Annotated in this window: 50 protein-coding genes, 7 tRNA genes and 4 pseudogenes (2 of these 61 only partly in view); 42 read left to right on the top strand and 19 right to left on the bottom strand. The window is 71.7% G+C overall.

All coding sequences use genetic code 11. From position 1 onward, the window contains the following. Positions 1–1,338: the 5' portion of a ferredoxin reductase family protein gene (locus AC5WS8_RS11890; protein ID WP_496103295.1), read on the bottom strand. Its footprint begins 12 nt before the window's first position; the window shows 1,338 of its 1,350 coding nt (coding positions 1–1,338); the start codon lies at positions 1,336–1,338; its stop codon lies beyond the left edge, outside the window. A gap of 208 nt (positions 1,339–1,546) precedes the next feature. On the opposite strand from AC5WS8_RS11890, the gene AC5WS8_RS11885 reads away from it, so the two are divergent. Together AC5WS8_RS11885 and AC5WS8_RS11880 are read left to right on the top strand one after the other, a co-directional pair. Beyond that, positions 1,547–2,287 (top strand): response regulator transcription factor, encoded by a 741-nt coding sequence (locus AC5WS8_RS11885; protein WP_496103294.1) that lies wholly within the window; start codon positions 1,547–1,549, stop codon positions 2,285–2,287. Beyond that, positions 2,284–3,786 carry a sensor histidine kinase gene (locus AC5WS8_RS11880; protein ID WP_496103293.1) on the top strand — a complete coding sequence of 501 codons (1,503 nt, stop codon included), beginning with the start codon at positions 2,284–2,286 and terminating at the stop codon, positions 3,784–3,786. The genes AC5WS8_RS11885 and AC5WS8_RS11880 overlap by 4 nt, the downstream gene beginning before the upstream one ends. Here the strand turns inward: AC5WS8_RS11880 and AC5WS8_RS11875 are convergent. The 3 genes from AC5WS8_RS11875 to AC5WS8_RS11865 all read right to left on the bottom strand — a co-directional run bounded on the left by AC5WS8_RS11875 (position 3,773) and on the right by AC5WS8_RS11865 (position 6,085). Continuing rightward, entirely contained in the window at positions 3,773–4,477 is a 705-nt protein-coding gene (locus AC5WS8_RS11875; protein WP_496103292.1) for a L,D-transpeptidase family protein, read from the bottom strand. The genes AC5WS8_RS11880 and AC5WS8_RS11875 overlap by 14 nt on opposite strands. 3 nt (positions 4,478–4,480) lie before the next feature. After that, positions 4,481–5,068, bottom strand: coding sequence for a pyridoxamine 5'-phosphate oxidase family protein (locus AC5WS8_RS11870; RefSeq protein WP_496103291.1), 588 nt, complete (start codon positions 5,066–5,068; stop codon positions 4,481–4,483). 138 nt (positions 5,069–5,206) lie between these two features. Continuing rightward, positions 5,207–6,085, bottom strand: coding sequence for a hypothetical protein (locus tag AC5WS8_RS11865; protein ID WP_496103290.1), 879 nt, complete (start codon positions 6,083–6,085; stop codon positions 5,207–5,209). A gap of 324 nt (positions 6,086–6,409) precedes the next feature. Here AC5WS8_RS11865 and AC5WS8_RS11860 point away from each other — a divergent pair, with 324 nt between their 5' ends. The 6 genes from AC5WS8_RS11860 (at position 6,410) to AC5WS8_RS11835 (ending at position 13,414) form a co-directional block, all read left to right on the top strand. Further along, complete coding sequence (locus tag AC5WS8_RS11860; RefSeq protein ID WP_496103289.1) at positions 6,410–7,612, top strand: argininosuccinate synthase; 1,203 nt, start codon at positions 6,410–6,412, stop codon at positions 7,610–7,612. 98 nt (positions 7,613–7,710) lie between these two features. Beyond that, positions 7,711–9,141 carry an argininosuccinate lyase gene (gene argH / locus AC5WS8_RS11855; protein ID WP_496103288.1) on the top strand — a complete coding sequence of 477 codons (1,431 nt, stop codon included), beginning with the start codon at positions 7,711–7,713 and terminating at the stop codon, positions 9,139–9,141. Positions 9,142–9,376: 235 nt separating this feature from the next. After that, complete coding sequence (locus AC5WS8_RS11850; protein WP_496103287.1) at positions 9,377–10,186, top strand: alpha/beta fold hydrolase; 810 nt, start codon at positions 9,377–9,379, stop codon at positions 10,184–10,186. 92 nt (positions 10,187–10,278) lie between these two features. Beyond that, positions 10,279–11,250, top strand: coding sequence for an aldo/keto reductase (locus tag AC5WS8_RS11845; protein WP_496103286.1), 972 nt, complete (start codon positions 10,279–10,281; stop codon positions 11,248–11,250). An 83-nt stretch (positions 11,251–11,333) separates the two neighbouring features. Next, positions 11,334–11,885, top strand: coding sequence for a TetR/AcrR family transcriptional regulator (locus tag AC5WS8_RS11840; RefSeq protein ID WP_496103285.1), 552 nt, complete (start codon positions 11,334–11,336; stop codon positions 11,883–11,885). After that, positions 11,882–13,414, top strand: a complete 1,533-nt coding sequence (locus AC5WS8_RS11835; protein WP_496103284.1) for an MFS transporter — start codon at positions 11,882–11,884, stop codon at positions 13,412–13,414. Before AC5WS8_RS11840 ends, AC5WS8_RS11835 begins: the two co-directional genes overlap by 4 nt. 30 nt (positions 13,415–13,444) lie before the next feature. On the opposite strand, the gene AC5WS8_RS11830 is transcribed toward AC5WS8_RS11835, so the two are convergent. Further along, complete coding sequence (locus AC5WS8_RS11830; protein WP_496103283.1) at positions 13,445–14,134, bottom strand: lysophospholipid acyltransferase family protein; 690 nt, start codon at positions 14,132–14,134, stop codon at positions 13,445–13,447. A 322-nt stretch (positions 14,135–14,456) separates the two neighbouring features. Here AC5WS8_RS11830 and AC5WS8_RS11825 point away from each other — a divergent pair. From AC5WS8_RS11825 to AC5WS8_RS11815, 3 genes and pseudogenes are all read left to right on the top strand, one after another. After that, positions 14,457–14,664: pseudogene (locus AC5WS8_RS11825) on the top strand (glycerophosphodiester phosphodiesterase); the annotation flags it as partial. 88 nt (positions 14,665–14,752) lie between these two features. Next, on the top strand, positions 14,753–15,259 hold the full coding sequence (locus AC5WS8_RS11820) for an RNA polymerase sigma factor (RefSeq protein WP_496103282.1): 507 nt from the start codon (positions 14,753–14,755) through the stop codon (positions 15,257–15,259). 45 nt (positions 15,260–15,304) lie between these two features. After that, positions 15,305–15,802, top strand: a complete 498-nt coding sequence (locus AC5WS8_RS11815) for a GNAT family N-acetyltransferase (protein WP_496103281.1) — start codon at positions 15,305–15,307, stop codon at positions 15,800–15,802. A gap of 38 nt (positions 15,803–15,840) precedes the next feature. Here AC5WS8_RS11815 and AC5WS8_RS11810 read toward each other — a convergent pair whose 3' ends face one another. Both AC5WS8_RS11810 and AC5WS8_RS11805 read right to left on the bottom strand, forming a co-directional pair. Further along, positions 15,841–16,272, bottom strand: coding sequence for a hypothetical protein (locus AC5WS8_RS11810; RefSeq protein WP_496103280.1), 432 nt, complete (start codon positions 16,270–16,272; stop codon positions 15,841–15,843). A gap of 1 nt (position 16,273) precedes the next feature. Then, positions 16,274–16,633 (bottom strand): hypothetical protein, encoded by a 360-nt coding sequence (locus AC5WS8_RS11805; protein ID WP_496103279.1) that lies wholly within the window; start codon positions 16,631–16,633, stop codon positions 16,274–16,276. A 452-nt stretch (positions 16,634–17,085) separates the two neighbouring features. Here AC5WS8_RS11805 and AC5WS8_RS11800 point away from each other — a divergent pair, with 452 nt between their 5' ends. The 8 genes from AC5WS8_RS11800 to AC5WS8_RS11765 all read left to right on the top strand — a co-directional run bounded on the left by AC5WS8_RS11800 (position 17,086) and on the right by AC5WS8_RS11765 (position 28,128). Then, a complete protein-coding gene (locus AC5WS8_RS11800; RefSeq protein ID WP_496103278.1) occupies positions 17,086–18,129 on the top strand; it encodes a methionine ABC transporter ATP-binding protein in 1,044 nt (347 codons plus the stop codon). Further along, positions 18,126–18,872, top strand: coding sequence for a methionine ABC transporter permease (locus AC5WS8_RS11795; RefSeq protein WP_496103277.1), 747 nt, complete (start codon positions 18,126–18,128; stop codon positions 18,870–18,872). The genes AC5WS8_RS11800 and AC5WS8_RS11795 overlap by 4 nt, the downstream gene beginning before the upstream one ends. A gap of 78 nt (positions 18,873–18,950) precedes the next feature. Beyond that, the gene (locus AC5WS8_RS11790; RefSeq protein WP_496103276.1) at positions 18,951–19,784 is read left to right on the top strand and encodes a MetQ/NlpA family ABC transporter substrate-binding protein; all 834 of its coding nucleotides are present in this window, start codon (positions 18,951–18,953) and stop codon (positions 19,782–19,784) included. A 167-nt stretch (positions 19,785–19,951) separates the two neighbouring features. Beyond that, the gene (locus AC5WS8_RS11785; RefSeq protein WP_496103275.1) at positions 19,952–20,590 is read left to right on the top strand and encodes a GNAT family N-acetyltransferase; all 639 of its coding nucleotides are present in this window, start codon (positions 19,952–19,954) and stop codon (positions 20,588–20,590) included. A gap of 126 nt (positions 20,591–20,716) precedes the next feature. Next, complete coding sequence (gene cbiE, locus AC5WS8_RS11780; RefSeq protein WP_496103274.1) at positions 20,717–21,925, top strand: precorrin-6y C5,15-methyltransferase (decarboxylating) subunit CbiE; 1,209 nt, start codon at positions 20,717–20,719, stop codon at positions 21,923–21,925. Between the two features lie 343 nt (positions 21,926–22,268). After that, positions 22,269–25,868 (top strand): nicotinate-nucleotide--dimethylbenzimidazole phosphoribosyltransferase, encoded by a 3,600-nt coding sequence (gene cobT / locus AC5WS8_RS11775; RefSeq protein ID WP_496103273.1) that lies wholly within the window; start codon positions 22,269–22,271, stop codon positions 25,866–25,868. Between the two features lie 145 nt (positions 25,869–26,013). After that, positions 26,014–27,246, top strand: coding sequence for a uroporphyrinogen-III C-methyltransferase (gene cobA / locus AC5WS8_RS11770; RefSeq protein WP_496103272.1), 1,233 nt, complete (start codon positions 26,014–26,016; stop codon positions 27,244–27,246). Between the two features lie 63 nt (positions 27,247–27,309). Further along, positions 27,310–28,128, top strand: a complete 819-nt coding sequence (locus AC5WS8_RS11765; RefSeq protein WP_496103271.1) for a TrmH family RNA methyltransferase — start codon at positions 27,310–27,312, stop codon at positions 28,126–28,128. Positions 28,129–28,167: 39 nt separating this feature from the next. Here AC5WS8_RS11765 and AC5WS8_RS11760 read toward each other — a convergent pair whose 3' ends face one another. Continuing rightward, the gene (locus AC5WS8_RS11760; RefSeq protein ID WP_496103527.1) at positions 28,168–29,478 is read right to left on the bottom strand and encodes a serine/threonine-protein kinase; all 1,311 of its coding nucleotides are present in this window, start codon (positions 29,476–29,478) and stop codon (positions 28,168–28,170) included. Between the two features lie 195 nt (positions 29,479–29,673). On the opposite strand from AC5WS8_RS11760, the gene AC5WS8_RS11755 reads away from it, so the two are divergent. The 4 genes from AC5WS8_RS11755 to AC5WS8_RS11740 all read left to right on the top strand — a co-directional run bounded on the left by AC5WS8_RS11755 (position 29,674) and on the right by AC5WS8_RS11740 (position 31,938). Continuing rightward, entirely contained in the window at positions 29,674–29,949 is a 276-nt protein-coding gene (locus AC5WS8_RS11755) for a DUF8836 family protein (RefSeq protein ID WP_496103526.1), read from the top strand. A 199-nt stretch (positions 29,950–30,148) separates the two neighbouring features. After that, a complete protein-coding gene (locus AC5WS8_RS11750) occupies positions 30,149–30,355 on the top strand; it encodes a hypothetical protein (protein ID WP_496103270.1) in 207 nt (68 codons plus the stop codon). A gap of 285 nt (positions 30,356–30,640) precedes the next feature. Further along, positions 30,641–31,561 (top strand): phosphotransferase family protein, encoded by a 921-nt coding sequence (locus AC5WS8_RS11745; protein WP_496103269.1) that lies wholly within the window; start codon positions 30,641–30,643, stop codon positions 31,559–31,561. Between the two features lie 86 nt (positions 31,562–31,647). Then, entirely contained in the window at positions 31,648–31,938 is a 291-nt protein-coding gene (locus tag AC5WS8_RS11740; protein ID WP_496103268.1) for a TFIIB-type zinc ribbon-containing protein, read from the top strand. A 45-nt stretch (positions 31,939–31,983) separates the two neighbouring features. On the opposite strand, the gene AC5WS8_RS11735 is transcribed toward AC5WS8_RS11740, so the two are convergent. The 5 genes from AC5WS8_RS11735 to AC5WS8_RS11715 form a co-directional block, all read right to left on the bottom strand. Beyond that, positions 31,984–32,055, bottom strand: a tRNA-Val gene (locus AC5WS8_RS11735). A 34-nt stretch (positions 32,056–32,089) separates the two neighbouring features. Next, a tRNA-Val gene (locus AC5WS8_RS11730) sits at positions 32,090–32,161 on the bottom strand. 18 nt (positions 32,162–32,179) lie between these two features. Continuing rightward, a tRNA-Val gene (locus AC5WS8_RS11725) sits at positions 32,180–32,251 on the bottom strand. A 1-nt stretch (position 32,252) separates the two neighbouring features. After that, positions 32,253–32,326, bottom strand: a tRNA-Cys gene (locus tag AC5WS8_RS11720). A 39-nt stretch (positions 32,327–32,365) separates the two neighbouring features. Then, positions 32,366–32,438, bottom strand: a tRNA-Gly gene (locus tag AC5WS8_RS11715). A 179-nt stretch (positions 32,439–32,617) separates the two neighbouring features. Here AC5WS8_RS11715 and AC5WS8_RS11710 point away from each other — a divergent pair. The 3 genes from AC5WS8_RS11710 (at position 32,618) to AC5WS8_RS11700 (ending at position 35,472) form a co-directional block, all read left to right on the top strand. Beyond that, on the top strand, positions 32,618–33,673 hold the full coding sequence (locus tag AC5WS8_RS11710) for a chorismate-binding protein (RefSeq protein ID WP_496103267.1): 1,056 nt from the start codon (positions 32,618–32,620) through the stop codon (positions 33,671–33,673). Between the two features lie 101 nt (positions 33,674–33,774). Further along, positions 33,775–34,596: an aminotransferase class IV gene (locus AC5WS8_RS11705; RefSeq protein WP_496103266.1), complete on the top strand. Its 822-nt coding sequence runs from the start codon at positions 33,775–33,777 to the stop codon at positions 34,594–34,596. A 51-nt stretch (positions 34,597–34,647) separates the two neighbouring features. Next, positions 34,648–35,472 carry a GNAT family N-acetyltransferase gene (locus tag AC5WS8_RS11700; protein ID WP_496103265.1) on the top strand — a complete coding sequence of 275 codons (825 nt, stop codon included), beginning with the start codon at positions 34,648–34,650 and terminating at the stop codon, positions 35,470–35,472. Between the two features lie 33 nt (positions 35,473–35,505). On the opposite strand, the gene AC5WS8_RS11695 is transcribed toward AC5WS8_RS11700, so the two are convergent. Continuing rightward, positions 35,506–36,030, bottom strand: a complete 525-nt coding sequence (locus AC5WS8_RS11695; RefSeq protein WP_496103264.1) for a DsbA family protein — start codon at positions 36,028–36,030, stop codon at positions 35,506–35,508. A gap of 246 nt (positions 36,031–36,276) precedes the next feature. Between AC5WS8_RS11695 and AC5WS8_RS11690 the strand changes: the two genes are divergently transcribed. Both AC5WS8_RS11690 and AC5WS8_RS11685 read left to right on the top strand, forming a co-directional pair. After that, positions 36,277–36,720 carry a hypothetical protein gene (locus AC5WS8_RS11690; RefSeq protein WP_496103263.1) on the top strand — a complete coding sequence of 148 codons (444 nt, stop codon included), beginning with the start codon at positions 36,277–36,279 and terminating at the stop codon, positions 36,718–36,720. A 182-nt stretch (positions 36,721–36,902) separates the two neighbouring features. Beyond that, positions 36,903–37,055, top strand: coding sequence for a hypothetical protein (locus AC5WS8_RS11685; RefSeq protein WP_177198606.1), 153 nt, complete (start codon positions 36,903–36,905; stop codon positions 37,053–37,055). Between the two features lie 193 nt (positions 37,056–37,248). Here the strand turns inward: AC5WS8_RS11685 and AC5WS8_RS11680 are convergent, their stop codons facing one another. Continuing rightward, positions 37,249–37,806: a CGNR zinc finger domain-containing protein gene (locus AC5WS8_RS11680; protein ID WP_496103262.1), complete on the bottom strand. Its 558-nt coding sequence runs from the start codon at positions 37,804–37,806 to the stop codon at positions 37,249–37,251. Positions 37,807–38,067: 261 nt separating this feature from the next. Beyond that, a complete protein-coding gene (locus tag AC5WS8_RS11675) occupies positions 38,068–38,481 on the bottom strand; it encodes an SsgA family sporulation/cell division regulator (RefSeq protein ID WP_003959770.1) in 414 nt (137 codons plus the stop codon). Between the two features lie 190 nt (positions 38,482–38,671). Between AC5WS8_RS11675 and AC5WS8_RS11670 the strand changes: the two genes are divergently transcribed. The 7 genes and pseudogenes from AC5WS8_RS11670 to AC5WS8_RS11640 all read left to right on the top strand — a co-directional run bounded on the left by AC5WS8_RS11670 (position 38,672) and on the right by AC5WS8_RS11640 (position 43,842). Next, on the top strand, positions 38,672–39,109 hold the full coding sequence (locus AC5WS8_RS11670) for a TIGR02611 family protein (protein WP_496103261.1): 438 nt from the start codon (positions 38,672–38,674) through the stop codon (positions 39,107–39,109). 54 nt (positions 39,110–39,163) lie between these two features. Continuing rightward, positions 39,164–39,235, top strand: a tRNA-Val gene (locus AC5WS8_RS11665). Positions 39,236–39,653: 418 nt separating this feature from the next. Continuing rightward, a pseudogene (locus AC5WS8_RS11660) lies at positions 39,654–40,839 on the top strand (ABC transporter substrate-binding protein); the annotation flags it as partial. A 4-nt stretch (positions 40,840–40,843) separates the two neighbouring features. After that, positions 40,844–41,190, top strand: a pseudogene (locus tag AC5WS8_RS11655) (exo-rhamnogalacturonan lyase family protein); the annotation flags it as partial. A 126-nt stretch (positions 41,191–41,316) separates the two neighbouring features. Continuing rightward, on the top strand, positions 41,317–41,763 hold the full coding sequence (locus AC5WS8_RS11650) for an SRPBCC family protein (RefSeq protein WP_496103260.1): 447 nt from the start codon (positions 41,317–41,319) through the stop codon (positions 41,761–41,763). A 39-nt stretch (positions 41,764–41,802) separates the two neighbouring features. Further along, positions 41,803–41,874: transfer RNA gene (locus AC5WS8_RS11645), tRNA-Val, on the top strand. 162 nt (positions 41,875–42,036) lie between these two features. After that, on the top strand, positions 42,037–43,842 hold the full coding sequence (locus AC5WS8_RS11640; RefSeq protein ID WP_496103259.1) for a DUF2207 domain-containing protein: 1,806 nt from the start codon (positions 42,037–42,039) through the stop codon (positions 43,840–43,842). A gap of 57 nt (positions 43,843–43,899) precedes the next feature. On the opposite strand, the gene AC5WS8_RS11635 is transcribed toward AC5WS8_RS11640, so the two are convergent. After that, positions 43,900–44,625, bottom strand: a complete 726-nt coding sequence (locus AC5WS8_RS11635) for a 3'-5' exonuclease (RefSeq protein WP_496103258.1) — start codon at positions 44,623–44,625, stop codon at positions 43,900–43,902. A gap of 167 nt (positions 44,626–44,792) precedes the next feature. Here AC5WS8_RS11635 and AC5WS8_RS11630 point away from each other — a divergent pair, with 167 nt between their 5' ends. From AC5WS8_RS11630 to AC5WS8_RS11615, 4 genes are all read left to right on the top strand, one after another. Continuing rightward, positions 44,793–45,359, top strand: coding sequence for a DUF4365 domain-containing protein (locus AC5WS8_RS11630; protein ID WP_496103257.1), 567 nt, complete (start codon positions 44,793–44,795; stop codon positions 45,357–45,359). Further along, positions 45,356–46,582 (top strand): hypothetical protein, encoded by a 1,227-nt coding sequence (locus AC5WS8_RS11625; protein ID WP_496103256.1) that lies wholly within the window; start codon positions 45,356–45,358, stop codon positions 46,580–46,582. Before AC5WS8_RS11630 ends, AC5WS8_RS11625 begins: the two co-directional genes overlap by 4 nt. Before the next feature lie 114 nt (positions 46,583–46,696). Beyond that, on the top strand, positions 46,697–48,673 hold the full coding sequence (thrS, locus tag AC5WS8_RS11620; RefSeq protein ID WP_496103255.1) for a threonine--tRNA ligase: 1,977 nt from the start codon (positions 46,697–46,699) through the stop codon (positions 48,671–48,673). A gap of 79 nt (positions 48,674–48,752) precedes the next feature. After that, the gene (locus tag AC5WS8_RS11615; RefSeq protein ID WP_496103254.1) at positions 48,753–49,319 is read left to right on the top strand and encodes an HIT family protein; all 567 of its coding nucleotides are present in this window, start codon (positions 48,753–48,755) and stop codon (positions 49,317–49,319) included. Between the two features lie 127 nt (positions 49,320–49,446). On the opposite strand, the gene AC5WS8_RS11610 is transcribed toward AC5WS8_RS11615, so the two are convergent. Beyond that, the gene (locus AC5WS8_RS11610) at positions 49,447–51,105 is read right to left on the bottom strand and encodes an AbeC-like domain-containing protein (RefSeq protein WP_496103253.1); all 1,659 of its coding nucleotides are present in this window, start codon (positions 51,103–51,105) and stop codon (positions 49,447–49,449) included. Between the two features lie 195 nt (positions 51,106–51,300). Further along, complete coding sequence (locus AC5WS8_RS11605; RefSeq protein ID WP_496103252.1) at positions 51,301–53,499, bottom strand: elongation factor G-like protein EF-G2; 2,199 nt, start codon at positions 53,497–53,499, stop codon at positions 51,301–51,303. 251 nt (positions 53,500–53,750) lie between these two features. On the opposite strand from AC5WS8_RS11605, the pseudogene pgsA reads away from it, so the two are divergent. The 3 genes and pseudogenes from pgsA to AC5WS8_RS11590 all read left to right on the top strand — a co-directional run. Then, positions 53,751–54,493: pseudogene (gene pgsA / locus AC5WS8_RS11600) on the top strand (phosphatidylinositol phosphate synthase). A 28-nt stretch (positions 54,494–54,521) separates the two neighbouring features. Further along, the gene (locus AC5WS8_RS11595; protein ID WP_496103251.1) at positions 54,522–55,445 is read left to right on the top strand and encodes a phosphatidylinositol mannoside acyltransferase; all 924 of its coding nucleotides are present in this window, start codon (positions 54,522–54,524) and stop codon (positions 55,443–55,445) included. Beyond that, positions 55,442–55,916, top strand: partial view of a glycosyltransferase family 4 protein gene (locus tag AC5WS8_RS11590; RefSeq protein WP_496103250.1) — the beginning only. The gene runs 689 nt beyond the window's last position; the window shows 475 of its 1,164 coding nt (coding positions 1–475); its start codon is at positions 55,442–55,444; its stop codon lies off the right edge, out of view. Before AC5WS8_RS11595 ends, AC5WS8_RS11590 begins: the two co-directional genes overlap by 4 nt.

Raw genomic sequence — 55,916 nt, 5'->3', positions numbered from 1 at the left:
CGACTCGTGGTGGATGCGCCGGTCGGGGACGCCGGCCGCCCGCAACGTCTCGTACAGCTCCTCGGCGAACCCGGGCGGTCCGCACAGGAAGACGTCGTGGTCGGCGAGGTGGGGCACCGCGCCGTGCAGAGCGCCGGGCGTGAGGCGCGGGCGGGAGCCGTCGGCTCCGTTGAGGGCGTACAGCACCTTGGCGTCACGCCACCGGGCTATGGCCTCCAGCTCGCCGCCGAGGGCCAGGTCCTCAGCGGAGCGCGCCCGGTACAGGAGCGTCACCTCGCCCGGCAGTGTCTCGAACAGGGCGCGCAGCGGGGTGATGCCGACACCACCGGCGATCAGCAGGGTCCTGCCGGTGGTCTGCCGGTCGGCGGTCAGCGACCCGTACGGGCCCTCCGCCCACACCCGGGTGCCCGGCCGCAGCAGGGCCACCGAGGCGCTGTGGTCGCCGAGGGCCTTGACGGTGATGCGCAACTGGGTGCGGCGGGGCGGCGCCGACAGCGAGTACGGCGTGGAGGTCCAGCGCAGCCCGTCCGTGAGGAACCGCCAGCGGAAGAACTGCCCCGGCTCGGCGCCCAGTTCGTCCAGGCGCCGGCCGCGGACGACGACGGACCACACGCCCGGCGCCTCCTGGTGCACCGACTCCACCCGCAGCCGGTGCCGCAGGTTCAGCCGCACCGGGGCGAGGATGCGGAACCACACCACCAGGGCTGCGACGCCCAGGTAGAGCGCGTACCAGGCGGCCTGCGCGACCGGCTTCCCGACGAACTCCGCGCCCAGCGCCAGCTGGTGGCCGAAGGAGAAGAAGACCGCCACGTACGTCAGCAGATGCACGTAGTACCAGAACTCGTGGCCGATCCTGCGGCGGGCGGCCCGCGCCGAGGTGATCCCGACGGCGAACAGGATGATCGTGCCGAGGGTAGCCTTGATCATCTCCGGGTAGTCGAAGACGACCGTGATCGTCTCGTGCACGAGCGAGGCCCGGTCCTGGGCCGCGTACCCGGCCAGGATCAGCACGATGTGCGCCAGGAGCAGACAGACCGTGTACCGCCCGGCCATCGCGTGCCAGCGCGCCACCCGGTCCGATCCGATCCGCCGCTCCAGCAGCGGCACCCGGGCCATCAGGCCCACGAGCACCGCACAGGAGTACCCGCACAGCAGCCCCGCGATCCGCCCGGCCCCCGTCAGCCAGCCCGCGGTGCCCACCACCGAGCCGGTGTTCTGCCACCACAGGGCGACCACGGCGGCCGCCCCGACCCACAGGAGGGCCAGCAGGGGGGCCGCCGGGGAGCGCCGGGCGACCGGCGGCAAGGGCGGCGCCTGCTGCTGGTGGACCGTGGTCATGATCTGTTCCTTTCGGGCGTACCGACCCGGCCACTGTGCAGGCGGAACTTCTCAGACGGCTCTGAGGAATCTGAGGGTGTCCTGAAGGGGGCGAGCGAGGATCGGCCTGGTCAGGGAACTCTTCGAGGCCGCGGCTCGTCACTCATAGGGAACTCAGAGCGGCCCGTGCCATCGGCCGCTGCCCCCAGGGGGGATCCTGGTAAGCGCGATGAACACACCCCGCTCCGGCCGCCCGGCCCTCGCCCGCCCCGACGGCACGTCCCTGCGCGTCCTCGTCGTCGACGACGACCCCGACCTCGCCGAGGTGATGTCCGGAGCCCTGCGCTACGAGGGCTGGGAGGTGCGCACCGCCGGCGACGGCGCCACCGCCGTCGCCGAAGCGCGTGACCTGATGCCCGATGCCGTCGTCCTGGACGTGATGCTCCCCGACATCGACGGCTTCACCGTGCTGCGCGAGCTGCACGCCGTGAAACCGGACGTGTGTGTGCTCTTCCTCACCGCGCGGGACGCCGTGGAGGACCGCATCGCCGGGATCACGGCGGGCGGCGACGACTATGTGACCAAGCCGTTCAGCCTGGAGGAGGTCATCGCGCGGCTGCGTGGTCTGCTGCGCCGCGCCGGCATGGCCCGGCAGCTGGAGGACGGGCCCCGGCTGGCCGTCGGGGACCTGATCATGGACGAGGAGGCCCGTGAGGTCACCCGGGCCGGGGAGCTGATCGAGCTGTCGCCGACCGAGTTCGAGCTGCTGCGCTTCCTGATGCGCAATCCTCGGCGGGTGCTCAGCAAGGCCCAGATCCTCGACCGGGTCTGGTCCTACGACTTCGGCGGCCAGGCCCACGTCGTCGAGCTGTACATCTCCTACCTGCGCAAGAAGGTGGACGTCGGCCGGGAGCCCATGATCCACACGGTGCGCGGGGCCGGGTACGTGCTGAAGCCGGTGGCCCGGTGAGGACCCGGCTGCGCGCAGCGGTACGGCGTCTGCCCCGGCCGCGGACCCTGCGGGCCCGGCTCACCGCCGGGCTCGTCGTGCTGCTGGCGCTCAGCTGCGCCGCCGTCGGCGTGGCCGCCGTCGTGGAGCTGAACGGCTTCCTCACCGGCCGGCTGGACCAACAGCTGCGGGACGTCGGCCCGCGGTTCGCGGCGAGTCTGGAGCACGGCATCAAACCGTCGGACCACGACGGCGACGAGCACGCCGACACCCGTAAGCAGTCCTCCGGCACCTTCGGCGCCCGGCTGGTCGGGGGCAGGGTCACCAACGTGGGTCTGGTCCACCCCGGCAGCGACAGCACCGACCTCAGCGCCCCCCTGAACGCGCGGGACGAGCGCACGCTCGCCGCGATGCCCGTGGACGGCAGGGGCCACAGCGTGTGCCTGTCCTCCCTCGGCGCGTACCGTCTCGTGGCGACCGGGGGCCTGGACGGTGACGTACTGATCACCGGGCTGCCGCTCGAGCCGGTGGACGCCGCGGTGCACCGCCTGGAGCTCGTCGCCGCGGTCGTCTTCGGCGCGGCCCTCGCGGCCACCGGTGTCGCGGGCGCTCTCTGGGTGCGCTGGTCCCTGCGTCCGCTCAGCCGGGTCGCCGCGACCGCCACCCGGGTCAGTGAGCTCCCGCTGGCCAGCGGCGAGGTCGCGCTGCCACCGCGCGCCCCGGACAGCGACCCGCGCAGCGAGGTGGGCCGGGTCGCCTCCGCCTTCAACCGCATGCTCGGCCATGTCGAGGACGCGCTCACCAAGCGGCACGCCAGCGAGGAGCGGCTGCGCAGCTTCGCCGCCGACGCCAGCCACGAACTGCGCACTCCGGTCGCCTCGGTCCGGGGGCACGCCGAGCTGGCGCTGCTGCATCCCGGTCCGGTGCCGCCGGAGGTGACCCGCGCCCTGGAGCGGATCGCCGCGGAGTCGGGGCGCATGGGCGAGATGGTGGACGAGATGCTGCTCCTGGCCCGCCTGGACGCCGGCCGTCCGCTGGAGCGGCGCCCCGTCGACCTCACGCGCCTGGTCCTCGACGCGGTGGCGGACGCCCGGGCCGCGGGTCCCGGCCACGGCTGGACGATGGAGTTGCCGGAGGAGCCGGTGTCGGTCACGGGAGACCCCCACCGGCTTCACCAGGTGCTGGCGAACCTGCTGGCCAACGCGCGTCTGCACACACCTGTGGGCACCAAGGTGACCGTGTGCCTGGAGACGGACGGTGCCACCGCCCTGCTCGAGGTCCACGACGACGGCCCGGGGATCCCGGCCGACATCCAGCCGGGGGTCTTCGAACGCTTCACCCGGGCCGAACACCGCCGCCGCCCGGAAACCCGCGGCGGCGGAGCGGGTCTGGGCCTGTCGATCGTGGCGGCGGTGACGGAGGCGCACGGAGGGAGCGTGGACCTGGAGAGCCGTCCGGGGTCGACGACGTTCACGGTGCGCCTGCCGGTCGGCGGCCCGGGCCGACCTAGTAGCGAGTGATCACGGTCGCCCCGCCTGCCGTCCCGATCGCGATGTGCGGCCGGTGCCCGGGATCCGCCCAGGTCAGGATCCGCTCCATCGCCTCCTCGGGCACCGAAACACAACCCTCCGTGGCACCCTTGCCGTTGATGTGCAGGAAGATGCCGGCGCCGCGTCCCCGCACCGGCAGGTGGTAGTTGAACCCGATGACGAAGGCGTGGTCGTACTGCGGCTCGTACGTGATGAGGTGTTCCGACTCGGAGGCGCGGCAGTCGGCGGGGAGGGGCTCCGTCCAGCGGTTGTAGGAGAGCGCGTCGTTGTCCTGGCACCACCAGGTGTCCTGTCGCACCCGCCGGTACGGCGCCCTCGCACCCGGGGGCGCGGCCTTGATGCCGAACGCGAACGGGAGGTCGTACAGGCCCGTCGGTGTCGTGCTCGTGCCCTGCAGGCGCGAACCGCCCTCCACGAGCCCCTTCGCCCCGAAGCGCGCGGGTGCCGAGCCCGCCTTCACCCACCGCCCGCCGATGCGGTCCCACCAGGCGACGGTGCCCGATGTCGCGCCGGTCGTGGGGGCCTGCGCGGTGATCAGCTGGGTGCCGCCGCCGGTGTCCGCCATCCGCTCGGGAAGCGGGGCGTCCTCGGCGGGGTCCGGCGTGGCACCGAGCAGGAGGAGGGAGGCGGAGGCGAGAGCGGCGACGACACCGGGGCGCATGCCTCAGACCGTAGACGGAGGCAGGGGCAACGGCAGTCCCGGCAGGCCGTCCAGACTCGTTCGGATGTGTTCCTTCCGCCGGAAGTACTCATCGAGGGAGGCGTCGTCCTCGCGCGCGAAGCGCTTGGCGTGCAGGTCGCGGTCCTCCTCATAGGCCATGAAGGGCACCGCGTAGCCACAGGTGTCCCGGATCAGCTCGGCCGTCACGACGATGACGGCGCGCAGACCGTGCGGGGCGGGGTCGATGTCCGGGAAATGCGTGAGCAGTTCCTTGAAGCGGGGGTCGTCGCGGAAGACCGGCTCGCCGCGGCCGTGCACGCGCACGATGTTCGGCGGCCCCTGGAACGCGCACCACATGAGGGTGATCCGGCCGTTCTCGCGCAGGTGCGCGATCGTCTCGGCGTTGCTCCCGGCGAAGTCCAGGTACGCCACCGTGCGTTCGTCGAGGACGGCGAACGAGCCCTTGAGGCCCTTGGGGGAGAGGTTGACCGTGCCGTCGCCCGACAGGGGAGCGGTCGCGGTGAAGAACAGGGGTTGTGCCTCGATGAACGTGCGCAGCCTGCCGTCCATGCGCTCATAGGTCTTTCCCATGTCCACCGAGTATCGGGGCGGATCCTTCGACTGTCTAAGGAATTGGCCGGAACGGCCGGGGATTTCCCTCGAACGACGGCTTCCGGTCGCTTGTGGCCGCCCCGGCCGGCGCGCGGGGCGGCCACAGCGCCTGTCACGTCACTTGGTGAGCGTGCAGGCGGCCAGGGAGTCCAGGCCCTGCGGCTTGGCGGACGTCCGGCCGATCGCGATGGCGATGCGGTCGATGGTGGACTTCCGCTTGTCCGCCAGCGGGCCGAGGATCGCGTTCTGGACGAAGTTCGGACCGCCCTGGCCCACCGAGGAGGCGAGCCGCTTGTCGGCCTCGTCGATCTGGGTGTTGAGCAGGGCCAGGTTGCGGTCCACCTCGGCCTGGGCCGAGGCCGGGATCGCGGGCAGCTTCGGCTTCACGTCGGGGCAGGAGACGGTGCCCGCGGCGGTGCTGCCACCGGCGGCGATGCCCTTTTTGCCGTTGTTTCCCTTGTTGCCCTTGTTCCCCATGTTCCCCTTGTTGGCGTTCCCGTTGCCGGCGTTCCCGCTGTTGTTGCCCCCGGCCTGCTGGGTGGCCGCCGCGCCGCCCGCGTTGAGGGCGCACGGCGCGAGCGCGTCCAGCCCCTGCGGCTTGGTGGCCGTGCGGCCGATCGCCGTCGCGATCCGGTTGATCGTCGCCACCCGCTTGTCCTTGAGCGGGCCGAGGATCGCGTTGTTGACGAAGTTGGGTCCGCCCTGGCCCACGGTGTCCACCAGACGCTTGTCGGCCTCGGCTATCTGGGTGTCGAGCAGCTGGAGGTTGCGGTCCACCTCGGCCTGGGCGGCAGCGGGGACCGCGGGGAGCTGCGACTTCACGTCCGGGCAGGTGATCGTGCCGGGCCCCGTCGACAGGGTCCGGGCGTCGTTGCTCTTGGACGTCTCCCCGGCGAGGGCGGAACCGGCGATGACCGCGCCGGAGAGCACCACTGCGGCGGCGCCGCCGATGATCGCGACGCGGCGCTTGTTGTACTTCGGAAGAGCCCTGGACATGAAGATGCCTCACTCGGGTCGGGGTGACTGCCCGTGACGAACACGGCAGTCACTGGGTGACTGCTGTGAAAACGCGGCGCCTGCGTTCGGCGAGAGATACGGGAAAGCGATTGCTTGCGTTCAACGGGTGGGCGAAAAGCGGCTCGCCGACCCCTCGGAGGCCGGCCGGAAGCCGGCCTGAGGGTGGTCGTGGGCCAGTCGTAAGCCGGCGGTCGGGGGATCGCCCGGGTGCCGGCTGGGAGATCGCCTGAGCATCGCATTGACGAATCATGCGGAACTCTGCATACTCATGCATGTCAGTGAGCGCAGTGTGAGGAGAACCCCGTGACCGAGCGCGTCGTACTCGCCTACTCGGGCGGTCTGGACACCTCCGTCGCCATCGGCTGGATCGCCGAGGAGACGGGCGCCGAGGTCGTCGCCGTCGCGGTGGACGTCGGCCAGGGCGGCGAGGACCTGGACGTCATCCGCAAGCGCGCGCTCGCCTGCGGTGCCGTGGAGGCCGAGGTCGCCGACGCCAGGGACGAGTTCGCCGAGGAGTACTGCCTCCCGGCGATCAAGGCCAACGCGCTCTACATGGACCGCTACCCGCTGGTCTCCGCCCTGTCCCGGCCGGCGATCGTCAAGCACCTCGTCGCCGCCGCCAAGAAGCACGGCGCCACCACGGTCGCCCACGGCTGCACCGGCAAGGGCAACGACCAGGTCCGCTTCGAGGCCGGCATCGTCGCCCTCGCCCCCGACCTGAAGTGCATCGCCCCGGTCCGCGACTACGCGATGACCCGCGACAAGGCCATCGCGTTCTGCGAGGCCAAGGGCCTGCCGATCGCGACCACCAAGAAGTCCCCGTACTCCATCGACCAGAACGTCTTCGGCCGCGCCGTCGAGACCGGCTTCCTCGAGGACATCTGGAACGCCCCGGTCGAGGACATCTACGAGTACACCCAGAACCCGGCCGCACCCCATGATCCCGACGAGGTGATCATCAGCTTCGAGGAGGGCGTCCCGGTCGCCGTCGACGGCAGGCCCGTCACCGTCCTGCAGGCGGTCCAGCAGCTCAACGAGCGCGCCGGCGCTCAGGGCATCGGCCGGATCGACATGGTCGAGGACCGCCTCGTCGGCATCAAGTCCCGTGAGGTGTACGAGGCTCCGGGCGCGATCGCCCTGATCACCGCCCACCAGGAGCTGGAGAACGTCACCGTCGAGCGCGAACTCGCCCGCTACAAGCGCCAGGTCGAGCAGCGCTGGGGCGAACTGGTCTACGACGGCCAGTGGTTCTCCCCGCTGAAGCGCGCCCTGGACGGCTTCATCGACGAGGCCAACCGGCACGTCTCCGGCGACATCCGCATGACCCTGCACGGCGGCCGCGCGGTCGTCACCGGCCGCCGCTCGGAGGCGTCGCTGTACGACTTCAACCTCGCGACGTACGACACCGGCGACACGTTCGACCAGTCCGCGGCCAGGGGCTTCATCGACATCTACAGCCTGTCGTCGAAGATCGCCGCACGGCGTGACATCGCGGGCGAAGCCTGAGGTGAATCCCGCCTGACCGGCCCACCAGCCTGACCACCGCCTCCCCGCGGCGCCGGGGAGGCGGTGGCACATCGAGACCCTCTCTAGGAGCGACCCAAGTGAGCAGCAACACCGGTGACGTACGGCTCTGGGGCGGCCGTTTCGCCGACGGTCCCGCCGAGGCCCTGGCGAAGCTGTCCGCGTCCGTCCACTTCGACTGGCGGCTCGCGCCGTACGACATCGCCGGATCCCGGGCCCACGCGCGCGTCCTGCACAAGGCGGGGCTCCTCACGGACGACGAGCTGACGCGGATGCTGGCGGGACTCGACCGGCTCGAGACGGACGTCGCCGACGGCTCCTTCACCGGCACGATCGCCGACGAGGACGTGCACACGGCCCTGGAGCGGGGCCTGCTGGAGCGCCTCGGCCCGGAGCTGGGCGGCAAGCTGCGCGCGGGCCGGTCGAGGAACGACCAGGTCGCCACCCTCTTCCGGATGTACCTGCGCGACCACGCCCGGATCGTCGGCGCTCTGATCGCCGACCTCCAGGGCGCCCTGATCGGCCTGGCGGAGGCCCACCCGGACGTGGCGATGCCCGGCCGCACCCACCTCCAGCACGCCCAGCCGGTGCTCTTCGCGCACCACGTCCTCGCCCACGTCCAGTCCCTGTCCCGGGACGCCGAACGGCTGCGCCAGTGGGACGAGCGGACGGCGGTGTCGCCGTACGGCTCCGGCGCCCTGGCCGGGTCCTCCCTCGGTCTGGACCCGCAGGCGGTCGCCGCGGACCTGGGCTTCGAGCGCGGCAGCGTGGGCAACTCCATCGACGGCACGGCCTCCCGGGACTTCGTCGCCGAGTTCGCCTTCATCGCCGCGATGATCGGCGTGAACCTCTCCCGGATCGCCGAGGAGGTCATCATCTGGAACACGAAGGAGTTCTCCTTCGTCACGCTCCACGACGCCTTCTCCACCGGCTCGTCGATCATGCCGCAGAAGAAGAACCCGGACATCGCCGAGCTGGCGCGCGGCAAGTCCGGCCGCCTGATCGGCAACCTGACGGGCCTGCTGGCGACCCTGAAGGCCCTCCCGCTCGCGTACAACCGCGACCTCCAGGAGGACAAGGAGCCGGTCTTCGACTCCATCGACCAGCTGGAGGTCCTGCTTCCGGCGTTCACCGGCATGATGGCCACCCTGACGGTGCACCGCGAGCGGATGGAGGAGCTGGCCCCGGCCGGCTTCTCGCTCGCCACCGACATCGCCGAGTGGCTGGTCAAGCAGGGCGTGCCGTTCCGGGTGGCGCACGAGGTGGCCGGCGAGTGCGTGAAGGCCGCCGAGGCCGAGGGCAAGGAGCTGGACGAACTGACGGACGAGCAGTTCGCGAAGATCAGCTCCCACCTCACCCCCGAGGTGCGCTCCGTACTCGACGTCCCCGGCGCCCTCGCCTCCCGCCACGGCCGCGGCGGCACGGCACCCGAGGCGGTCGCCGTGCAGCTCGCCGAGGTGAAGGCGGACCTCGCCGCGCAGCGGGAGTGGGCCACGGCCGGGCGAGCGTAGCAGGACCTCCCCCGGAAGGGCTCGGACCGCGTGTCCGAGCCCTTCGTGCTGTCCGGGCCCGGGTAACAGATGAGTTTCAGCCACTGTCCCGATTCTTGACGCTCGACTACTCGGAGGTAACCATTCCGCTTGTGGCCGACTGGTCGGCATTGCCGAACGACGGTCGGCCCGTACCGAGCACGAAAGGGACATCATGCGCGGACGACGTGGTCGAAGTGGACTGAGTGGAAGAGGAATGGCCCGGCTCCTCGCGGTCGCCGCGACCGCGGCGCTGTGCACCGTCGGTCTCACCGCCCGGGCGGGCGCGGACACCGTCGACATCGCGCCACCGGGCGCCAACGACTGGTCCTGCAAGCCGGACTCGGCCCACCCGCAGCCGGTGGTCCTGGTGAACGGCACCTTCAAGACGTCGTACGAGAACTGGCTGACCCTCTCGCCCGCGCTGGCGAACGCCGGTTACTGCGTCTTCTCCTTCGACTACGGCGACCTGGAGACCGCCCCGATCCCGGACTCGGCGGCCGAGCTGCGGGACTTCGTGAACGCGGTGCTCGGCGCGACCGGCGCCAGGAAGGTCGACATCGTCGGCCACAGCCAGGGCGGCATGATGCCCCGCTACTACGTCAAGTTCCTCGGCGGCGCGACCAAGGTCGACGACCTCGTCGGCATCGTCCCCTCCAACCACGGGACCACCAACCCCCTCGCCCTCGCCGCCGGCGCCACCGTGTGCCCCTCCTGCGTCGACCAGACCGCCGGCTCGGCCTTCCTGGCGCAGCTCAACTCCGACCCCGAGACCCCGGTCGGCCCGGACTACACGGTGATCACCACTCGTGACGACGAGGTCGTGGTCCCGTACACCAGTGCCTTCCTCGACGGCCCGGCCTCGTACGTGACCAACGTGCTGCTCCAGGACCGCTGTCCGCTCGACACCACCGAGCACGACCAGGCCCCCAAGTCGCCGCTTGTCGAGCAGTGGGTGTTCAACGCCCTGGACCGGCAGGGTCCGGCCGACCCGGCCTTCGAACCGCGCTGCGTCAGCACCGGGTGAATCGACGGGCCCCGGCGGTCGGCGCGGGGTGAACCGGACGCCCCGGTAGATTGGGGCGGGTTCCCGGCCCGCCGAGAGTGCAAGGAGCCCGCATGCCCTTCGGTCGTCTGGCCGCCGCCACCGCGGCCACCGTGCACATCGGACTCGGACTGGCCGCCGTCGGCCGCCCGGGCTACATCAACCTCGGCCGCGACCGGGACCTTCCTGCCGACCGCACCGTCGACGCCCTGCGCGAGCGCACCCATGAACTCCTGGACGCCGCCTACGCCCAGGGCGTCCGCTATTTCGACGTGGCCCGTTCCTACGGCCGTTCGGAGGAGTTCCTCGCCGAGTGGCTGACCGCCCGCCCCGGCATCGACGACGTGGTCGTCGGCAGCAAGTGGGGCTACACCTACACCGCGCAGTGGACCACCGACGCCGAGCAGCACGAGGTCAAGGACCACGGTGTCGCGACCTACGAGCGGCAGCGTGCCGAGACCACCGCGCTGCTCGGCGACCGGCTCGATCTCTACCAGATCCACTCCGTCACACCGGACAGCCCGGCCCTGACCGACAAGGAACTCCACACCCGGCTGGCCGAGGCGGCCGCCCGGGGCCTCACCGTCGGGTTCTCCACCAGCGGCCCGGCGCAGGCCGAAGCGATCCGCGCCGCGCTCGCCGTGACGGTCGACGGGGAGCCCCTCTTCCGTACCGTCCAGTCCACCTACAACCTGCTCGAGACCTCCGCCGGGCCCGCCCTCGCGGAGGCCCACGACGCGGGGCTCACCGTGATCGTCAAGGAGGGCATGGCCAACGGGCGACTGGCGGATCCGCACGCGCCGGACGCCCTCAAGGCCGTGGCCGCCCGGGCGTCCCTCGGCTGCGACGCGGTCGCCCTCGCCGTGATCCTGCGCCGTCCCTGGGTGGGCGTCGTCCTCTCCGGCGCGGCCACCACCGGCCAGCTCGCCTCGAACCTGCGCGCCGCCGCCGTCGACCTCGACGATGACCAGCTGGCCCGTCTCGAGGTGCTCGCGGAGGACCCGGGTACGTACTGGGAGCGGCGCGGGCAGTTGCCCTGGCACTGAGTTCACGCCGGGACCCGGCGACCAAGTGAGACGACCACGCCTGTCATGAGACAACCATGTCTCACTTGCTCTATGCTTGTCTCATGGCTGTCGATCGTGACCACGTGCTGCGCAGCGCAGCCGCCCTGCTGACCCGCAAATCCACCGCGACCATGGACGAGGTCGCCAAGGCGGCCGGGATCAGCCGGGCCACGCTGCACCGCCACTTCGCCGGGCGCGACGCGCTCGTGCGGGCCCTGGAGGCGCTCGGCATCGAGGCGTGCGAGGCGGCGCTGGACGCCGCCCGGCTGGACGAGGGCCCGGCGACCGACGCCGTACGCAGGCTGGTACGCGAGATCCAGCCCGCGGCCGGACTGCTCGCCTTCCTCTACGGCGAGAACCAGCTCTGGGAGGGCGAGGGGCAGAACGAGGGCTGGACGCGGATCGACACCCGGATCACCGCGGTGTTCCGGCGCGGCCGGGACGGCGGCGAGTTCCGCATCGACCTTCCCCCGGCCTGGCTGACCGAGGCGCTGTACGGACTGATCGCCTCGTGCGCCTGGGCGGTACTGGACGGCCGTGTGGCCGCCCGGGACTTCCCCACCATGATCGCCGAGCTGTTGCTCGGCGGCGCCCTACGGAGAGAGGAACCATGACCGGCATCCTGCAGCCGACCGAGGCGCCGCAGGCGGAGAAGCGCCCGGGCCGGTGGCTCGCGCTCTGCGTCCTCGTGCTCGCCGTGCTGCTGGTGGCCGTGGACGCGACCGTCCTCGGTCTCGCGACCCCCTTCATCAGCGAGGACCTCAGGCCCTCGGGCACCCAGCTGCTGTGGATCGGCGACGTCTACTCCTTCGTCATCGCCGGTCTGCTCGTCTCCATGGGCAGCCTCGGTGACCGCGTCGGCCGCAAGCGCATCCTCCTCGGCGGCGCCACGGCCTTCGGCGCGACATCCGTCCTGAACGCCTACGCCCAGTCGCCGGAGACGATGATCCTGGCCCGGGCGCTCCTCGGTGTCGCGGGCGCGACCCTGATGCCCGCCACGCTGGCCCTGATCCGCAACATCTTCCACGACCCGCGCGAGCGCAGCCTCGCCGTCGGCATCTGGGGCGCCACCGCCTCGGCGGGGACGGCGGTCGGCCCGATCGTCGGCGGCCTGCTGCTCGAGCACTTCTGGTGGGGCTCGGTCTTCCTCATCAACCTGCCGGTGATGGTGGTCCTGGTCCTGGTCGGCATCAGGACCCTGCCCGAGTCCCGCGACCCGCACCCGGGGCCGTGGGATCTGCCGGGCGTCATCCTGTCGCTCGTCGGGATGATCGGCGTGGTGTACGCCGTCAAGGAGACGGCCGCCCACGGATTCACCTGGCCGGCCACGACCGCCGGGCTCCTCGGTGCCGCCGCGCTCGCCGGCTTCGTACGCCGTCAACTGACGCTGCCGGTCCCCCTGCTGGACATGCGGCTGTTCCGGAGCCGGGGGTTCAGCGGGGCGGTGCTCGCGGACCTGCTGACCGTGCTCGGCATGTCCGGACTGGTCTTCTTCCTCTCCCAGTACCTGCAACTGGTCCAGGGCAGGCACCCGTTCGAGGCCGGTCTGGCCGAACTGCCCGCCGCGGTCGGCGCGGTGGCGGCGGGCCTGGCCGCGGGCACGGCGGCCCGGCGCTTCTCGGTACGGGCGGTGGTCTCCGGCGGGCTCGCCGCGGTGGGCCTGGCGCTGGCCGCCCTCACCCTGCTCGACCGGACCACGGGCTACTCGCTGATCGGGACCGCGCTGCTGGTCGTGGGCGTCGGCGCCGGCCTGTCGTTCACCGTCACCTCGGACGTGATCCTCTCCGGCGTGCCCAAGGACCAGGCGGGTGCCGCCTCCGCGGTCTCGGAGACGGCGTACGAACTCGGCGCGGCCCTCGGCATCGCCCTGCTCGGCTCGATCGTCACGGGCACCTACCGGACCTTCCCGGCCCCGCCGGGCACCCCCGCCACAGCACGCGCCTCACTGGGCGGTGCGGTGGAGACGGCGGCGCAGCTGCCGCCGGCCACCGCCGAGACACTGCTCACGTCGGCCCGCGAGGCGTTCGTGGAGGGATTCCGACTGGCGACGGGGGCGGGCGCGGCGGTTCTGCTGGCGACGGCGGTGGCGGCGTGGTTCCTGCTGCGCGGTCAGAAGCTGGACGGAGGGCGCACCTCCCGTTAGGGGGGCGCCCCCCGTCAGGGGCGTCTGTGGCTACGCGGCCTTCGCCTTCGTGGCGTACATGTCCACGTACTCCTGCCCCGAGAGCCGCATGACCTCCGTCATCACGGAATCGGTGACGGCCCGCAGGACGTACCGGTCCCGGTCCATCCCGTCGTACCGGGAGAACTCCATCGGCTGACCGAACCGCACGGTGACCCGCCCCGGACGGGGCATCCCCCGCCCGCCGGGCTGCAACTTGTCCGTGCCGATCATCGCGAACGGCACCACCGGCGCCCCGGTCATCAGCGTCAGCCGCGCGATACCGGTGCGCCCCCGGTACAGCCGCCCGTCGGGCGAGCGCGTGCCCTCCGGGTAGATACCGAACACCTTGCCCTCCTCCAGCACCCGGCGCCCGGTCATCAGCGCGGCCACACCGCCGCTCGCGCCGTCCCGGTCGACCGGGATCATGCCGACGCCCGTGAAGAACCAGGCCATCAGCCGGCCCTTGACGCCCTTGCCGGTGACGTACTCGTCCTTGCCGATGAAGAACACCTGCCGCTTGGTCACGATGGGCAGCACGATGGAGTCGATGAACGTCAGGTGGTTGCCGGCCATGATGACCGGGCCGTCGGCCGGGATGTGCTCCACGCCCTCCACCCGTGGGCGGAACATCAGGCGCATGATCGGTCCGAGCACTGCCTTGATGAGCACGAAGCGGGACAACGGGCCCTCCGGTGTCAAGGGATGCGGTATGAGTCTGTGCAGGTGAGGACGATACTCGTGACGCCCGGCCTGTCGCACACCGGGTCACCGAGTGGATACGCGTCATTGACGAGTGTTTACCTGCGACGACGGTTCTGTAGCACCTTCGTCATCCGCCGGACGGGTGTGGCGAACGCCGCACCGGCGGGTGACGGTCCGTCAGTCAGAGTATCCGCCGACGCCGTCACCATGCACCCACGGGGGACGGTCCGCGTCCGCCACGCGTTCCCGCACACGTCTCCCGGCCGTCACGTCCGCACCTGCGATCGAGCCGCTTCCGGTAGGCGCGGCGGAAGGAACACATGGCGCGGGCCTGATCCCGCACCCGTACACGGTGCGTGACGAGAACACCTTCCTGCCCGCGGACTTGCCAGAAGGGCGCGGACCCGACGGCCCACGGCGACGTCTTCGGCGCGTTCCGGACCTACTTCGCGACCGGCGTCGACGGCGTCTTCACCGACAACGCCGACACCGGCGTGCTCGCCCGCGAGGACTTCCTGCGCGGCTGAGCGGTCGACACGCGCCACGAGTACCCCGTCGGGGTGACTCCCGTCCGCCCCGGCAACCCGTCGCCGGGGCGGAGGCGTCCCGTCGTGCATGAGGCACGAGATGGTCAGCACCCTGCGTCCGCTGCTCGCCGCCGAGGCCTCGGCGGAGGCGCACGCGGCCGGGATGGAGCCGGGCGATCTGGAACAGGCGGTGTGGCTACGGCTCCTGGAGCGGCTCGAGGCCGGCCGGCCCCTCGTCGACCCGCAGGAATGGCTGCGCCGCGCGGTCCGACTGGAGGCACGCCGTGGCCGACGCGCCGCCCGCCTCGAACTGCCGTACTGCGGTGACCCGGCCGACGACACCCGTCGCGACCCGGAGCAGCAGGCGCTCTTCGCCGCCCGGCGCCGGGCACTGCACGCCGCCGTGCGCCGCCTCCCCGGCCGCTGTCCGCGCCTCGTGGCGGCCTTGCTGTCCCCGCAGGACCTGACGTACCGGGAAATCGCCGGGGAGTTGGGAATCTCACAGGGTAGTCTCGGCCCGGAACGCTCCAAATGCCTGGGATGTCTGCGTCGATTGCTTGCGGCGGAGGTTGCGGCCCTCGAACCGCGGGGATAGGAGTGGGGGACGATCGGTGATCAGGTGAGCGGGAGGCATGCGCACATGGGCATGAGCGTGACCATCTCTGTGGCGTCCGAGCAGGACGCCGAGCAGATCTTCAAGCTGCAGTACCTGTGCTTCCAGAGCGAGGCCGCGCTGTACGGCAACTACCGCATCGCCCCGCTCGTCCAGACCCTGGACTCGGTTCGCGAGGAAGTCGCCTCGGACTGCGTCTTCGTGGCCCGGCTGGGCGAGGAGGTGGTCGGCTCGGTGCGCGGCCGCGTGACGGAGGACGGGGCCGCCTCGATCGGCAGGCTCTGCGTCCACCCGCGGCTGCAGGGCCACGGCATCGGCGCCCGGCTGCTGCGCGCGGCGGAGGCGGCACTGGTGGAGCAGCACGGCGCGAAGAAGTTCCGTCTGAGCGCCGGCCACCGCAGCGAGGGCAACCTGCGCCTGTACCGCCGGGTCGGCTACGAGACGGTGGGCACGGCCGAGGGGGTGGACGGCGTACCGATGATCGTCCTGGAGAAGCCGGCGGGCACGTACGCGACGACGGCGTAAGCGGAAGAGCGCCCCGAACGGGGCGCGTCCCGCCGGACTCAGGCCGTCTCCGCCTGACGCACGGCCCCCTTCCGCAACCAGTACATGGCCGACAGCGGCAGCAGCACCGGAATGAAGACGTACCCCATGCCGTAGTCCGACCAGACCGTCGCGTCCGGGAAGGCGGACGGCTCGACGACGGTCCACGTCCCCACCGTGAGCACGCCCACCAGCTCGGCCGCGCAGCACACCAACGCCGCCCGGCGGGCCGTCTCGCCGCCCCGCACCAGCGAGTACGTGATGAATCCGTAGACGACGCCGGCGACCGCGGACAGCGAGTAGGCGAGCGGTGCCCTGTCGAACTGCGTCGAGATCTGTACGGCCGACCGCGACACGGCCCCGACCACCATCACCCCGTACAGCCACACCAGCAGCATGCCGGGCCCGCCGATGAGCCGCGTCTTCGCCGGCTTCTCCCGCGTGGCCGTCATCTCAGCCTCCCCAGATGTCATAGAGCCGCACCTCCAGCACGGCGAGGACCACACCGCCGGCCGCGACCGTCACCGAACCCCACCGTGTGCGCTCGGCCAGCGACATGAAGCCCGCCGCCGGGATGCACGCGAAGGCGCCGAGCAGATACGCCACGAAGATCGTCGTGCCCTGTGCCGGCTTCTCGCCCCGCGCCAGCTGGACGATGCCGACGCCCAGCTGGGCCAGGGCCAGCAGCGTCACCACGGCCATGCCGATGAAGTGCCAGTCCTTCGTGGGCTGATCACGGTGGGCGGCCCAGCCGCACCAGGCGGCGAGCAGCAGCGCGGCGACACCGGTCGCCAGCGTCAGGGCGTCAAGCATGCAGCGACCCTATTACGGGCCAAAAGGACCGATGTCCCCGCCCCCAGGGGGGCGACTGCGGCGCCGCCCCGCCCGCCGTGGCGTTGACCACACTCCGAGCGATCTGTCCGCAGTCCGGACAGCTGTGTCAGGTGCCGACCCGGTGTCTGGTTTACTTGCAACCATGACCACGACGAGCTGCCGCACTGTTGCGACCGAGGCGACCATGACGCCCGGTGCTCGTTGTATGTGTCGAATGTGCGCCTGCTAGAGGGCCCCCGCACCGCCCGGAGTCCCGCGCCCCGAAGCGAGACCGCCGTGGAGTGTCCGTACGCACGCGTCGTACGCGACTGACCCCCGCGCACACGTTCTCCCCGGTTCCATCGCCCTTGCGAGAACCGTGCCGCGTTGCCATGCACGCACCCGTGCCCGGCGCACACCCACGCCCTGCACTCGACAGTGACGGAAACCCAGTGATCACCACATCGGGCCTGACGAAAATCTACCGGGCCGACCGTTCGCGCGGCCGCGAGGTCACCGCCCTCGACGGCGTCGACCTGCACGTACGCGAAGGCGAGGTGTACGGCGTCATCGGCCAGTCGGGCGCCGGCAAGTCCTCGCTCATCCGCTGCGTGAACCTCCTCGAGCGCCCCACCTCCGGCACGGTCACCGTGGCCGGTCAGGACCTCACCGCGCTCGCCGGCCGCGGGCCACGCGCCGGCAAGGAGCTCCGCACGGCACGCAGCCGGATCGGCATGGTCTTCCAGCACTTCAACCTGCTGTCCTCGCGCAGCGTCCAGGACAACGTCGAGCTGCCCCTGGAGATCCTCGGCAAGTCCGGGAAGGAACGTTCCCGCAAGGCCCTGGAACTCCTGGACCTCGTGGGCCTCGCCGACAAGGCCAAGGCCTACCCGGCCCAGCTCTCCGGCGGCCAGAAGCAACGCGTCGGCATCGCCCGCGCCCTCGCCGGCGACCCCGACGTGCTGCTCTCGGACGAGGCGACCAGTGCCCTCGACCCGGAGACCACCCGCTCCATCCTCCAGCTGCTGCGCGACCTCAACCGGCAGCTCGGCCTGACCGTCCTGCTCATCACCCACGAGATGGACGTCGTCAAGAGCGTCTGCGACTCGGCCGCCCTCATGGAGAAGGGCCGCATCGTCGAGTCCGGCACGGTCGGCGAGCTGCTCGCCACCCCCGGCTCCCCACTCGCCTCCGCCCTCTTCCCGGTCGGTGGTGAGGCCTCCGGCGACGACCGGACCGTCGTCGACGTCACCTTCCGGGGCGAGGCCGCCACGCAGCCCGTCGTCTCGCAGCTGTCCCGCACCTACAACATCGACATCTCGATCCTGGGCGCCGCCATCGACACCGTCGGCGGCCTGCAGATCGGCCGGATGCGCATCGAACTGCCCGGCTGCTACGAGGACAACGTCGTGCCGATCGGCTTCCTGCGCGAGCAGGGCCTGCAGATCGACGTGGTGGGCCAGGCGGCCCCGCTGGTGAAGGAAGGCGCCAAGTGACCTGGACCGATTTCTCGGCGATGCAGCCTCTGCTGTCCCAGGCCTCCCGGGACACCCTCTACATGGTCGGCTGGTCCACCCTCATCGCCGTCGTCGGCGGCCTGCCGCTCGGCGTGCTGCTGGTGCTGACCGACCGCGGCGGACTGCTCCAGAACATCGTGGCCAACAAGCTCCTCGGACAGGCCGTGAACATCACCCGCTCGATGCCGTTCATCATCCTGATGGTGGCGCTGATGGGCTTCACGCGCTGGGTCACGGGCACGACGATCGGCCGCGAGGCCGCCATCGTTCCGCTCGCCGTCGGCGCCATCCCCTTCTTCGCGCGCCTCGTCGAGACGGCCGTCCGCGAAGTGGACGGCGGACTCGTCGAGGCCGTGCAGGCGATGGGCGGCAGCACCTGGAGCGTCGTGCGCAAGGTCCTCGTACCCGAGGCGCTGCCCTCCCTGATCTCCTCCGCGACCACCACCGTCGTCGCCCTCATCGGCTACTCCGCGATGGCCGGCACGGTCGGCGCCGGCGGCCTCGGCGACATCGCCATCCGCTACGGCTACCAGCGCTTCGAGACCCGGCTGATGTGGATCACCGTGGCGGTCCTCGCCGTCGTCATCTCGCTCATCCAGTTCGCCGGCGACTTCGCGGCCCGCGCCCTGCACCGCCGCGGCGGCCGCTCCGGACCGGCACCCGAGCTGCGGCTGCTGAAGACGGAGGAGCCCGCGACGGCCGATGTGCGCAAGGCCGCCTGAGCCACGCCGCGCCCGCACCCCCTGAACTCCCCGTGAACCATGACGGGGTCGCACCACCCATAAGGAAAGGCACTTTTCGTGCGTAACACCGCCAAGATCATCACCGCCGTCCTCGCCGCGGCAGCCCTCACCTTCGGGCTCAGCGCCTGCGGCTCCGGCCGGCGCAGCTCCGCCTCCTCCGGTTCCGACGGCCCGCTCGTCGTCGCCGCGAGCCCCACCCCGCACGCCGAGATCCTGAACTTCGTCAAGGACAACCTGGCGAAGAAGGCGGGCCTCGACCTCGAGGTGAAGGAGTTCACCGACTACGTCACGCCGAACACGGCGACCGAGGACGGGTCGGTCGGTGCCAACTACTTCCAGAACCAGCCGTACCTCGACGACTTCAACAAGAAGAACGGCACCCACATCGTGCCCGTCGTCACGGTGCACCTGGAGCCCCTCGGCCTGTACTCGCACAAGATCAAGAAGGCGGACGAGCTGAAGAGCGGTGCGACCGTCGCCATCCCGAACGACACGGTCAACGAGGCGCGCGCGCTCGAACTGCTCGCCGCGAACGGTCTCGTCACGCTCAGGAGCGGCGTGGGCAACGAGGCGACCCCCCAGGACATCGCCCAGAACCCGAAGAACCTCAGGTTCAAGGAGCTGGAGGCGGCCCAGACCCCGCGCTCCCTGGACGATGTGGACGCCGCGGTGATCAACGGCAACTACGCCATCTCCTCCGGCCTGAAGCCCGCCAAGGACGCGCTCGTCCTGGAGTCCGCGAAGAACAACCCCTACGGCAACTTCCTCGCGGTCGAGAAGGGCCACGAGAACGACCCGCGGGTCAGGAAGCTGGCCAGGCTCCTCGTCTCGCCCGAGGTGAAGAAGTTCATCGAGGACAAGTACCAGGGGTCGGTCATCCCGTCCTTCTGATCCCGTCCGCCGTCCGCCGGCGGCGCCGCGCACACCGCGTATCGCCACGCACCGGGTCCGCTCCCTCACCGGGTGTGGACCCCGTGGTGCGTTTCGCCGCCCCGATGCTGCATGCTGGGCAGTTCAGCAGGCCCTGACGGTTTTTTCGAAGGTTACGGAGCGGCGCAATGACGAGCACCTTCCCCAACGTCTCCATCAGCACGGAGCGGTTGGTCCTGCGCCCTCTCGACGAGGACGACGTCCCCGCGCTGGCCGAGATGATGAACGACGAGCTGGTCGGCGCCTGGACCGACGTGCCCCAGCCGTTCACCGAGGAGGGCGCCCGCGCCTGGATCACCGAGCACGCGCCCGCCGAGCGCGCCGCGGGCCGCGGCCTCGACCTCGCCGTCACCGAGTTCCTCACCCAGCGTCTGGTGGGCGTCGTCCAGCTCACGAAGACCAACTGGCAGGTGCGGTCCACGGAACTGTCGTACATCATCGCCCCCTGGGCACGCGGTGAGGGCTACGCCTGCGAGGCCGCGCTCGCGACCGCCCAATGGCTCTTCTCGGACCAGAAGTTCGAGCGGATCGAACTGCGCACCGCGGCCGACAACACCGCCTCCCAGCAGGTCGCCCAGAAGATCGGCTGCATCAGCGAGGGCGTCCTGCGCAACGCCTGCATAGCGCACGTCCGTGCGGCGGACGGCACCTGGACGGACGTACGGACCGACTTCATCGTGTGGAGCCTGCTGCCGGAGGACCTCGACGGGGTCAGCGACGAGCTGGCCGACACAGGGGGTTTCACGTCGTTCCCGAACTGGAACTGACGGCGAGGAACCGCTCCCACGGGCCCGTCCCGGGGCGAGTACGCGCAGCCGAACGGGATACCCTCACGGAGCCCGCCGTACGGGCTGCCCCCTGACGACCTGCACGAAACCTGGAGACTGACGACGATGGCCGACCGGGTCACGGTGATCGGCTGGGACGGCTCGCCGCTGACCGCAGCGGCGCGCTCCGCCCTCGGGGCCGCCACGCTCGTCGCCGGCGCGGCCCACCACCTCGCCCTTCCCGAAGTGCCGCCGGCCGCCGAGCGCATCCGCCTCGGCAGTGTCGCCCTCGCCGCCCGCCGCATCGCCGCCCACCGCGGCACCGCCGTCGTCCTCGCCGACGGCGACCCGGGCTTCTTCGGTGTCGTACGCACGCTGCGCGCCCCCGAGTACGGCCTGGAGGTGGAAGTCGTCCCCGCCGTCTCCTCCGTGGCCGCCGCCTTCGCGCGCGCCGGGATGCCCTGGGACGACGCACAGGTGGTCGTCGCACACCGCCGCACCCTGCGCCGTGCGGTCAACGTATGCCGCGCCCACACCAAAGTCGCGGTCCTTACCTCACCCGGAGCCGGACCCGCCGAGCTCGGACTGCTCCTCGACGGCGTCCACCGCACCTTCGTCATCTGTGAGGAGCTCGGCACCCAACGCGAACAGGTCACCGTCGTCACCTCCGACAAGGCCGCCGACCACACCTGGCGCGACCCCAACGTCGTCATCGTCATCGGCGGACCCGTCACCGCGGCCGACGGCGGCTGGATCGCCGGCCGCGACCCGGGCACCGGACCACGCGGCTGGGCCCTGCCGGCCGAGGCGTACGGCGGGGGACTCGGCGAAGGGGAGACGGATCTGCTGCGCGCCGCCCAACTCGCCCGCCTGGGGCCCCGGGTGGGCGACCTGGTGTGGGACATCGGCAGCGGCAGCGGAGCGTTCACCGTGGAGGCCGCCCGCTGCGGGGCCGCCGTCATCGCCGTCGACCAGGACCTCGACGCATGCGGCCGTACCACGGCCGCCGCACGCCACTTCGGCGTCCAGCTCCAGGTCGTGCACGGCGCCGCCCCGCACATCCTGGAGAACCTGCCGGAACCGGACGTCGTCCGCGTCGGCGGCGGGGGAGCGGCGGTCGTCTCCGCCGTCGCCGACCGCCGCCCGCAGCGCATCGTCACCCATGCCGCGACCCGTGACGCGGCCGAACTCGTCGGCAGGGACCTCACCGAACACGGCTACGACGTCGAGTGCGCCCTGCTGCAGTCCGTCGAACTCGACACGCGGGCCTGGACGGAGAAGGAGCGGAGTGTCGCGTTCCTGCTCAGCGGCCGATTGGCCGAACGCTCCCCGTGATCCGGTTGTCGTACCGGCGCGGTAGGCTGGCCGACCGTCGTACCGTACTCGGGTGATCCGGCATTCGTCAGCCAATGTCCGGAAAGCACACCTCTTTTGGGGTGGAGACGGTACGGCCGGACCGGAGGGCGCGCAACGTGGCGCAGTCCACAGCGGGCCGTCGCGGATCACCCTGTCGCGACGGCGGCATGACCGGGACAATGCCGTTCAATGGCTTTGTCGTCATTGTGGGCGGGTCGTTCGTGCCGCTGGGCAAGCACGCTCGTTCTTCACTGCGGGCGGTCGGCGCACCGTTCCGGGCCAGCTGGTCGTAGAAGCACTAACCGATGGGCGAGGGGTACGCATGACCGACACCGGCCAGGTCCCGGGCGAGGGGCTGCCGGAGAACGCAGGCATGGTGGAGCAGCCGGGCGTCCTCGCGCCGGGCGCGTACACCTACCTCGACCCTTCCGGCAGCGCTCCCGAGGACGACGACCTGCTCCTGATGCCGGGCCAGCAGGGCGCGTGGGGCACCGAGATGCCCCAGCAGGCCCCGGCTCCGGCGCCGTACCCCCACGAGCCGGGTCCCCAAGAGCCCGGCCTTCACGAGCCCGGTCCCCACGAGGCGGCCGGCCGGGACAGCGGCTCCATCGACCTGGGCGCGGTCCGTACGCCACCTCCGGCGCCCGCGCCGCAGCCGGCGGCCCCGCGCCGCCCGCTGCACCTCGGCCCCCCCATCCCGGACACCTCCGCGAGCCCCGTGCGTACGCTCTCCGACCGCGGTCCGGCGGACGCCCCGATGCGCCCCTCGGGGCCGCCCACGACCGGGCCCGAGTACCTCGACGTGCCGCAGCCGGGGGAGAACTCCCCGCAGGGAGCGGTGCCGTGGGGGCCTCCACCGCAGCAGCACACCGTGCCGCCGACGGGCGCCGAGGGGACGGCCGCGGAAACGGCCGTCGCGGCACCGGCGCCCGAGCCGGTGCCGACGGTTGAGCCGACCGCCGTGCCGGTCGCTCCGGGAGCCGCGCCCGCGACCGCCGAGGCGACGCCGACGGCTCCTCAGGGCCCTGACCCGCTGCTCGACTCGGTGCAGCAGCACGTGCCGCAGCCGACGCCACACGCGCCGCAGGCGGGGCACGGCCTGCCGGTCCCGGAGGGCGCGGGCGGCCGTCCCGAGGAAGCCCGGGCCGCCGACGGCCCGGGCCACCTCCTGCCGGACGGGGCGCCGCACGACCGCTCGCAGGGCGACGGGTCGCAGAACCGCGGCTCGCAGAGCGACGCCGCGCAGCATCCCGGAGCCGTACCCGCGCAGCACGCCGTATCCGCGCAGGACGCGCAGGACCGGGCACCCGCCGCCGTCGCCCCGCAGGTCCCGGACGCCCCGCCCGTGGCGGACGACGCCCCGGACCTCGGGGCCGTACCGCCCGCGGACGACGTGCCGCACATCGGCGCGGCCGCACCGGTGGCCGAGGCGGCCCAGCGGGCCCCGGAGGCCCACACTGCGGCGCCCGCCACCCACCCGGCGGCTCTCGGCCAGGACCACGGACCCGTCGCCGACACCTCTGCCGGGCACGTCCACGATCCGGGCCAGGCCCCGGCCGAGCAGGTCCAGGACCCCAGCCGGTCCCCGGCCGTGGCACCGGCTGCGGACCAGCAGGCGCTCCCGGCGGACGGCGAGGCCCACATTCCCGACATGCCGGCGCAGTTCGCCGAGCCCGCGCCGCAGCACGCCCCCGAGGCCGCGCAGCCGGTCGCCGAGCCCGCGCAGGCCGTGCCGGCGGGCGGCCACACCCCGGCGCACGAGGGGCAGCAGGCGGACGGCGAGCCGGCCGCCGTACCCGGTGCGCCCGCCGATGCCCCCGGTGTGCGCGGCGACGCGCCCATGGAGCCCCAGGCGGACCAGTCGTTCGGCCGGTTCGTGCCCGTCGAGGGCACCGTGCCGACCACCCCGCACCTTGCTCCCACCCCACCGCACGCCCTGACCGTGCCGCCCCTGCCCGCGCCGGAGCAGCCGCCCGCCGAGGAATCCGCTCCGGCCGTCGCCCCGCAGGAGGAACCGGCGGCGCAGGAGCCCGTCGCCATGGTCCCCGGCCCCCGCGAGGCCGAGGCACCCGCCCCGGAGCCGCACGCCGAGGAGCCCGTAGTCGCACAGCAGGCGGACGACCTCGACACCCGGGCCGCCGACCAGGAGGAGAGCACGGCCGCCGTGGAAGAAGCACGACAGTCCACCGGCCCGGCGGCGCCCGGATACGACGACGCCGAGCGTCAGGCCGTGCTGCGCGTGATGCGCGAGCGCCGCGACATCCGCAACGGCTTCCGCAGCGACCCGATCCCGCACGAGGTGCTGCTGCGCGTCCTGGAGGCCGCCCACACGGCGCCCTCCGTGGGCCACTCCCAGCCCTGGGACTTCGTCGTCATCCGCTCCGCCGAGACGCGCCGCACGATGCACGAACTGGCCATGCGCCAGCGCGAGGCGTACGCGAAGTCGCTGCCCAAGGGCCGGGCGAAGCAGTTCAAGGAACTGAAGATCGAGGCCATCCTCGACACGCCGGTGAACATCGTGGTCACCGCCGACCCGACCCGCGGCGGCCGCCACACCCTCGGCCGGTACACCCAGCCGCAGATGGCGCCGTACTCCTCCGCGCTCGCCGTCGAGAACCTGTGGCTCGCGGCCCGCGCCGAGGGCCTCGGCGTCGGCTGGGTCAGCTTCTTCGACGAGCGCGAGATGGTCCGCGCCCTCGGCCTGCCCGAGCACCTGGAGGTCGTGGCGTACCTGTGCGTCGGGTACGTCGACGAGTTCCCGGAGGAGCCCGAACTGATGCAGGCGGGCTGGTCCAAGCGCCGCCCGCTGTCCTGGGTCGTGCACGAGGAGACGTACGGCCGTCGCGCGCTGCCCGGCGAGGAGCCGCACGACCTGCTCGCCGAGACCGTCGCCGGTATCCGCCCGCTGGACGCCAAGGCGCTCGGCGAGGCGTGGGAGCGACAGAAGCGGATGACCAAGCCCGCCGGTGCCCTCGGCATGCTGGAGATCATCTCCGCGCAGCTGTCCGGACTGTCCCGGCAGTGCCCGCCGCCGATCCCCGAGCCCGCGGCCGTCGCGATCTTCGCGGGCGACCACGGTGTGCACGCCCAGGGCGTCACCCCCTGGCCCCAGGAGGTGACCGGCCAGATGGTCGCCAACTTCCTCGGCGGCGGAGCGGTCTGCAACGCGTTCGCGGGCCAGGTCGGCGCGGAGGTCTGCGTCGTCGACGTGGGAGTGGCTTCCGACCTGCCCGCCACTCCCGGCCTGCTGCCGCGCAAGGTCCGCGCCGGCACGGCGGACATGACGACCGGTCCCGCGCTCAGCCGCGAGGAGGTCAAGCAGGCGATCGAGGTCGGCATCGAGACGGCCCGCGACCTGGTGGCGGCCGGGAACAAGGCGCTGCTCACCGGCGAGATGGGCATCGCGAACACGACGGCCTCGGCCGCCCTGATCGCGGTCTTCACGGACACCGACCCGTCCGAGGTGACGGGCCGCGGCACCGGCATCAACGACGAGACGCTGGCCCGCAAGACGGAGGTCGTGCGCCGCGCCATCGAACTCCACAAGCCGGACCCGGCCGACCCGATCGGCGTCCTCGCGGCGTTCGGCGGTCTGGAGCACGCGGCGATGGTGGGTCTGCTGCTGGGCGGCGCGTCCCTGCGTACCCCGGTCATCCTGGACGGGGTCAGCGCGGGCGCCGCCGCCCTGGTGGCGCGCGCGATCGCCCCCGAGGTCCTCGCGGCCTGCATCGCCGGCCACCGCAGCGCCGAGCCCGGCCATGTGGCCGCCCTCAACAAACTGGGCCTGCGCCCCCTGGTCGACCTCGACCTCCGCCTGGGCGAGGGCACGGGAGCCCTGCTGGCCCTGCCGCTGGTCCAGAGCGCGGCGAGGGCGATGCACGAGGTGGCGACGTTCGACTCGGCGGGGGTCACCGAGAAGTAGGAGCATCCCCGCCGGCGTACAGGGGCGGCCCAGCCTTCGAACGGATGAGCCGCCCCTGCCGTCCGCACCTTAGAATCCGCACGTCAGGCCCCTCCGACGCCGCAGAGGCCGCCGTCCCCACCGCCGCACGAGGAGCCGCACCTCCATGGCCGAACACCCCCCGTATCCCGTAGGGCTCCGCCTGACCGGACGGCGCGTCGTCGTCCTCGGCGGCGGCCAGGTCGCCCAGCGCCGCCTCCCGGCGCTCATCGCGGCGGGCGCGGACATCGTCCTCGTCTCTCCGGAGGCGACCCCCTCGGTGGAAGCCATGGCGGACGCGGGCGAGATCAGCTGGAAGAAGCGCCCCTACCAGGACGGCGACCTCGCGGACGCCTGGTACGCCCTGATCGCCACCAGCGACCGCGAAGCCAACTCCCGGGCCTCGGCGGAGGCCGAGACGCACCGGGTGTGGTGCGTCCGCTCCGACGACGCCGACGCGGCCACCGCATGGACACCCGCCACCGGCCACAGCGAGGGCGTCACGGTCGCCGTGCTCACCACCGAGGCCAGGGGCCGCGACCCCCGGCACACCGCCGCCATCCGTGACGCCGTGGTGGAGGGCCTGCGCGACGGCACCCTGGTCGCCCCGCACCACCGCACCCGCACGCCCGGCGTCGCACTGGTGGGCGGCGGCCCCGGCGACCCGGACCTGATCACGGTCCGCGGTCGGCGCCTCCTCGCCGAGGCGGACGTGGTCATCGCCGACCGTCTCGGCCCCCGCGACCTGCTCGCCGAACTCCCGCCGCACGTCGAGGTGATCGACGCGGCGAAGATCCCGTACGGCCGTTTCATGGCCCAGGAGGCCATCAACAACGCGCTGATCGAGCACGCCAAGCAGGGCAAGTCGGTGGTGCGTCTGAAGGGCGGCGACCCGTATGTCTTCGGCCGCGGCATGGAGGAGGTGCAGGCGCTCGCCGAGGCGGGCATCGCGTGCACGGTCGTCCCGGGCATCTCCAGCTCGATCTCCGTGCCGGGCGCCGCCGGTATCCCCGTCACCCACCGCGGTGTCGCACACGAGTTCACGGTGGTCAGCGGGCATGTCGCGCCTGACGACGAGCGCTCGCTGGTCGACTGGCCGTCCCTGGCGAATCTCACCGGCACGCTCGTGATCCTGATGGGCGTCGACAAGATCGGGAAGATCGCCGAGACGCTCGTCGCCCACGGCAAGGCTCCCGGCACCCCCGTCGCCCTGGTCCAGGAGGGCACGACGGCGGCCCAGCGCCGCGTCGACGCGACGCTGGCGACGGTCGCGGAAACCGTACGGGAGAAGGACGTGAGGCCCCCTGCGGTCATCGTCATCGGCGAGGTCGTGACGGTGGGGCCGCGACCGGTCGAGTAACCCGGGGTAACACGTCCCGTTCCAGCCGTTGGCACCGCTCCTTGGACAAGGCAGTATCACCCTGTGGCCGATCTCATCACCGTTGAGGACCCCGACGACCCGCGCCTGCGCGACTACACGGGCCTGACCGACGTGGAGCTGCGCCGCAAGCGTGAACCCGCCGAGGGCCTGTTCATCGCCGAGGGCGAGAAGGTCATCAGACGGGCCAAGGCGGCCGGTTACGAGATGCGTTCCATGCTGCTGTCCGCCAAGTGGGTCGACGTCATGCGGGACGTCATCGACGAGCTTCCGGCCCCGGTGTACGCGGTCACCCCGGAACTGGCCGAACAGGTCACCGGCTACCACGTGCATCGCGGCGCGCTCGCCTCCATGCAGCGCAAGCCTCTGCCGGCGGCGGAGGAACTCCTCGCGTCCGCCCGCCGGGTCGTGATCATGGAATCCGTGAACGACCACACCAACATCGGCGCGATCTTCCGCTCCGCCGCCGCCCTCGGCATGGACGCGGTCCTGCTGTCGCCCGACTGCGCCGACCCGCTGTACCGGCGCAGCGTGAAGGTGTCCATGGGTGCGGTGTTCTCGGTGCCGTACGCGCGCCTCGACACCTGGCCGAGGAGCCTCGAGCCGGTCCGCGAGGCCGGGTTCACGCTCCTCGCGCTCACCCCCGACGAGAAGGCCGAGACCCTCGACGAGACGGCTCCGCACACGATGGACCGGGTCGCGCTGATGCTCGGCGCGGAGGGCGACGGCCTGTCCACCCAGGCGCTGGTCGCCGCGGACGAATGGGTCCGCATCCCCATGGCCCACGGCGTCGACTCCCTCAACGTGGGCGCGGCGGCCGCGGTCGCCTTCTATGCGGTCGCGACGGGCCGCCCGCACTCCTAGGCCCCGTCAGGGCTCGGCCGGACCTCCGCCGGGGTCCCGTCACCCGTCCCGGCCGAGCGCGCTGTGGTACTGCTCGGCCATCAGATCGCCGGTCGGAGAGGGGTACGACTGCTCCGGCCGTGCGTCCCTGGGTACGCGTCCGTCGTCCATGCCGCGCGCGGGCCCCTGGCACCCCTGGGCCGCCGCGATGCCCAGCGCCACCAGCAGCGTCACCACCACGAACACGAAGATCCGCTGGCGCAGCAGCCGCGGATTGGCCGGGCGCCGCCCGGTCCCGGTGGTACGGGGCACCGGCCGCCCGGTGCCACTGCGCGGTGCGGGACGGCCGCCCGAGCGGGTCGAGTTGCCGCGCTGCTCGGGCGTCGGACGCGGCCCCGGCCGGGACCCGCTGCTGCGCGGCGGGGGAGTGCCCGGCCCCTGCGGGCGGCGCACGGTGCGCTGCTCCGCGTACTGCTGCGCGAGCCGCCCCGACGGCCGGTCCACCTCGCCGCGCCGGTCGGAGGGCCGTACGTCGGTGAGCCCCTGGGTCTCCCGGGCCGCGATCTCCTTGAGCCGCAGCGAGAGTTGGAGGGTGCTCGGCCGTTCGTCGGGGTCCTTCGCGAGACAGGCGCGGACGAGCGGGGCCAGAGCGTCCGGCACGCCGTGCAGCTTCGCCTCCTCGTGCACCACGCGGTACAGCATCACCTCGGAACTGCCCTGTCCGAAGGGCGAGTCTCCGGTCGCCGCGTACGCCAGTGTGGCGCCCAGTGCGAACACGTCCGTGGCCGGGGTGACCGCGGCCCCCCGTACCTGCTCGGGGGCGAGGAAGCCGGGCGACCCGACGGCCGTGCCCACGTGGGTGAGCGTCGAGGCACCGGTCGCCCAGGCGATGCCGAAGTCGATGATCCGCGGCCCCTTCGGGGACAGCAGGATGTTGGACGGCTTCAGATCCCGGTGGACGACCCCGGCCTCGTGCACCGCGACCAGCCCCTCGGACAGGGCGGCCCCGACGGCGGCGACCTCGGCGGCCGTGAGGGGGCCTTCCTCGGCGACCTTGTCGTGCAGCGACGGCCCGGGCACGTACTGCGTGGCGAACCACGGACGATCCGCTTCCAGATCGGCGGCCACCAGTCGCGCCGTACACCCGCCACGAATCCGCCGTGCCGCCGAGACCTCACGTGCGAACCGCGACCGGAACTCCTGATCCTCCGCGAGATCCGGCCGGATCACCTTCAGCGCGACCCTCTGGCCCCGCTTGTCGGAGCCCAGGTAGACGACGCCCATCCCGCCCGCGCCGAGCCGCCGGTGAAGCCTGAACGAGCCGACGACACGCGGGTCCTCACGCCTCAGGCGCATCATCGCCATGTCCATCCCCGCTGCCCGGTCCGTTTGACGAGCCACAGCTTACGTTTCCACGGCCGGGTGCGCGCAGAGGCCGCGCCCTCTCGCCCGATCGATTGTCAGTGCCCCGTGGGAGACTTGAGAGGTGGTCAGGACAGGCGCGAGCAGGCGCGTGACGCGTCGTCCATGATCCCAAACACCCGCTGGGGAAGGGGGATTGAACCCGTGAAGGGTGATCGTGTGGAGATAGTCGTGGACGCGGGGGACACGACACGTACGTACGAGGTGGTGGCGAGCAGGGCGGGCCGCCGGGTGGAGACGGCGGTACGCAGGGGGGTGGTGGAAGTGAGCGAAGTCACGCGTTCCGGGACGGTCGTGCGGACCGCCCGCTTCATGGCGAACCGGGTGCTTGCGCTGGTGGAGCAGCCGGTTCCACGGGAAGACGGATCGGAGCAGAAGGGAGACGCCGTGCGTCCCCTCCGGGAAGACCCTGAGACCTAGGACCTCGTCTCCACCCAGGGGAGTACACCGCAGGTCCTCGCTCCTCCTCCGGGAGGCCGAGCAATCGGTACGAGGGCATGACGACCGGGGGGCGCCCGGACCCTAGATTTGAGGTCAAGCGGTGGGTGCAGCACTCGTCCCCCGAGGTCAGGCACCCGCCGCTGCCAACGACAACAGCACCACGGTCAGGAGAGGGACCATGGCCCACACGGCACCGCGGACACTGGTCCGCACGCAGGGGCGCAGGGCGCACGCCGCGTTCGGCACCCGTCGCCCGGGCCGCCGCCACCCCCTGGTGGCGACCGCGATGGCCCTCCCCCTGGCGGCCCTGCTCGTGTACGCCTTCGGCGGCTGGGATGCAGTGGTCACACAAGCGTCGTCCGTGGGCGTGATGCTGGGGCGCTGAGCGGCGCCCCAGGCCCGGAAGAGCGGTCCGGGCGGGGACATCCCACCCATGCAACCCCGTGGGGACGGGGGTACGACGGACGGCACCAACGCCCGCGCAGCTGGGGAGCTGCGCGGGCGTTATTCTGCACTGCCTCCGCGCCCGAACCGGCGTCGCTCTCACGTAACCGGCTGCTCGCCGTGGTGGTTGCCGATGGACGGTCGACGCGGTCGTGGCCGGTAAGGCCGGGGGCGCCGGTGGGTGCGTACGCTCCGGGGGTCTGTTCCGTGCCGCTCAGGGAGTGCCGTGACCGCCGACGTACTGGTTGCCCTCACCGCCGAAGCCCGCCGTACGGCTCATCCTCGAGGAGGAGGCTGCGGGCACCCCGACGCCGTGCTGGCCGAGCGGGGGGACGGCACCGTCGTGCGGCACGGTGACACGGTCGCCAAGGCGCACGCCCCGGGTACGGACCCCGGGGAGCTCGCCCTGCGTCTTGGTACCGCGGCCGGCCTCCCCGAGATCCTCCTGGCGCCCCTCCGCGCCGCACCCGCCGACCTCCACGGCCGCCTGGTGACCTGCTGGCCGTACGGCACCCCCGTGGATCCCGACGCTCCGGACGCCGCCCCCTGGGAGACCGCCGCCACCCTCCTCGCCCGGTTGCACCAGGCGCCCGCCCCCGCCGGCCTCCCGGTCATGCGAGGCCCCGCCAAGGCCGCCCGTGCCGTCCGACGCCTCCACGCCGCCCGCCACCGTCCGGCCGCCGCGAGCGTGCTCGCCGCCTGGGCCGCCCTCCCGGCCTGGGCCCGTGCCGAGGCGCCCATGCCCGCGGCGCGGGGCCTCTGTCACGGCGACTTCCACCTCGGCCAGCTGGTGCGCCACCCCGCGGACACCGGCCCCTGGCTCCTGATAGACGTGGACGACCTGGGCCTCGGAGAACCGGCCTGGGACCTGGCCCGCCCGGCCGCCTGGTACGCCTGTGGTCTGCTCTCCCCGGACGAGTGGGCCAGGTTCCTCGCCGCGTACCGCCGGGCGGGCGGTCCCGCGGTCCCCTCCACCGGCGACCCCTGGGCCGCCCTGGACGTTCCCGCCCGCGCCCTCACCGTGCAGACGGCCGCCCGGGCCGTCGCCAAGTCCGCCGCCGCCGGCCGCGCCTTGGACGAGGCGGAACAGGCCGTGGTCGACGCCTGCGCCCGAATGGCCCGGTTTTCTCCCCAGTTCGCGCAGTGACCTGTGCCGCAGCCTGCAACCGGCCGGGGCCGCACCGGGTCTCTGTCTGACGAAGCCCCACCGACCGGCGAGGAGTTGAGCCGAGCATGCAGTGTCCGAAGTGTCATGCGCCGATGCACACGTACAACCGCAACGGCGTTCAGATCGAGCAGTGCAGTGGCTGCCGCGGCATCTTCCTCGACTACGGGGAGCTGGAGGCGCTCACCCGTCTGGAGGCCCAGTGGGCGCAGCCCGCTCCGCCGCCCCCGCCGGCGTACCCGGCCGCTCCCGCGTGGGGCGCCCCGCACGGCGGCCACCACGAAAGCCATCACGGTGGCCACGGCCACTACGGCCACCACCGGCACAAGAGCTTCGGGCACATGCTGTTCTCCAGCTGAGTCCACGAAGAAGCCCCCGGCCGCGTGGCCGGGGGCTTCGATGTGTGGACGATACTGGGATTGAACCAGTGACCTCTTCCGTGTCAGGGAAGCGCTCTCCCGCTGAGCTAATCGTCCTCGGGACCGCGATCCGAAGATCACGGGCACTGCGTGCGCGATACTGGGATTGAACCAGTGACCTCTTCCGTGTCAGGGAAGCGCTCTCCCGCTGAGCTAATCGCGCGGGGATCCGAAGATCCAGTGGACGATACTGGGATTGAACCAGTGACCTCTTCCGTGTCAGGGAAGCGCTCTCCCGCTGAGCTAATCGTCCTTGGAGGTGGAGACGGGATTTGAACCCGTGTAGACGGCTTTGCAGGCCGTTGCCTCGCCTCTCGGCCACTCCACCAGGAGTGCAGGGGGTCGGGAGGATCCCCTGGTTCCTTCGAGCGGACGACGAGGCTCGAACTCGCGACCTCAACCTTGGCAAGGTTGCGCTCTACCAACTGAGCTACGTCCGCTTGTCGTTTGTCGGACCGCTTCCGCGTCCCGGCGACGTGTTGAACTCTAGCGGATTCCGGGGCCAGTACAAAAACCCGTTTGCGCAGCGTGCTGCCCTGCGCCTGGTCAGGGACACGGCCGGACCACCGCCGGGACACTCCCGGGTCACCCACGGGACACCCGCCATAGACTCGACAGCGTGCCCGACCTGCCTCCTCTCGCCCGTTTCGGCGACCGTGTCGCCACCGGTCTCCTCGATGTCACCCGTGACCCGGCCGCCCTCGACTCCGCCGGCTTCTGGGCTGTCTGCGCGGACTACGAGGGGCGTCTGACCTGTGCCCGCTTCGCGGACGTGCGGGAAGCGCCGGTACCGGCGCCCGTGCCCGGCGGATGGCGGGGCCCCGAGGCCGGTGACTGGACGTCCTCCCTCGACCGCGCCGCGTACACGGCGGGCGTGCGCCGGATCCGCGAGCACATCGCCATGGGGAAGGTCTACCAGGTGAACCTCTGCCGTGTGCTGTCGGCGCCGGTCGCGCCCGGCGCCGACGTGGACGCCCTGGCCGCCGTGCTGGCCCGCGGTAATCCCGCACCCTACGCAGGAACGATCCGCCTGCCGGAGCACGGCGTGGAGATAGCCACCGCCTCTCCCGAGCTGTTCCTGCGCCGCGACGGCCGCACCGTCGAGTCCGGCCCGATCAAGGGCACGGCCCGCACCGAGGCGGAGCTGCTGGAGAAGGACTACGCGGAGAACGTGATGATCGTGGACCTGGTCCGCAACGACCTCGGTCGCGTCTGCGTCACCGGCAGCGTCACCGTTCCCGACCTGTGCGCCGTCGAGAAGCACCCCGGCCTCGTCCACCTCGTCTCCACGGTCCGCGGTGAACTCCTCCCGGACGCCGGCTGGCCGGAGCTGCTCGCCGCCGCCTTCCCGGCCGGTTCCATCACCGGCGCCCCCAAGTCGAGCGCGCTGCGGATCATCGACGCCCTGGAGACGGCACCCCGCGGCCCCTACTGCGGCGGCATCGGGTGGGTCGACGCCGACCGGGGCGTGGGCGAGCTGGCCGTCGGCATCCGCACCTTCTGGATGGACCGCACCGACGACGGCGCGGCCGTCCTGCGGTTCGGCGCCGGCGCCGGCATCACCTGGGACTCCGACCCGGAGGGCGAATGGCGCGAGACGGAACTGAAGGCCGCCCGGCTGCTCGCGGTAGCGTCGGGGGAGTACCAGGACCTTGAGGACCTGGGCCCGGAATGACCTTTCACACGCGGCACACGTCCGGGGCTCCGCGGCACGGCCGCGGGGCCGGACGGCACGTCGCACGACGCTTCCGCCACGATCTTGCGAGGTAACGACCAGTGAAGCTCTGGCTCGACGGTGGGCTGCAGGACATCGAGTCCGCCCGCGTCTCCGTCTTCGACCACGGACTGACCGTCGGCGACGGCGTCTTCGAGACCGTCAAGGCCGTGGAGGGTCGGGCGTTCGCACTGACCCGCCACCTCGACCGGCTCACCCGCTCCGCCCGTGGCCTCGGCCTTCCGGACCCGGACCTCGACGAGGTCCGCCACGCCTGCGCCGCCGTCCTCGAGGCCAACCCCGTGCCCCTCGGGCGCCTGCGCATCACGTACACCGGCGGCCACGGCCCGCTCGGCTCCGACCGCGGCGACCAGGGCCCCACCCTTGTCGTCGCCCTGGGGGCCACCAACAGGCGTCCCGACTCCACGGCCGTGATCACGGTGCCGTGGACCCGTAACGAACACGGCGCGCTGACCGGCCTCAAGACCACCTCGTACGCCGAGAACGTCGTCGCGCTGGCGCGGGCGACCGGGCAGGGCGCGACCGAGGCCCTCTTCGGCAACACGGCCGGACAGCTCTGCGAGGGCACGGGGTCGAACGTCTTCGTCGTCCTCGACGGGGAGATCCACACCCCGCCGCTCGCCTCCGGCTGTCTTGCGGGCATCACCCGCGCCCTCACCGTGGAGTGGACCGGCGCCAGGGAGACGGATCTTCCGCTGGACGTCCTCGAGCGCGCGGACGAGATCTTCCTCACGTCCACGCTGCGGGACGTCCAGGCCGTGCACCGGGCCGACGGCCGGGAACTCGTGGGGGCACCGGGGCCGGTGACCGCCAAGGCCATGCGGATCTTCGAGGAGCGGTCCGGGAACGACCTGGACCCGTGACCCCCGGAAAACGGGCTGACGCGGGTCGCCGCCGCGGGTAGAACACCCGTGATGACCACGACCCTGCGGCCGACCGAGCCGCTTCAGCACCACGCCGACGGGACGCGTTCACGCCGCTACCGGGTGTGCGTGAACAGCCGTCCCGTCGGGGACATACACCTCGGCACCTCGCCGTCCCTGGGCGAGTCGGTGGCCCGCATCATCGACCTGCGCATCGAGGAGCCCGACCGTCGGCGCGGTCGCGGCACCGTGGCCGCGCTCGCCGCGGAGGAGGTGGCGCGGGGCTGGGGCTGCCGGCAGATCGAGGCGGTGGTCCCCGCCGACGCGCGGGTGGCGCTGCGTCTCACCGAGGCGCTCGGCTACGTCCTGCGCAACCGCGGCATGGAGAAGCAACTCGGCGGCACCGCACCCCCGCTGCCCCCGGGCAGCCGCGCACGCCCCATGACCGAGGCGGAGTTCGCGGACTGGCAGGAGTACGCACGGGAGCACTACGCGCTCACCTGGATCGAACGGGGTGTGCCCGAGGCCGCGGCGTACGCCAAGGCGCTTCGCGACCACGATCAGCTCCTGCCTCAGGGCATGCGCACCAAGGGCATGACGTTCAGCGTGCTGGAGCACGTGGGCACGCCCGTGGGCACACTGTGGCTGGCGCTGCGCGCGGACAAGGCCTTCGTCTTCGACGTGGAGGCCGACGCGGCCCACCGCGGGAGGGGGCACGGCCGCACCCTCATGCTCCTGGCGGAGGCCCAGACGCTCACGGCCGGCCTGCGGGTCCTCGGACTGAACGTGTTCGCGGGCAACACCCCGGCCGAGCGCCTCTACGAGTCGCTCGGCTACCGGACGACGCAGTACTGCCTGTACAAGCCCCTGCTGTAGGAAAACAAACCCCTGCGGTAGGACGTGGCCGGATCAGGCGCCCTGGTCCGCCAGCAGCCGGTCCGCGATCTCCTCGATCCGCTCGCGCAGCCCCTCCTGGCTCCTGCCGCCGTCGAGGCGCTCACCACCGATCACATAGGTCGGCGTGCCGGTCACGCCGATCGCCTTGCCCTCGGCCTGGTCGGCGTCGACGATCAGAATGTGCCGGCCGTCGATCAGTGCGGTGTCGAACTCCTCGGCGTCCAGCCCGAGTTCGCGGGCCACCTCGATGAGGAACGGCTCCCCCTCGCGATCCAGTTCCTCGACCCGTCCGAGCACGGCCTCCACGTACGGCCAGCCCCGCCCCTGCGCCGCCGCCTCCTCGGCGGCCTGCGCCGCGGCGAAGGCGTGCCGGTGCTTCTCCAGCGGGAAGTGCCTCAGCCGCAGCTCCAGCCGGTCGCCGTAGCGGGCGCGCAGCGCGCGCAGGTCATCGAGGGCGGTACGGCAGTCGGGGCACTGGAGTTCGCACCAGACGTCCAGGACGGGAGCGGCGGCGCGGGCCGGGGAGGAGTCACTCATGGTCACAGTCTCCCAGCACCCGGGACGGCCCCCAAGCGCGATCTCCGCACCCCGGGGGTGGAGGTGTGGCGGGCACCGGTGAGGTCAGGAGTGGAGACGGCCCCGCCTCGGGGAGGAGCCGGCCCCGAGCTGACCCTGAGATGTCCCTGAGGTGTCCTTGGACCGTGGCCCGCGTGGCGTGGAGCGGTGCAGGATGGAAAGGACGAACCGCCCGTCCACCCGACCGATCTCCGCCTGGAGGACCGGATGATTGCCGAGACAGTCTGTTCCGCCGTCTCCGCGGCCGGCCTCGGCATCGCCGCGGTCACGGCCTTCCGCAAGCGTTTTCTCGCGACGGCCCGTATCGCCGCCTACGCGCTGGTGCCCATCGGCCTCGTGATGACGGGAGTGGTGGGCTGGCTGGCCGACACCGCGTTCAGCCCCACGGCATGGGCGGGATTCGGCGTGCTCGGGGTCGCCTGGCTGCTGTTCACGACCACCCGGGCCGTGGAACGCAGGCGCGGCGGCACCCGCAAGGAGCGCAGGGCGGCGCGTGCCGCGCGGCGGGAGGCGGTGGCTCCGTCGTCCTCCGCGCCGGCGCTCGGCGCAGGGGGCCCTCCGGCGGCCCGTCCCGCGGCGGGGCCCCGGGCGGCCGAGTCGGCGGACGACTTCAGCGACATCGAGGCCATCCTGAAGAAGCACGGCATATGACGCCTTCGCCCGGTGCGGGCCGGGTGGAGACGTCAGAGCGGTCGGGTCACGGCGCCCTGGCGGTCAAGGGTGGGCACGCCTAGATCATCTTCGTTCCGCACCTCGCGGAATCGGCGAACAGATCGTCATCCCGTGCGTGTTGATCGCCGGGTGCGTGCGCGCTGCGTCATCATCACCGCGAGATGCTGGACAGAACCCAGAGCGACACCGCCGCTCCTCCCGAGGAGCGTCGGGGTTGTCTCTTCGCGCTTTCCCAGCCACCGCTGATGATCTTCCTTGCGGTGATCGGCTGTCTGCTGCTCATGGCATCGCTGCACGATCTGCTGCTGCTGTGAGCCGTATGCGGAGCCCCTGGCGCCACCCGTCGCGGGCTCCGTCAGCCCACCGGGCGGCGGCGAAGGGAAGAGCCCGTCTTGGTCACTCAGGGTGATGGGCTGCCGTGTCCGTACGCCTCAGTGCCTTCGGTCGGTTTCCGCCGCCCCTCGCGGTCGGGCCGCCCGGCATCCCCGGCACCCGCACAGGCGCCGTTCAGCCGGCCGCCTCCTTGCGGCGCGCCCGGTAGGCGGCCACGTGGAGGCGGTTCCCGCAGGTACGGCTGTCGCAGTAGCGCCGTGATCGGTTGCGGGAGAGGTCCACGAAGGCGCGTCGGCAGTCGGGGGCCTCGCAGCGCCGAAGCCGCTCCTGCTCCCCGGCCACCACGAAGAACGCCAGCGCCATCCCGCAGTCCGCGGCGATGTGGTCGGCCAGGGAGGCGCCGGGGGCGAAGTAGTGGACATGCCAGTCGTAGCCGTCGTGGTCGGTCAGCCGGGGCGTGGTGCCCGCCGCGGCGACGAGTTCGTTGATCAGCCCGGCCGCGGTCCGGGTCTCCGTCGCGGCGAAGACCGCGGCGAACCGGCCACGGATCCTGCGCACCGCCGACAGGTCGAACTCCGACAGAACGCCGAGATCGCTCACCGCGTGTCTGCGCGCGAAGTCGTCGAGGGCGGCGACGTCCGTGAGCCCGTCAGGTTCGTCGCCCTCCGGTGCGGTGTTCACGAGGTCCACCACGAGATCGAGCGCGCACCGGGTGTCATGGGTGATCAGCACGTGTCGCTCCCTGGCCTGAGGGTCGGGCGGAGGCCCGCCGATGGTGGCCGAGCCTAGCGGTTTCCCGCCCCGAGAGGACTCGCCGCAGGGCCGGCTTCGGACATCTCACGCAGCGCAGGGAGGCAGTTGCTTTCCGTGAAAGGCCAGAGCACCGTCCCCGCGTGGGCTCGCGGTGACGGCGCCCGGGTGTGCCGTATGCGGTTGTCCTGACCCGAGCCGTCTCCCCGAGTGGACGGCGCCGGGTGGCGTGGCTGTCCTGCTCTAGCTCTCGGCCAGGATGTGGGAGAGCTCCGTGTCGAGATCGAAATGACGATGCTCCGTGCCGGGCGGCACGGCCGCGTCGGTCCGCTTCAGGAACGACTCCAGTGCCCGCGCCGGGGCCTCGAGCAGGGCCTCGCCCTCCGGGGAGCTCAGGGCGATGCAGACGACGCCCTGACCGTGGCTGCGGGACGGCCAGACGCGGACGTCGCCGGTCCCTGTGGGCCGGTGCAGGCCCTCCGCGAGGAGGTCGCGGGCGAACACCCACTCGACGGTCTCCTCGGCTCCGGTGTGGAAGGTGGCGTGCACGGCGTAGGGATCGGCCGTGTCATACCGCAGTCCCGCGGGTACAGGCAGTGAGGACTCGCTCGACACAACGAGGCGCAGGTGCAGCTCGCAGCTGACCGTGGTGTTCATAAGCGCCAGGGCCTTTCGCTCAGTGTGCGCTCGGGGATTCGCACGTCGGCGAAATCGACATGCCACCTACGGTGCCGTTGTAAACCCCTCTGGGAGTTTTGCCTGTCTTTACGTAGCTCGTCCGGCCCAGGCATCGTTCGTGCGATGCGTCCATTCCGGTGACTGGTTTCTCTCGGGTAGGTTTGGCTGTATGAATACGGGGAGTGACGAGCGGGGTGAGGCTCCCGTGGCCGCCGAGGAGTCGAAGGCCGAGCGGCCGCTCGGTTCCAGGGCGCCGGAATTCATCAAGGCGCGACGGGTGCTGCACCTCAGCTGGCAGGTGGGCGTTTTCGTCATCGGTCTCGCGGTGGTCGCGGGCGGCGTGATCATGCTTCCGCTGCCCGGCCCGGGCTGGTTGGTGATCTTCGCCGGCATGGCGATCTGGGCGACCGAGTTCGTCTGGGCCCAGCTGGTGCTGCGCTGGACGAAGCGGAAGGTCACCGAGGCGACACACCGCGCGCTCGATCCCAGGGTGCGGCGCCGCAACCTCCTCCTGACGACAGCCGGCGCGGCGATCGCGGCCGCGCTCGTCGGCCTGTACATCTGGAAGTTCGGCCTGGCGATGCCCTGGAGCATCAGGGACGAGTGATCGGCCGATGGTCGGAGGCATCTCCTGACATGCGGTAATGTTCTTCCTGCGCCCGGGCGATTAGCTCAGCGGGAGAGCGCTTCGTTCACACCGAAGAGGTCACTGGTTCGATCCCAGTATCGCCCACAAGAACGAGGGCGGAGTGTGCTCGCAGAACGTGCGAGCGCACTCCGCCCTCGTCGTTTTCTGCTCGGCCTCGCCTCGCCTGGCGGGGGCTCCTCACCCCTGCCTGCCTTCCGGGCCGCGCCTGGGTGGGCCCGGAACCGTGCCTGCCGCCCGCGCGGCCGAATCCGGCATCCGGCTCCCGGCCGCCGCACCGGCCGACCTCGGCGGCGCGGCCCTCACGACCTGCGCGCTTGTCGTTCCGGCCGCGAACCGGCCCCGCTTCAGCGCCCGTTGCCGCTCCTTCCCTCTCACCGAATCCTGTCCGAATCATTGACGAACTCGGGGGGCACCCTCGCGCCTTGTGCCGGCAAGCGCTTGCTCGAAACGGTTCGCGAGCGGCTGCGTTGCTGCGGGGAGGGGCCCGACTGTGGAACCGGGAATGCTGAAAGGCACGATCCTGAAGGCGGCGGGAGTCTCGACGGCCATCCTCGGGCCGGCCGCGACGACGGGCTGCGGGGGCGGTGGCGGCACCTCGGCGGACGGTGCCGTGACGATCCGTTACTCGCGGTGGGGCGCCGACGAGCGGGCGAAGAAGATCAATGAAACCATCAGGCTCTTCGAGAAGAAGTATTCGAAGATCAAGGTCAAAACAGACTTCCAGAACTACCGGTCTTTCCGGGAGAAGTTCCGGATGCAGGCGTCCGGCGGAAATCCCCCGGACGTATTCCAGAACGCCGTCACTTTTCCTGGGAAGTACGACAAGAGAGGCGTTCTCCTCGACCTCAGGTCACAGATGGACGCGGGCACTCTCGGCCTGAGCGACTTCCGCGCCGGTGTCACGAAGGTCGGCGACGTCGACGGCAAGCAGCTCGGCATTCCCGTCGGCTCCCACACCATGGCGCTCGTCATCGACGAGACACTCTTCCAGAAGGCCGGCGTCGAGCCGGAGACGGGCTGGCCTGGGACGAGCACCTCAAGGCCCTGAAGGCGGTCCACGGCAGGGCCAAAGGTGCCCGGGGACACGGGGGCCACTTCGGCGTCGTGTACCTGTACGACCTCCACCTCCGTCAGAACGGCAAGGCGTTCTCCACCAGGGAACGGACTCGGTTTCGACCAGGCCGATCTGACGGAGTGGTGGCAGGACGGCTGCAACCGTGTGAAGGCCGGAATCGTCACCGACCCGAAGATCGTCACCCAGGACCGGCCCAAGTCCTCGCTCTCGGCCGGGCACGGTGCGTCCGAATCCGCCTGGGACAACTTCACGGTCCGACGGCCGAGGGGAACAGCACCTACGGTCTCGCGCCGGTCCCCACCATGGACGGCAAGAACTCCGGCCAGTACCTCGCCTCCCTGATGCTGGGCGCCTCCGCGCGCACCTCGCACCCGAAGGAGGTCGCCCGGTTCACCAACTTCATGGTCCACGATCCCTAGGTGGGCAAGAGCATGGGCTACGACCGCGGCATCCTCGCCAGCACCCGGCAGTACCAGGCCTTCGAGCCGACCGACGAGGTCAACAAGGAGATCGCGCAGTACGAGGAGGACACCGCCAGGCCGGGGTCCTCGGCACGATCACCCCGCACCCTTCCGGCGCCGACACCGTCGAGGCCGCTTTCCCGCGCATCGGTGGCGGCGTACCTGGACCACTGCCGCTACTTCAACGCCACCAGGGCCGAACAGAAGGCCCGCTACGCCCCTCCGACTTCGGCACCCTGCTCCTCTTCCAGGGCCACTCGCGCCTCGACGCGTACGCCGCCGTTCAGACCGGCGACGCGACGCTCGCCAAGCGGGCGTGGAGCAAGTCCTGCAACTCCGACGGCTGCACCGAGTCCTCGCCGTGGAGGACGGAGTCGCTGAGCGGCCCGGCCACGCCGGTCGCGGGCAGCGAGGCAGGCTGGGTGTGCAGCAACGACACCGCGCTCTACGGCCTCGCCGCGATCGAGAACCTGGCGCTGCTCGGGGACAGGATGCCGTCCTAGGCGGCCGGTGGGGGAGCGCCGCCGCACGGGCGGCGGCGCTCGCACCCGTCAGTGTGGCGCTCGTCACGTCGTGCGGCATGAGTACGGGTACTCAGATACCGGAGGCGGAACGGGAAGACTGCGTACGTGGACCACACCCGTTACCGCTTCCGCAGCCTCTGGGCCCTGCCCGCGCCGCCCGCCGCCGTGTACGCGGTGCTGGAGCGCGCCGAGGAGTACCCGGCGTGGTGGCGCCAGGTGCGGCAGGTGACCCGGCTCGACGACACGACCGGCGTCGTCCGGGTGCGCTCCCTGCTGCCGTACGGCCTGACCTTCACCGTCTGCCAGGTGCGGCGCGACCCGGCGGCCGGGATCCTGGAGGCCGCGCTGTCCGGTGACCTCGACGGCTGGGCACGCTGGACGGTCACCGCGGCGGATCGCGGCACCCTGGCCCGCTACGACCAGGTGGTCGACGTGAGCAAACCACTGCTCAGGAGGTTCGCCGTGCCGGGGCGGCCGGTCTTCCGCGCGAACCACCGGCTGATGATGCGGGCAGGGCGGCGCGGACTGCGGGCGTACCTCGAAGCGGTTTGAAGGAACCCTGCCGGGGCCTGTATTGTTCAGTGCGTTCCCGGGCGATTAGCTCAGTGGGAGAGCGCTTCGTTCACACCGAAGAGGTCACTGGTTCGAACCCAGTATCGCCCACCGGGAGAGAGCCGGTCCGCATGATGCGGACCGGCTCTTTTCGTTCACCCCTGGCCGGGATACCCTTCCCGCGATCTTCGGGGGCTGGGGAGGCCCCCGTCGTAAAAAGGGGGGATTTTCTTGCGTGCTGCGAAGGGCGGGAGAACCGAGCCGACCGGGACCATGACGAGGGGACGCAGGCGGTTCACCTGGTTCAAGGTCTTCTTCGTCGCGCTCCTGCTCGGCGGTGTCGTCGCGCTCTTCCGGACGGGCGGGAACGTGGAGCGCGTCACCACGATGTGGGTGGGCGCCGAGGTCGCTGCCGACGGAAGCATCCGCGTCACCGAGGTCATCGACTACGACTTCGGACACCCCGGCGTCACCCGGCACGGCATCTACCGCGATCTGCCGGATCTGATGGACGACCAGGAGTACGCCAAGGTCGTCGCCACCATGGACGGCCACCGGGTTCCGTGGGAGTTGGACGTCGGCGACTACTACGAGGCGCCGGACGGCCGGCGGGAGATCGCCACCCGGATCAAGGTGGGCGACCCGGGCGGCTCCGTCACCGGCGTGCACCGGTACCGCCTGCAGTACACGCTCACGGACGTCGTGCAGAAGGGCAGGATCGCCTGGGACGCCGTCGGCACCGGATGGCAGGTCGACCGCTCCAACGTACAGATCCACCTGGTGGCCCCGTACGAACTCACCGGCACACGCTGTGTGCGGGGCGCCAACGGCTCCGAGAGCCCCTGCACCGCCCGCCAGGACGGGTCCGGCCGGCTCGACGTCACCCTCGACCGGCTCAAGGGCCATGAGGGCGTCACCCTCTACACCGCTCGCGGCCAGAAGCCGACCGGAGCGAGGCCCGCCCTGCCGGCGCCGCCTTCCGGGAAGGCCCTCGGCACGACCGTGGGGAGCCCGTGGAGAGTGGCCCTGCTCGCGTCCGCCCTCGCGCTGGTCGCCGCCGCCGCCGTGATCGGGCTGCTGCGCCTCCTCGGACGCGACCGGATCGTCGAGGAAGCAGCCGACGGCACGCCCGGCCGGACGAGGCGCGTCGCCCTCGAGCGGCGCGCCGCCTCGCTCACTCCCTCCCCCGTGCCCCCGGAGGGTCTGCCCCCGGCCGAGGGCGGGATCCTGCTCGCCGAACGCGTCGAGAACCACCACCAGGTGGCCTGGCTGCTCGGCGCGGCGATCGACGGGTACCTCACCATCGAGGGAAGCGAGGAGTATCCCACCCTCATACGTCGCGATCCCGCCGCCGCACCACGAGACCCGGTCGCCGGGGTTGTCCTGGGCAGCATCTTCTCGGGGCGCGACTCGGTCACCCTGGGCCTGCGCGACGCCCGCTTCAGATCGGGCTGGCAGAGCCTCCACCGCGAGCTGACGGCCTGGCACCAGAACAGTGATCTGTGGGACGAGACCGGCGCACGCCTCGCCCGGATCGGACGCCTCGTCGGCATCGCCGCCACCGTGCTCGGCTTCGTCACGACGGCCGTCGGGGCCTCGCTCGGCGGCGGCCGGAACGCGGCGGGCCGGCCGGTCCTCATGGCGGGCGTGATCGCGGTGGGCGCCGGCCTGGCGTTGTGGCTGCGCTCCTGGGAGCTGCAGGCCCGCAGCCCGCGGGGCACCGCGCTCTGGCTCCAGGTGGAGGCGTTCCGGCGCTACCTCATGGACCCGTCCTCCCACCAGGGCGACGAGTCCCTGGACGAGGGGCGACTGGCGCTGTACACCGCGTGGGCGGTGGCTCTCGACGTGGCGTACGCATGGGACAAGGCCGTCGCGGACTCGACGGCCGCTCCCCGGCGCCGATCCACCGCGACGTCGGGGTTCTTCACCGGCTACGCCCTCGGCCTGATGACCGCCTCCTCGTCCTCCAGCGCCGCCCCGCCCTCCAGCAGCAGCAGCGGTGGAGGGGGAGGCGGGGGATTCGGCGGGGGCGGGGGCGTCGGCGGAGGCAGCGGAGGCGGGGGCGGAGGCTCCTGGTGACGTCAGCCGTGTGACCGCAGGCGCCTGTCCTCGGGCAGGCGCCCTCCCGGGTGGTTCCTATGCCGCAGCCGGGAGCTCCGGCCGCAGGGGCCACTCCGTGCTGACGATCTCCTCCGAGCCGCTGCGCGCGAACCACGCCTGGAGCCCGCGCGCCTGCGCCGCATGCCAGTTGGCCTGGAGCGTGTGCAGCTCCGCCGGGGAGAGCCGCTCCAGCCGGGTCGAGAAACGGCGCCCCAGCGCCCGTACGACCTCCATCGCGGCCAGCGCGTCCGCCGCCGCGTCGTGCGCCCCCTCCAGCGGCACCCCGTAGTGCGCGCACAGGTCGGTCAGCGTGCGGCGGCCCTTGCGGTAGCGGTCCAGGTGCTTGTCGAGCACCCGAGGGTCGAGCACCCGCAGCGGGGCCGAGGCGAACCAGCGCTCCAGCGAGGACGCCCGATGACGCCGCAACTCCCGGTCCAGCAGCGTCAGATCGAACGGCGCGTTCATCACCACAAGAGGCCGGCCCCGCCCCGCCTGCTCGCCCAGCTCCCGGGCTATCTCCTCCATCACCGGCGACGGCCAGCGGCCGTTGCGCTGCAGGTGCTCCTCCGTCAGCCCGTGCACGGCCGTCGCCTCCGCGGGCACCGGCACCCCCGGGTTCACCAGCCAGCGGCTCACCCGCGGCCGGGACCCCGGAGCGTCCTGGACGACGACCGCGGCCGACACGATCCGGTCGGTCTCGACGTCCACGCCGGTGGTCTCCGTGTCGAACGCGGCGAGCGGGCCCTCGTACCAGAACGTCATGCCTACCCAACTCCTCGTTCACCCATGGCAGCTGACGTACCGTCTTCTGCCCGTTTGGTGATACCCGGGCCGTTTGCGCCGTACGCCGGAAGGACACAACAGGAATACAGGTCTTTGCAGTTCAGGGGCCTCAACGGGGATTCACTACGCCTGGAAGGCTGTTGGTCATGGCGATAGCGCAGCCCGAGCGGGGCGGGCTGCTGCCCGAGCGGACGGCACCCCATCGCGGCACCCTCGCCACCACCGCCTGCATGGAGACACTGCAGGTGGGCTATCTGCACGCGGTCGCCGCGGCGGCCGGCTGCTCGCTGTCCCAGCCCTTCCCGGACAACGGCATCGACTGGCACGTCAGCCACAGCGCGCCCGGCCACACGGTCGACGACGAGGTGACCATCAAGGTGCAGCTGAAGTGCACGTACCAGATACCGCCGAATCCCCCGGGCCGCTCCTTCTCCTTCACTCTCGACAACGACCACCTGGCGAAGCTCGCCCGCACCCCCGTCGCCGTGCACAAGATCCTCGTGGTGATGATCGTCCCCCGGTCCCAGGACCAGTGGCTGCGGGCCGGTCACGACCGTCTGGACCTGCGGCACTGCTGCTACTGGACCAACCTCGCCGGACACCCGATCACGGGCCGGCACCGCACCACCGTGCGCGTCCCGACCTCGCGCATCTTCGACGACCACGCCCTGTGCGAGATCATGACCCGGGTCGGAACGGGAGGCAGACCGTGACACACCGTCCCCTCGACGAGCAGTCCCGCACCGTCCGGCCGCACCCGGCCGAGTCGCTGTGGACCCGGCCGCCCGCGCCCGACCAGGTCGACCCGGCCGTGCTCGGCGCGCTGCTGCGCCGCCACGGCTGGCACCGCCGCGGAGGAGCCCCAGGGCGCTACGGCCGCTGGACGCCACCGGGCCCGGGCGGCAGCGGCACGAGCCTGCTGGTGCCGGAGAGCCGCGCCTTCCCCGACTGCGACGACCTGATCGGCGAGGCGCTCCTCGCCCTGACCCACAGCGGCTCGCCCTCCGCCCGCGACGTGCTGGTCGGTCTCACCGTGCCCAGCGACGAGATCCACTGGTGGCGGGACGTGCCGACGGGACCCGTGGGCGCCGCTCCCTGGGACGTCGAGGACCGGTTGCGCACCGCCGCCCGCCAGATGCTGCTGGCGGCCGCGCTCGCCACCCGCGCCCGGGCCGGCTATCACGGCGCCCGGCACCGCAGGCCCGCCGCCGCGCTGCTCGAGCACGTCCTGATCGGCGCGGCCACCGGCGGCCGCCGGCTCACCGCCTTCGTGCCCGTCGCCACGGGCCGTCCGCTCGCCGTACGTCTGCACCAGGCGCTGTACGCCGCCCGCGAGGCCATCGACTACCAGCGGGCCACCGGCGGCATGGACGCCTTCGACAGCGCCGTCGAGGCCGGGGTGAGCCACGAGCTGACCGAGGCGCTGGTCACCCTCGTGCGCGGGTCCGAAGGCGCCCGGATCGCCGTCGAGTGGGCGCCCGCCGCGGGTGTCCCGGAGGGCGGTGCGGCGCCCGCCGAACCGGTTGAGTTCTCCCCGGGAGACCTGCCCGTCCTGCGCGCGGCCGGAGCCCGCTATCTGCGCGGGGAGCCGTCCGTCCCGGTGCGGATCACCGGCGCTGTCGTCCGCCTGCGCCGCTCGGGGCCGCGCGGCGAGGGCACCGTACGGCTGCGCGTCCTCGCCGGGGCCGAGGTGCCGCACGTACGGATGACCCTGGACGAGGAGTCGTACCGCATCGCGGGCCACGCCCACCTCCTCGGGCTGCCGATCAGGGTGCACGGGAGGCTGGAGAGCCGGGGCGGCTTCCGGCGCCTCGCGGCCGCGTCCGGGGTGGCACCGGTGCAGGTCGACGAGGCCGAGCGGGACCGGCTGATGAAGTCGCTCCAGGAGACCGCGGAGATCACGACCTTCTTCGAGGAGGCGTGCGGCGGGGACTGAGCCCCCTCGGGGCACCGGAACTGTTTCGCGGTGGACGGCTGTGGGTCGGTACGATCCCATTCATGCGCGCGCTCCAGGTATGGCGCCGCATCCCCCAGCAGTCAGGAGAGTCCGGTGTCAGACGTCCGTGTGATCATCCAACGCGATTCCGAGCGGGAAGAGCGCGTGGTGACGACGGGCACTACGGCCGCCGACCTCTTCGCCGGCGAGCGCTCGATCATCGCCGCGCGCGTGGGCGGTGAGCTCAAGGACCTCGCCCACGAGGTGAAGGAGGGCGAGACCGTCGAGGGTGTCGAGATCTCCTCCGAGGACGGCCTGAACATCCTGCGCCACTCCACCGCGCATGTGATGGCCCAGGCCGTGCAGGAGATCTTCCCCGAGGCCAAGCTGGGCATCGGCCCGCCGGTCAAGGACGGCTTCTACTACGACTTCGACGTGGAGAAGCCGTTCACGCCCGAGGATCTCAAGGCCATCGAGAAGAAGATGCAGGAGATCCAGAAGCGCGGCCAGCGCTTCTCCCGCCGCGTCGTCACCGACGAGGGCGCCCGCGAGGAGCTGGCGAACGAGCCCTACAAGCTCGAGCTCATCGGCCTCAAGGGCTCCGCCTCCTCCGAGGACGGTGCGGACGTCGAGGTCGGCGCCGGCGAGCTGACGATCTACGACAACCTGGACGCCAAGACCGGCGAGCTGTGCTGGAAGGACCTCTGCCGCGGTCCCCACCTGCCCTCGACCCGCTCCATCCCGGCGTTCAAGCTGATGCGCAACGCGGCCGCCTACTGGCGCGGCAGCGAGAAGAACCCGATGCTCCAGCGCATCTACGGAACCGCCTGGCCGTCGAAGGACGAGCTGAAGGCCTACCTCGACTTCCTGGCCGAGGCCGAGAAGCGCGACCACCGCAAGCTCGGCTCCGAACTGGACCTGTTCTCCATCCCCGAGCAGATCGGCTCCGGCCTCGCCGTCTTCCACCCCAAGGGCGGCATCGTCCGGCGCGTGATGGAGGACTACTCGCGCCGCCGCCACGAGGAAGAGGGGTACGAGTTCGTCTACACCCCGCACGCGACGAAGGGGAAGCTCTTCGAGACCTCGGGCCACCTGGACTGGTACGCCGACGGCATGTACCCGCCCATGCAGCTCGACGAGGGCGTGGACTACTACCTCAAGCCCATGAACTGCCCGATGCACAACCTGATCTTCGACGCGCGCGGCCGCTCCTACCGCGAACTGCCGCTGCGCCTGTTCGAGTTCGGGACGGTGTACCGGTACGAGAAGTCGGGCGTGGTGCACGGCCTGACCCGCGCTCGCGGCTTCACCCAGGACGACGCGCACATCTACTGCACCCGTGAGCAGATGGCCGAGGAACTCGACAAGACGCTCACCTTCGTGCTGAACCTGCTGCGCGACTACGGCCTCACGGACTTCTACCTGGAGCTGTCCACCAAGGACCCGGAGAAGTTCGTCGGCTCCGACGAGGCCTGGGAGGAGGCCACCGAGACCCTGCGGCAGGTGGCCGAGAAGCAGGGCCTGCCGCTGGTCCCCGACCCGGGCGGCGCCGCCTTCTACGGCCCGAAGATCTCCGTCCAGGCCAAGGACGCCATCGGCCGGACGTGGCAGATGTCGACCGTGCAGCTGGACTTCAACCTGCCCGAGCGCTTCGACCTCGAGTACACGGCCGCGGACGGTTCCAAGCAGCGTCCCGTCATGATCCACCGTGCGCTGTTCGGCTCGATCGAGCGCTTCTTCGCCGTGCTCCTGGAGCACTACGCGGGTGCGTTCCCGGCCTGGCTGGCCCCGGTCCAGGCGATCGGCATCCCGATCGGCGACGCGCATGTCGAGTACCTGGAGAAGTTCGCCGCGGCCGCGAAGAGGAAGGCCCTGCGCGTCGAGGTCGACTCCTCCTCCGACCGCATGCAGAAGAAGATCCGCAACGCCCAGAAGCAGAAGGTGCCCTTCATGGTCATCGCGGGCGACGAGGACATGTCCAACGGATCGGTGTCGTTCCGCTACCGGGACGGCTCCCAGGAGAACGGCATCCCGTTCGACGAGGCCATCGCGAAGATCGCGAAGATCGTCGAGGAGCGGGCGCAGGTCTGACGGCCTTCAGCCAGGCGTACGAAGGCCCCTGGAATTCGCCGATCCGGGGGCCTTTGCCCTGCTCCGGCGAGGACGCCATATGCTGCACCTCATGACGAGTGAGCCGGAGCAGCAGATCGGAGTGGGGACGCAGGACGCGTTCCAGCGCCTGTGGACGCCCCACCGGATGGCCTACATCCAGGGCGAGAACAAGCCGACCGGTCCCGGAGCCGACGACGGCTGTCCGTTCTGCTCCATCCCGGCCAAGTCGGACGAGGACGGGCTGATCATCAAGCGGGGCGAGCAGGTGTACGCGGTGCTCAACCTGTACCCGTACAACGGCGGCCATCTGATGGTCGTCCCCTACCGCCATGTCGCCGACTACACCGACCTCACGGAGTCGGAGACCGCGGAACTCGCCGAGCTGACCAAGCAGGCGATGACGGCGCTGCGCACGGCTTCCGGAGCCCATGGGTTCAACATCGGCATGAACCAGGGCTCGGTCGCAGGCGCGGGTATCGCCGCCCACCTGCACCAGCACATCGTGCCGCGCTGGGGCGGCGACACGAACTTCATGCCGGTCGTCGGCCATACGAAGGTACTGCCGCAGCTGCTGGCGGACACGCGCAAGATGCTGGCCGAGGCGTGGCCCACGGGCGCTGCGTAGCCGGAGGGCGACGTTCAGCCTGTCCGGCCCTGGAGCACGAAGCCGTCCAGGCCGACGGCGAGGTCCGGGAGCGGCAGCGCCGGAACGGCCACGGTACCGAGCGGCACCACCCGGACCGCCGGAGGCACTACGCGTCGTAGACGTCCGCCTTCTTCGGCGTGGGGTCCTGCACCTGCGCGCTGAGGAACGCCGACCGCGTCCCGAACGCCTCCACGTCCGCCCCGTGGTCCCTCAGGACCCGGATCGCCGCCGCGTGCACCACACGTAGCACCGGCGTGGCGGCGCGTATCGCGTCGTCGGCCATGAAGCGGTGACGCCACGGCTGGTCCGCCCAGGCGTGGCGCAGACCGAACGGCTCCGGGAGGGTCAGCGAGCCGCCGAGCCAGTTCAGGAACGGCGGGTACCAGGTGAGCGGGGCGCGCGCGGCCAGCCGAACCACCTCGTCGGCGTCGACCAGCGGCAGCCTCACCTTGCGGGTCTCCCAGAACTTGACGGTCTTCGCCACCTCCTTCTCCTTGGGCTCGGGCTTGGTGGTGAACAGGGCGTTGACAGGCCCCAGAGCGTGTCCGGTGACCTCGATACGCAGGGTGTCGTGCAGCACCGTCACCGTGATGAGCATGGTGAGGATCAACTGACCGTCCCACAGCGTCCACTGGACACCCAGGTAGTGCCGGTCGCCGCTGCCGAACTGCTGCTTGTTGCAGATGTCCTGTATCGCGTGCGTCTTGATCGTGTACGCGTCCACGTCGGTGCCGCTCGGCCGGGACACCTCCGTCGCCTTCTCCCCGATCGGGGTGACGATCCAGTGCGTGATGGTGGGCTTCGGGAAGCCGCCGGTGTTGATCGAGGTCCGCTCCAGCATCGCCAGGTCGCCCTGGATCGCGGTGATCACGTCCCAGCTGCGGAAGGGGTGGAAGTCCTTCCCCGGCTCGGCGGAGACCAGGTCCTCGGCCAGCTGCCAGCTGCCCCAGCGCGTGCCCATGCCGAGGATGCCCTTGGGACCGGCGTAGAAGACGGAGTTGGACCGCTGCTCGGCGCTCAGCCGGGTGAGCTCCTTGCGCAGCTGCTCGGCGGCGTCACCGGGGTGTCCGGGCACCGCCTCGGGGATCTTGGCGCCCAGACCGCCGCCGGCCAGCAGACTGTCCCAGCGCTCCCGCAGGTCCTTCGCCGTCCGCTCGCAGATCTGCTTGGCCCAGAACCAGCCGACGACGGGCATGACGACCGTCGCGCGCGCGTACCATGCCCAGAAGCCGGAGAACGGCATACGGATCATGAAGATCACGGCGAGGGCGCCGACAGCGACCAGAAGCGTCGTGGCGAGCGCACCGGCGCGCTTGTCCGTCCGCCTGCCGAGGGTGGTCCGGATCTGGAACACCAGCAGCCACACCAGCAACCCCGGCAGGAACAGCACTCCGCACAGGACCGTCACCGCCGACAGCCAGTTGTCTCGTTCCCGGCGGATGCGGTAGGCCGCCAGGCAGTGCTCCACGACGACCTGCGGCTCGGTGCCGAAGGACTGGATGAGGGGCTTGCGCCCGGCTCCCAGCATGCGGTCGATCACCGCCCGGGAGTAGGCCTCACCGAGCTTGGGGCGGAATATCCTCGCCCCCGGACGCGGGGGCTTGACGGTCGACTGGTGCCACTCGTTGTCGGCCTGGAGGATCTTCGTGACCTCGTCGTCCTCCCGGTACGCCGCAGAGGCCAGGGCGTAGGTCGCCGCCGTCTGGCCCGCGGAGCCCGAAAGGGGCACCTGCGCCCCGGGGCTGAAATCGAATCCGTCCGTCACTGCCGCCCCCTCGCCGCCGAACCCGCTCCTGCGGCCTTTCCCGACTTCCCTGCTCCGCACACCTGTTGAACAGGTCATCGTGCTCGTCGTGCATCGACTTGATCAGGACATCAGCGTATCCGCAGGCACGGACATGCGGGGGCGGACGACCGGAAGCCGCCCGCCTCCCGTATGGAGAGAGGAACAGGAGTTCAACTACGGGGCCCGCTGCGCCTCTTGGCGGATCTTCTCCGCCAACTGCGGCGGCATCGGCTCGTGCCGCGCGTAGGAGCGGCTGAAGCGTGCGGTGCCGTGCGAGAGGGAGCGCAGGTCGACCGCGTACCGGCCGATCTCGATCTCCGGTACCTCGGCGCGGACGAGAGTCCGGCCGCCGCTCACCTGCTCGGTGCCCAGCAGCCGGCCGCGCCGCGCGGACAGGTCGCTCATCACCGCGCCCACGTACTCGTCGCCCACCAGCACCGACACCTCGGCGACCGGTTCCAGCAGATGGATCCTGGCGTCGGCCGCCGCCTCGCGCAGAGCGAGCGCACCGGCGGTCTGGAAGGCGGCGTCCGAGGAGTCGACGGAGTGCGCCTTGCCGTCGAGCAGCGTGACCCGTACGTCAACGAGGGGATGCCCGGCGGCCACGCCCCTGGCGGCCTGCGCGCGCACGCCCTTCTCGACGGACGGGATGAACTGCCGCGGCACGGCACCGCCGACCACCTTGTCCACGAACTCGATGCCGGAGCCGCCCGGCAGCGGTTCCACCTCGATCTCGCAGATGGCGTACTGGCCGTGGCCGCCGGACTGCTTGACATGACGGCCCCGGCCGGCGGACCTGCCCGCGAAGGTCTCCCGGAGGGACACCTTGTGCGGGACCACGTCGACCTGGACGCCGTACCGGCTGCGCAGCCGCTCCAGGGCGACGTCCGCGTGCGCCTCGCCCAGGCACCACAGCACCACCTGGTGCGTGTCCTGGTTCTGCTCGAGGCGCATGGTCGGATCCTCGGCGACCAGCCGGGCGAGGCCCTGGGAGAGTTTGTCCTCGTCCGCCTTGCTGTGTGCCTGGATGGCGAGCGGCAGCAGCGGGTCGGGCATCTGCCAGGGCTCCATCAGGAGCGGGTCGTCCCTGGCCGAGAGGGTGTCCCCGGTCTCGGCACGGCCGAGCTTGGCCACGCACACCAGGTCGCCCGCGACGGCGTGCGTGACGGGGCGCTGCTGCTTGCCGAAGGGGATGGTCAGGGCGCCGATCTTCTCGTCGACGTCGTGGTCCTCGTGGCCGCGGTCGGCCAGGCCGTGTCCGGAGACGTGCACCGTCTGGTCGGGGCGCAGGGTGCCGGAGAAGACGCGGACGAGCGAGATGCGGCCGACGTAGGGGTCGGAGGAGGTCTTGACGACCTCGGCGGCCAGCGGGCCCTCGGTGTCGCAGGCCTTCAGCTCGCGCGGCTTGCCGTCGATGGTGGTGACCCCCGGCATCGGATGCTCGAACGGGGTCGGGAACCCGCCGGTGACCAGCTCCAGCAGCTCGACCGTGCCGAGGCCCTGCCTGGCGCCCTCGGCGGCGGGGGCGGCGGCCAGGACGGGGAAGAAGCTGCCGCGTGCCACGGCCCGCTCCAGGTCGTCGATCAGCGTTTTGAGGTCGATCCGCTCACCGCCCAGGTAGCGGTCCATGAGGGTCTCGTCCTCGCTCTCGGAGATGATCCCCTCGATGAGCCGGTTGCGGGCCTCCTCGATCTCCGGCAGATGGTCCTCGCCGGGCTCGGACTCCTTGCGCTCACCGGTCGAGTAGTCGAACAGCTTCTGCGTGAGCAGCCCGATCAGCCCGGTCACGGGCGCGTGCCCGTCAGGCCCCTGCGGGCCGTGCAGCGGCAGGTACAGCGGCAGGACGGCATCGGGGTCGTCCCCGCCGAACGCCTCCGCGCAACGGCGGGTCATCTCCTCGAAGTCGGCCCGTGCCGCCTCCAGGTGCGTGATCACGATGGCGCGCGGCATACCGACGGCCGCGCACTCCTCCCACGCCATGCGCGTCGAGCCGTCCACCCCGTCCGAGGCCGAGACGACGAACAGGGCCGCGTCCGCCGCGCGCAGACCGGCCCGTAGCTCTCCGACGAAGTCGGCGTATCCGGGGGTGTCCAGCAGATTGATCTTGATCCCGTCCGATTCGACGGGAACCAGGGAGAGCTGCACCGAGCGCTGCTGCCGGTGCTCGATCTCGTCGTAGTCGGAGACGGTGCCGCCGTCCTCCACGCGGCCCGCCCGGTTGACCGCTCCCGCGGTCAGCGCGAGAGCCTCCACCAGAGTCGTCTTGCCCGATCCGCTGTGGCCGACCAGCACCACATTCCGTACGGACGCGGGCCGGTCGGCCGCCGTTGCCCTGCCGGCGGCTCCGGGGTGTACGTTCGCCTTGTCGCCCATGGCCTTGCCTCCCGTGCACGGTGAGGTCACTGTGGGCGCGGACATGCGGACCCGCGTGCGAGGCGGCTCCGGTGACGCCCGCGGTGTCCTTCGAGCTTCGCACTCCCGTCACGGTGCGTCCATACGAGGGACGCGATCTCGACATCCGGCCGTGCTCCGGCCGTCGGGACCGGGCCGTGGTCCGGGGCCGTCAGGCCGTGACACGGGGCCTTGGGTGCCCGGCCGTCGCGTGCACGCGGGCGTGGCTACGATTGGGCGCGCCGGTGGCCAGCAGGGGCCGCACGGCTCACCGACCCTCGGGAAGGCCATGCTGAACAAGTACGCGCGTGCTTTCTTCACGCGTGTTCTCACACCGTTCGCCGCGTTTCTGATCCGGCGGGGCGTCAGCCCCGACACGGTCACGCTGATCGGCACGGCCGGCGTGGTCGCGGGCGCACTGGTCTTCTATCCCCGGGGCGAGTTCTTCTGGGGCACGGTCGTCATCACGCTGTTCGTGTTCTCCGACCTCGTCGACGGCAACATGGCCCGCCAGCTCGGCCGCTCCAGCCGCTGGGGCGCATTCCTGGACTCCACCCTGGACCGGGTCGCCGACGGCGCCATCTTCGGCGGCTTCGCCCTGTGGTACGCGGGCAACGGCCACGACGACGTCCTGTGCGCGGTGTCGATCTTCTGCCTGGCCAGCGGCCAGGTGGTGTCGTACACCAAGGCCCGCGGCGAGTCGATCGGGCTGCCCGTCGCGGTCAACGGGCTCGTGGAGCGCGCCGAACGCCTGGTGATCTCGCTGGTCGCGGCCGGGTTCGCGGGCCTGCACAAGTTCGGCGTGCCCGGCATCCAGTACCTGCTGCCCGTCGCGCTGTGGATCGTCGCCGCAGGCAGCCTGGTCACGCTGATCCAGCGGGTCGTGACCGTGCGTCGGGAATCGGCGGAGGCCGACGCCGCCGCGGCGGCGCAGAACGACGACGACGCCTCGCACGGCAGCGAGGCCGCCAAGTGAGCGGTGGGAAGAGGAGCGGGGCGGCGGCATGACCAGCCTCCAGGAACGGCTCACCGACGGCCTGTACGGCCTCGGCTGGAGCACCGTCAAGACGCTGCCCGAGCCCGTGGCCACCCGGCTCGGCCGCACCATCGCCGACCTCGCCTGGAAACAACGCGGCAAGGGCGTACGACGGCTCGAGAGCAACTACGCGCGCGTGGTGCCCGACGCGACCCCGGAACGGCTCGCCGAGCTGACCAGGGCGGGCATGCGGTCATACCTGCGGTACTGGATGGAGTCCTTCCGGCTGCCCATGTGGAGCCCCGAGCGCATAAAGCGCGGCTTCGAGCCCAAGGACCTGCACTTCCTCACCGAGGGGCTCGCCGCGGGCAAGGGCGTGGTCCTCGCCCTTCCGCACCTGGCCAACTGGGACCTGGCGGGTGCCTGGGTCACCACCGAGCTGCGCACGTCGTTCACCACGGTCGCCGAGCGGCTCAAGCCGGAGACGCTCTACGACCGGTTCGTCGCCTACCGCGAGGGCCTCGGCATGGAGGTGCTGCCGCACAGCGGCGGCTCCGCGTTCGGCACCCTGGCCCGGCGGCTGCGTGACGGCGGACTGGTCTGCCTGGTCGCCGACCGAGACCTGTCCGCCTCCGGCGTCGAGGTCACCTTCTTCGGCGAGACGGCCCGGATGCCCGCGGGGCCGGCCCTCCTCGCCCAGCACACGGGCGCGCTCCTGCTGCCGGTGACCCTCTGGTACGACGACTCGACCGTCATGCGGGGCCGCGTGCATCCCCGGATCGAGGTACCCCGCTCAGGCAGCCGGGCCGAGAAGACGTCTGTCATGACACAGGCGCTGGCCGACGCCTTCGCCACGGGTATCGCCGAACATCCGGAGGACTGGCACATGCTGCAGCGGTTGTGGCTCGCCGACCTGGACCCGAGCAAGGACCCCGGGAAGGGCACGCCGTGAGGATCGGCATCGTCTGCCCGTACTCCTGGGACGTGCCGGGCGGCGTCCAGTTCCACATCCGCGACCTGGCCGAGTACTTCATCCGGCTCGGGCACGAGGTGTCCGTCCTCGCCCCCGCCGATGACGACACTCCGCTGCCGCCGTACGTCGTCTCGGCCGGCCGCGCGGTCCCGGTGCCGTACAACGGCTCGGTGGCCCGCCTGAACTTCGGCTTCCTGAGCGCGGCCCGGGTGAGGCGCTGGCTGCACGACGGCGCGTTCGACGTGATCCACATCCACGAGCCCACCTCGCCCTCCCTCGGCCTGCTGGCCTGCTGGGCGGCGCAGGGCCCGATCGTGGCGACCTTCCACACGTCGAACCCGCGTTCCCGGGCGATGATCGCCGCCTACGCGATCCTCCAGGCGGCCCTGGAGAAGATCAGCGCACGGATCGCCGTGAGCGAGTACGCCCGGCGCACCCTCGTCGAACACC

This window comes from Streptomyces sp. PTL18 (assembly GCF_059510295.1).
Note: the sequence above shows the minus strand (reverse complement) of the source record. Positions and strands in the feature narration are given on the sequence as shown.

What these genes read in the sequence shown, in the direction of transcription:
- AC5WS8_RS11835 (WP_496103284.1), top strand. Translation starts at nt 11,882, where the DNA reads ATGACCGGCATCCTGCAGCCGACCGAGGCGCCGCAGGCGGAGAAGCGC.
- AC5WS8_RS11845 (WP_496103286.1), top strand. Translation starts at nt 10,279, where the DNA reads ATGCCCTTCGGTCGTCTGGCCGCCGCCACCGCGGCCACCGTGCACATC.
- cbiE (WP_496103274.1), top strand. Translation starts at nt 20,717, where the DNA reads ATGGCCGACCGGGTCACGGTGATCGGCTGGGACGGCTCGCCGCTGACC.
- cobA (WP_496103272.1), top strand. Translation starts at nt 26,014, where the DNA reads ATGGCCGAACACCCCCCGTATCCCGTAGGGCTCCGCCTGACCGGACGG.
- AC5WS8_RS11630 (WP_496103257.1), top strand. Translation starts at nt 44,793, where the DNA reads ATGGCGATAGCGCAGCCCGAGCGGGGCGGGCTGCTGCCCGAGCGGACG.
- AC5WS8_RS11740 (WP_496103268.1), top strand. Translation starts at nt 31,648, where the DNA reads ATGCAGTGTCCGAAGTGTCATGCGCCGATGCACACGTACAACCGCAAC.
- AC5WS8_RS11885 (WP_496103294.1), top strand. Translation starts at nt 1,547, where the DNA reads ATGAACACACCCCGCTCCGGCCGCCCGGCCCTCGCCCGCCCCGACGGC.
- AC5WS8_RS11760 (WP_496103527.1), bottom strand. Translation starts at nt 29,478, where the DNA reads ATGGACATGGCGATGATGCGCCTGAGGCGTGAGGACCCGCGTGTCGTC.
- AC5WS8_RS11700 (WP_496103265.1), top strand. Translation starts at nt 34,648, where the DNA reads ATGACCACGACCCTGCGGCCGACCGAGCCGCTTCAGCACCACGCCGAC.
- AC5WS8_RS11595 (WP_496103251.1), top strand. Translation starts at nt 54,522, where the DNA reads ATGACCAGCCTCCAGGAACGGCTCACCGACGGCCTGTACGGCCTCGGC.
- AC5WS8_RS11690 (WP_496103263.1), top strand. Translation starts at nt 36,277, where the DNA reads ATGATTGCCGAGACAGTCTGTTCCGCCGTCTCCGCGGCCGGCCTCGGC.
- AC5WS8_RS11785 (WP_496103275.1), top strand. Translation starts at nt 19,952, where the DNA reads ATGACGAGCACCTTCCCCAACGTCTCCATCAGCACGGAGCGGTTGGTC.
- AC5WS8_RS11870 (WP_496103291.1), bottom strand. Translation starts at nt 5,068, where the DNA reads ATGGGAAAGACCTATGAGCGCATGGACGGCAGGCTGCGCACGTTCATC.
- AC5WS8_RS11865 (WP_496103290.1), bottom strand. Translation starts at nt 6,085, where the DNA reads ATGTCCAGGGCTCTTCCGAAGTACAACAAGCGCCGCGTCGCGATCATC.
- AC5WS8_RS11810 (WP_496103280.1), bottom strand. Translation starts at nt 16,272, where the DNA reads ATGACGGCCACGCGGGAGAAGCCGGCGAAGACGCGGCTCATCGGCGGG.
- AC5WS8_RS11815 (WP_496103281.1), top strand. Translation starts at nt 15,305, where the DNA reads ATGGGCATGAGCGTGACCATCTCTGTGGCGTCCGAGCAGGACGCCGAG.
- AC5WS8_RS11840 (WP_496103285.1), top strand. Translation starts at nt 11,334, where the DNA reads ATGGCTGTCGATCGTGACCACGTGCTGCGCAGCGCAGCCGCCCTGCTG.
- AC5WS8_RS11675 (WP_003959770.1), bottom strand. Translation starts at nt 38,481, where the DNA reads ATGAACACCACGGTCAGCTGCGAGCTGCACCTGCGCCTCGTTGTGTCG.
- AC5WS8_RS11875 (WP_496103292.1), bottom strand. Translation starts at nt 4,477, where the DNA reads ATGCGCCCCGGTGTCGTCGCCGCTCTCGCCTCCGCCTCCCTCCTCCTG.
- AC5WS8_RS11635 (WP_496103258.1), bottom strand. Translation starts at nt 44,625, where the DNA reads ATGACGTTCTGGTACGAGGGCCCGCTCGCCGCGTTCGACACGGAGACC.
- AC5WS8_RS11670 (WP_496103261.1), top strand. Translation starts at nt 38,672, where the DNA reads ATGAATACGGGGAGTGACGAGCGGGGTGAGGCTCCCGTGGCCGCCGAG.
- AC5WS8_RS11750 (WP_496103270.1), top strand. Translation starts at nt 30,149, where the DNA reads ATGGCCCACACGGCACCGCGGACACTGGTCCGCACGCAGGGGCGCAGG.
- cobT (WP_496103273.1), top strand. Translation starts at nt 22,269, where the DNA reads ATGACCGACACCGGCCAGGTCCCGGGCGAGGGGCTGCCGGAGAACGCA.
- AC5WS8_RS11820 (WP_496103282.1), top strand. Translation starts at nt 14,753, where the DNA reads ATGAGGCACGAGATGGTCAGCACCCTGCGTCCGCTGCTCGCCGCCGAG.
- AC5WS8_RS11695 (WP_496103264.1), bottom strand. Translation starts at nt 36,030, where the DNA reads ATGAGTGACTCCTCCCCGGCCCGCGCCGCCGCTCCCGTCCTGGACGTC.
- AC5WS8_RS11685 (WP_177198606.1), top strand. Translation starts at nt 36,903, where the DNA reads ATGCTGGACAGAACCCAGAGCGACACCGCCGCTCCTCCCGAGGAGCGT.
- AC5WS8_RS11805 (WP_496103279.1), bottom strand. Translation starts at nt 16,633, where the DNA reads ATGCTTGACGCCCTGACGCTGGCGACCGGTGTCGCCGCGCTGCTGCTC.
- AC5WS8_RS11850 (WP_496103287.1), top strand. Translation starts at nt 9,377, where the DNA reads ATGGCCCGGCTCCTCGCGGTCGCCGCGACCGCGGCGCTGTGCACCGTC.
- AC5WS8_RS11615 (WP_496103254.1), top strand. Translation starts at nt 48,753, where the DNA reads ATGCTGCACCTCATGACGAGTGAGCCGGAGCAGCAGATCGGAGTGGGG.
- AC5WS8_RS11640 (WP_496103259.1), top strand. Translation starts at nt 42,037, where the DNA reads ATGACGAGGGGACGCAGGCGGTTCACCTGGTTCAAGGTCTTCTTCGTC.
- AC5WS8_RS11605 (WP_496103252.1), bottom strand. Translation starts at nt 53,499, where the DNA reads ATGGGCGACAAGGCGAACGTACACCCCGGAGCCGCCGGCAGGGCAACG.